55 protein-coding genes (1 of these 55 cut by a window edge) are annotated in these 56155 nt (G+C 60.9%); 23 read left to right on the forward strand and 32 right to left on the reverse strand.

Features of this window, described 5'->3' with window-relative positions; translation table 11 throughout:
• Window positions 1-68: 68 nt before the first annotated feature.
• Window positions 69-716, reverse strand: coding sequence for a hypothetical protein (locus H097_RS22805; protein ID WP_032862631.1), 648 nt, complete (start codon window positions 714-716; stop codon window positions 69-71).
• Between the two features lie 367 nt (window positions 717-1083).
• Between H097_RS22805 and coxB the strand changes: the two genes are divergently transcribed.
• From coxB to H097_RS22825, 4 genes are all read left to right on the forward strand, one after another.
• On the forward strand, window positions 1084-2211 hold the full coding sequence (gene coxB, locus H097_RS22810; protein WP_032862632.1) for a cytochrome c oxidase subunit II: 1128 nt from the start codon (window positions 1084-1086) through the stop codon (window positions 2209-2211).
• 58 nt (window positions 2212-2269) lie between these two features.
• Window positions 2270-3859: a cytochrome c oxidase subunit I gene (gene ctaD / locus H097_RS22815; RefSeq protein WP_029290313.1), complete on the forward strand. Its 1590-nt coding sequence runs from the start codon at window positions 2270-2272 to the stop codon at window positions 3857-3859.
• A 141-nt stretch (window positions 3860-4000) separates the two neighbouring features.
• Window positions 4001-4552 carry a cytochrome c oxidase assembly protein gene (locus H097_RS22820; protein WP_032862633.1) on the forward strand — a complete coding sequence of 184 codons (552 nt, stop codon included), beginning with the start codon at window positions 4001-4003 and terminating at the stop codon, window positions 4550-4552.
• 34 nt (window positions 4553-4586) lie between these two features.
• Window positions 4587-5474: a cytochrome c oxidase subunit 3 gene (locus H097_RS22825; protein WP_032862634.1), complete on the forward strand. Its 888-nt coding sequence runs from the start codon at window positions 4587-4589 to the stop codon at window positions 5472-5474.
• A 5-nt stretch (window positions 5475-5479) separates the two neighbouring features.
• On the opposite strand, the gene H097_RS22830 is transcribed toward H097_RS22825, so the two are convergent.
• Window positions 5480-5683 (reverse strand): twin transmembrane helix small protein, encoded by a 204-nt coding sequence (locus tag H097_RS22830; RefSeq protein WP_032862635.1) that lies wholly within the window; start codon window positions 5681-5683, stop codon window positions 5480-5482.
• An 84-nt stretch (window positions 5684-5767) separates the two neighbouring features.
• Here H097_RS22830 and H097_RS22835 point away from each other — a divergent pair, with 84 nt between their 5' ends.
• Genes H097_RS22835 through H097_RS22855 form a run of 5 tightly spaced genes read left to right on the forward strand, consistent with a single transcriptional unit; the run spans window position 5768 to window position 9676 of the window.
• The gene (locus tag H097_RS22835) at window positions 5768-6508 is read left to right on the forward strand and encodes an SURF1 family protein (protein WP_032862636.1); all 741 of its coding nucleotides are present in this window, start codon (window positions 5768-5770) and stop codon (window positions 6506-6508) included.
• The gene (locus H097_RS22840) at window positions 6474-7067 is read left to right on the forward strand and encodes a hypothetical protein (RefSeq protein ID WP_032862683.1); all 594 of its coding nucleotides are present in this window, start codon (window positions 6474-6476) and stop codon (window positions 7065-7067) included. The genes H097_RS22835 and H097_RS22840 overlap by 35 nt, the downstream gene beginning before the upstream one ends.
• 10 nt (window positions 7068-7077) lie before the next feature.
• Window positions 7078-8157, forward strand: coding sequence for a COX15/CtaA family protein (locus H097_RS22845; protein ID WP_032862637.1), 1080 nt, complete (start codon window positions 7078-7080; stop codon window positions 8155-8157).
• The gene (gene cyoE, locus H097_RS22850; RefSeq protein ID WP_032862638.1) at window positions 8145-9044 is read left to right on the forward strand and encodes a heme o synthase; all 900 of its coding nucleotides are present in this window, start codon (window positions 8145-8147) and stop codon (window positions 9042-9044) included. The genes H097_RS22845 and cyoE overlap by 13 nt, the downstream gene beginning before the upstream one ends.
• Window positions 9041-9676 (forward strand): SCO family protein, encoded by a 636-nt coding sequence (locus H097_RS22855; protein ID WP_032862639.1) that lies wholly within the window; start codon window positions 9041-9043, stop codon window positions 9674-9676. The genes cyoE and H097_RS22855 overlap by 4 nt, the downstream gene beginning before the upstream one ends.
• A gap of 157 nt (window positions 9677-9833) precedes the next feature.
• Here the strand turns inward: H097_RS22855 and H097_RS22860 are convergent, their stop codons facing one another.
• The 3 genes from H097_RS22860 to H097_RS22870 are packed head-to-tail and all read right to left on the reverse strand — an operon-like array spanning window position 9834 to window position 12339.
• Window positions 9834-10607, reverse strand: coding sequence for a MetQ/NlpA family ABC transporter substrate-binding protein (locus tag H097_RS22860; protein ID WP_032862640.1), 774 nt, complete (start codon window positions 10605-10607; stop codon window positions 9834-9836).
• Window positions 10608-10657: 50 nt separating this feature from the next.
• Window positions 10658-11332, reverse strand: a complete 675-nt coding sequence (locus H097_RS22865) for a methionine ABC transporter permease (protein WP_029290333.1) — start codon at window positions 11330-11332, stop codon at window positions 10658-10660.
• Window positions 11332-12339, reverse strand: coding sequence for a methionine ABC transporter ATP-binding protein (locus tag H097_RS22870; RefSeq protein ID WP_032862641.1), 1008 nt, complete (start codon window positions 12337-12339; stop codon window positions 11332-11334). Before H097_RS22870 ends, H097_RS22865 begins: the two co-directional genes overlap by 1 nt.
• A 193-nt stretch (window positions 12340-12532) precedes the next feature.
• Here H097_RS22870 and katE point away from each other — a divergent pair, with 193 nt between their 5' ends.
• Window positions 12533-14746, forward strand: a complete 2214-nt coding sequence (katE, locus tag H097_RS22875) for a catalase HPII (protein ID WP_223232748.1) — start codon at window positions 12533-12535, stop codon at window positions 14744-14746.
• A gap of 114 nt (window positions 14747-14860) precedes the next feature.
• Here katE and H097_RS22880 read toward each other — a convergent pair whose 3' ends face one another.
• Genes H097_RS22880 through zur form a run of 4 tightly spaced genes read right to left on the reverse strand, consistent with a single transcriptional unit; the run spans window position 14861 to window position 17678 of the window.
• A complete protein-coding gene (locus tag H097_RS22880) occupies window positions 14861-15580 on the reverse strand; it encodes a PA5502 family lipoprotein (RefSeq protein ID WP_032862643.1) in 720 nt (239 codons plus the stop codon).
• A gap of 37 nt (window positions 15581-15617) precedes the next feature.
• On the reverse strand, window positions 15618-16406 hold the full coding sequence (gene znuB / locus H097_RS22885; RefSeq protein WP_029290341.1) for a zinc ABC transporter permease subunit ZnuB: 789 nt from the start codon (window positions 16404-16406) through the stop codon (window positions 15618-15620).
• Window positions 16399-17184: a zinc ABC transporter ATP-binding protein ZnuC gene (gene znuC, locus H097_RS22890; RefSeq protein ID WP_032862644.1), complete on the reverse strand. Its 786-nt coding sequence runs from the start codon at window positions 17182-17184 to the stop codon at window positions 16399-16401. Before znuC ends, znuB begins: the two co-directional genes overlap by 8 nt.
• Window positions 17184-17678: a zinc uptake transcriptional repressor Zur gene (gene zur / locus H097_RS22895; protein WP_174553319.1), complete on the reverse strand. Its 495-nt coding sequence runs from the start codon at window positions 17676-17678 to the stop codon at window positions 17184-17186. Before zur ends, znuC begins: the two co-directional genes overlap by 1 nt.
• Before the next feature lie 46 nt (window positions 17679-17724).
• On the opposite strand from zur, the gene H097_RS22900 reads away from it, so the two are divergent.
• On the forward strand, window positions 17725-18654 hold the full coding sequence (locus tag H097_RS22900; RefSeq protein ID WP_065942454.1) for a zinc ABC transporter substrate-binding protein ZnuA: 930 nt from the start codon (window positions 17725-17727) through the stop codon (window positions 18652-18654).
• Window positions 18655-18761: 107 nt separating this feature from the next.
• On the opposite strand, the gene H097_RS22905 is transcribed toward H097_RS22900, so the two are convergent.
• Both H097_RS22905 and H097_RS22910 read right to left on the reverse strand, forming a co-directional pair.
• Window positions 18762-19715, reverse strand: coding sequence for a homoserine kinase (locus H097_RS22905; protein WP_032862648.1), 954 nt, complete (start codon window positions 19713-19715; stop codon window positions 18762-18764).
• Between the two features lie 56 nt (window positions 19716-19771).
• The gene (locus tag H097_RS22910) at window positions 19772-20062 is read right to left on the reverse strand and encodes a DUF2782 domain-containing protein (RefSeq protein ID WP_017528747.1); all 291 of its coding nucleotides are present in this window, start codon (window positions 20060-20062) and stop codon (window positions 19772-19774) included.
• Window positions 20063-20136: 74 nt separating this feature from the next.
• Between H097_RS22910 and polA the strand changes: the two genes are divergently transcribed.
• The gene (polA, locus tag H097_RS22915) at window positions 20137-22938 is read left to right on the forward strand and encodes a DNA polymerase I (RefSeq protein ID WP_032862649.1); all 2802 of its coding nucleotides are present in this window, start codon (window positions 20137-20139) and stop codon (window positions 22936-22938) included.
• Window positions 22939-23210: 272 nt separating this feature from the next.
• On the opposite strand, the gene yihA is transcribed toward polA, so the two are convergent.
• Window positions 23211-23852, reverse strand: coding sequence for a ribosome biogenesis GTP-binding protein YihA/YsxC (gene yihA, locus H097_RS22920; protein ID WP_032862650.1), 642 nt, complete (start codon window positions 23850-23852; stop codon window positions 23211-23213).
• Between the two features lie 192 nt (window positions 23853-24044).
• Between yihA and H097_RS22925 the strand changes: the two genes are divergently transcribed.
• The 6 genes from H097_RS22925 to H097_RS22950 all read left to right on the forward strand — a co-directional run bounded on the left by H097_RS22925 (window position 24045) and on the right by H097_RS22950 (window position 29634).
• On the forward strand, window positions 24045-24335 hold the full coding sequence (locus H097_RS22925) for a c-type cytochrome (RefSeq protein WP_032862651.1): 291 nt from the start codon (window positions 24045-24047) through the stop codon (window positions 24333-24335).
• A 46-nt stretch (window positions 24336-24381) separates the two neighbouring features.
• The gene (locus tag H097_RS22930) at window positions 24382-24996 is read left to right on the forward strand and encodes a c-type cytochrome (RefSeq protein ID WP_032862652.1); all 615 of its coding nucleotides are present in this window, start codon (window positions 24382-24384) and stop codon (window positions 24994-24996) included.
• Window positions 24997-25183: 187 nt separating this feature from the next.
• Window positions 25184-25819, forward strand: a complete 636-nt coding sequence (gene dsbA, locus H097_RS22935; protein WP_032862653.1) for a thiol:disulfide interchange protein DsbA — start codon at window positions 25184-25186, stop codon at window positions 25817-25819.
• 10 nt (window positions 25820-25829) lie between these two features.
• Window positions 25830-26708: an endonuclease/exonuclease/phosphatase family protein gene (locus H097_RS22940; RefSeq protein WP_032862654.1), complete on the forward strand. Its 879-nt coding sequence runs from the start codon at window positions 25830-25832 to the stop codon at window positions 26706-26708.
• Window positions 26705-28768 carry a diguanylate cyclase gene (locus tag H097_RS22945; protein ID WP_032862655.1) on the forward strand — a complete coding sequence of 688 codons (2064 nt, stop codon included), beginning with the start codon at window positions 26705-26707 and terminating at the stop codon, window positions 28766-28768. The genes H097_RS22940 and H097_RS22945 overlap by 4 nt, the downstream gene beginning before the upstream one ends.
• Window positions 28769-28857: 89 nt before the next feature.
• Window positions 28858-29634 (forward strand): N-acetylmuramoyl-L-alanine amidase, encoded by a 777-nt coding sequence (locus H097_RS22950; protein ID WP_032862656.1) that lies wholly within the window; start codon window positions 28858-28860, stop codon window positions 29632-29634.
• Between the two features lie 64 nt (window positions 29635-29698).
• Here H097_RS22950 and H097_RS22955 read toward each other — a convergent pair whose 3' ends face one another.
• Together H097_RS22955 and algB are read right to left on the reverse strand one after the other, a co-directional pair.
• On the reverse strand, window positions 29699-31486 hold the full coding sequence (locus tag H097_RS22955) for a KinB sensor domain-containing domain (RefSeq protein WP_032862657.1): 1788 nt from the start codon (window positions 31484-31486) through the stop codon (window positions 29699-29701).
• A 10-nt stretch (window positions 31487-31496) separates the two neighbouring features.
• On the reverse strand, window positions 31497-32843 hold the full coding sequence (algB, locus tag H097_RS22960; protein WP_032862658.1) for a sigma-54-dependent response regulator transcription factor AlgB: 1347 nt from the start codon (window positions 32841-32843) through the stop codon (window positions 31497-31499).
• Window positions 32844-33242: 399 nt separating this feature from the next.
• On the opposite strand from algB, the gene H097_RS22965 reads away from it, so the two are divergent.
• The 5 genes from H097_RS22965 (at window position 33243) to H097_RS22980 (ending at window position 37603) form a co-directional block, all read left to right on the forward strand.
• Complete coding sequence (locus tag H097_RS22965; protein ID WP_032862659.1) at window positions 33243-33527, forward strand: hypothetical protein; 285 nt, start codon at window positions 33243-33245, stop codon at window positions 33525-33527.
• A gap of 78 nt (window positions 33528-33605) precedes the next feature.
• Complete coding sequence (locus H097_RS27990) at window positions 33606-33770, forward strand: DUF1328 domain-containing protein (protein ID WP_003170804.1); 165 nt, start codon at window positions 33606-33608, stop codon at window positions 33768-33770.
• A 2-nt stretch (window positions 33771-33772) separates the two neighbouring features.
• On the forward strand, window positions 33773-34240 hold the full coding sequence (locus H097_RS22970) for an inhibitor of vertebrate lysozyme family protein (RefSeq protein ID WP_032862660.1): 468 nt from the start codon (window positions 33773-33775) through the stop codon (window positions 34238-34240).
• A gap of 706 nt (window positions 34241-34946) precedes the next feature.
• Entirely contained in the window at window positions 34947-36278 is a 1332-nt protein-coding gene (gltP, locus tag H097_RS22975) for a glutamate/aspartate:proton symporter GltP (RefSeq protein ID WP_032862661.1), read from the forward strand.
• Between the two features lie 95 nt (window positions 36279-36373).
• On the forward strand, window positions 36374-37603 hold the full coding sequence (locus tag H097_RS22980; protein ID WP_032862662.1) for a spore maturation protein: 1230 nt from the start codon (window positions 36374-36376) through the stop codon (window positions 37601-37603).
• Between the two features lie 92 nt (window positions 37604-37695).
• On the opposite strand, the gene H097_RS22985 is transcribed toward H097_RS22980, so the two are convergent.
• The 18 genes from H097_RS22985 to H097_RS23070 form a co-directional block, all read right to left on the reverse strand.
• Window positions 37696-38307 (reverse strand): ABC-type transport auxiliary lipoprotein family protein, encoded by a 612-nt coding sequence (locus H097_RS22985; RefSeq protein WP_032862664.1) that lies wholly within the window; start codon window positions 38305-38307, stop codon window positions 37696-37698.
• Window positions 38304-39242, reverse strand: coding sequence for an MlaD family protein (locus H097_RS22990; protein ID WP_032862666.1), 939 nt, complete (start codon window positions 39240-39242; stop codon window positions 38304-38306). Before H097_RS22990 ends, H097_RS22985 begins: the two co-directional genes overlap by 4 nt.
• A 1-nt stretch (window position 39243) precedes the next feature.
• Window positions 39244-40047: an ATP-binding cassette domain-containing protein gene (locus tag H097_RS22995; RefSeq protein WP_032862667.1), complete on the reverse strand. Its 804-nt coding sequence runs from the start codon at window positions 40045-40047 to the stop codon at window positions 39244-39246.
• The gene (locus H097_RS23000; RefSeq protein WP_032862668.1) at window positions 40044-41192 is read right to left on the reverse strand and encodes an ABC transporter permease; all 1149 of its coding nucleotides are present in this window, start codon (window positions 41190-41192) and stop codon (window positions 40044-40046) included. The genes H097_RS22995 and H097_RS23000 overlap by 4 nt, the downstream gene beginning before the upstream one ends.
• Window positions 41193-41247: 55 nt before the next feature.
• Window positions 41248-42279: a DUF5924 family protein gene (locus tag H097_RS23005; protein WP_032862669.1), complete on the reverse strand. Its 1032-nt coding sequence runs from the start codon at window positions 42277-42279 to the stop codon at window positions 41248-41250.
• Between the two features lie 72 nt (window positions 42280-42351).
• Window positions 42352-43734, reverse strand: a complete 1383-nt coding sequence (locus tag H097_RS23010; RefSeq protein WP_032862670.1) for an insulinase family protein — start codon at window positions 43732-43734, stop codon at window positions 42352-42354.
• Between the two features lie 290 nt (window positions 43735-44024).
• A complete protein-coding gene (locus tag H097_RS23015) occupies window positions 44025-45683 on the reverse strand; it encodes a Na/Pi cotransporter family protein (protein WP_032862671.1) in 1659 nt (552 codons plus the stop codon).
• A gap of 290 nt (window positions 45684-45973) precedes the next feature.
• Complete coding sequence (locus H097_RS23020) at window positions 45974-46741, reverse strand: TerC family protein (RefSeq protein ID WP_032862672.1); 768 nt, start codon at window positions 46739-46741, stop codon at window positions 45974-45976.
• A 65-nt stretch (window positions 46742-46806) separates the two neighbouring features.
• Complete coding sequence (locus H097_RS23025; protein ID WP_032862673.1) at window positions 46807-48114, reverse strand: CitMHS family transporter; 1308 nt, start codon at window positions 48112-48114, stop codon at window positions 46807-46809.
• A gap of 377 nt (window positions 48115-48491) precedes the next feature.
• Window positions 48492-50453, reverse strand: a complete 1962-nt coding sequence (locus H097_RS23030) for a DUF4105 domain-containing protein (protein WP_032862674.1) — start codon at window positions 50451-50453, stop codon at window positions 48492-48494.
• Complete coding sequence (locus tag H097_RS23035) at window positions 50450-50770, reverse strand: DUF2388 domain-containing protein (protein ID WP_032862675.1); 321 nt, start codon at window positions 50768-50770, stop codon at window positions 50450-50452. The genes H097_RS23030 and H097_RS23035 overlap by 4 nt, the downstream gene beginning before the upstream one ends.
• Window positions 50771-50796: 26 nt before the next feature.
• A complete protein-coding gene (locus tag H097_RS23040) occupies window positions 50797-51105 on the reverse strand; it encodes a DUF2388 domain-containing protein (protein WP_032862676.1) in 309 nt (102 codons plus the stop codon).
• Window positions 51106-51285: 180 nt separating this feature from the next.
• On the reverse strand, window positions 51286-51606 hold the full coding sequence (locus H097_RS23045) for a DUF2388 domain-containing protein (RefSeq protein ID WP_032862677.1): 321 nt from the start codon (window positions 51604-51606) through the stop codon (window positions 51286-51288).
• Window positions 51607-51936: 330 nt separating this feature from the next.
• Window positions 51937-52152 (reverse strand): DUF1127 domain-containing protein, encoded by a 216-nt coding sequence (locus H097_RS23050; protein WP_007911656.1) that lies wholly within the window; start codon window positions 52150-52152, stop codon window positions 51937-51939.
• Window positions 52153-52470: 318 nt separating this feature from the next.
• Entirely contained in the window at window positions 52471-53964 is a 1494-nt protein-coding gene (locus H097_RS23055) for an acetyl-CoA hydrolase/transferase family protein (protein ID WP_032862678.1), read from the reverse strand.
• A gap of 180 nt (window positions 53965-54144) precedes the next feature.
• Complete coding sequence (locus tag H097_RS23060) at window positions 54145-55581, reverse strand: NAD(P)(+) transhydrogenase (Re/Si-specific) subunit beta (RefSeq protein WP_032862679.1); 1437 nt, start codon at window positions 55579-55581, stop codon at window positions 54145-54147.
• Window positions 55581-55901, reverse strand: a complete 321-nt coding sequence (locus H097_RS23065; protein WP_003233786.1) for an NAD(P) transhydrogenase subunit alpha — start codon at window positions 55899-55901, stop codon at window positions 55581-55583. Before H097_RS23065 ends, H097_RS23060 begins: the two co-directional genes overlap by 1 nt.
• Before the next feature lie 15 nt (window positions 55902-55916).
• On the reverse strand, window positions 55917-56155 hold the 3' end of the coding sequence (locus H097_RS23070) for a Re/Si-specific NAD(P)(+) transhydrogenase subunit alpha (RefSeq protein ID WP_032862680.1). 883 nt of this gene lie beyond the right edge of the window; only the last 239 of its 1122 coding nucleotides appear in the window; its start codon lies beyond the right edge, outside the window — the gene reads right to left on this strand; its stop codon occupies window positions 55917-55919.

The following is a 56155-nucleotide window of genomic DNA, read 5'->3' on the forward strand; positions in this document are numbered from 1 at the left end:
GAGGCTGCTAGCTGAAACTGTCCAACTTTTCGGGGGCAGTCCATTTGTTCTATGTCAGGCAGGAAAACTCAGGCCGGCTGATCCAGCTCCAACTCCACACCCAACTGGCGCGACAGGCACGGCCAGCGCTTCCACGCGGCTTCCGTTGCCGGGCTTTTGAGTTGCTCGCGATAGGCTTCGACGGACTCCAGGGCGAAGCTCTCTTCATTGAGCATTTCATCCACCGCCAGGTGCACGGCCTCGTCCAGCTGATTGGCGAAATCTTCACCGATCAGTTGGTGGGCAATCACGTTGGCCACGGTGGTGTCCGCAGGAATCAACGGCTGGCCGAAATGCTTGATATACAGATCGTTTACTTCTTCTACCAGCCGGTGGGCCAGGTAGGCTTCGTCCAGCAGGCCGTTCAGGCCTTCATGAGCCGCCAGGATGGCGGGCGGCTGGAGAAAGAAATGCTCGGCGATTTTCAGCACCGGCTTGATCTGGCTTTCAATCCCGGCTTCCCGGGCCACGTCGTTGGCGGCATCCAGCAGGTCCGGGACCTGATCGATGTAGGCGGTGACGAAACGCGTCATCACGGCATTACGATCACCCTCGGCCAGGGAAATGGCCGAGTGCAGGTGGGGTAACTGAGCGTCCAGTTGTTTAGCCAATTGGCCGGTGGACGCTTCATGTTGATGGGCACGGGAAATCTGCTCGCGCAATGCGGCGGTGTTCATGAAAGCTCCAGGAATACGGGCGTAGGAAAGGGGACTGCATAAGGTAGCTCGTTTATACGAGCCCCTAAGACGCATTTGTCATAATTATTTCATGGTTATGCGCCGCTGTTATATCGAAATGCCATCGTTCGTCGGATAGGCCCTGAATATGCTGGCCGGCTAGCGCCGTTCGTCTCTTTTTACTGATTTGCCCCCACACATTGCGGGGTCGCAGTCGCTGTCTATACTCGGGTTTGTACGTAATTAGCTGATGACGCCCGACTGCATTAGGCAGGCAAGGCTTGGCGGATGTAAGCAGTTTGGAAGCCGCCCCCTTGGCCGCAGGTGCAAACCGGCGGGATAACAAGAACGATAAGGGGAACCCGCAATGACGCGACATCCACATGTTTGGATGGGCTTACTCTTGTGGTCAGTATTCAGCCAGGCGCAGGCCGCCTGGACGGTGAATATGGCACCAGGGGCCACTGAAGTCAGTCACGCCGTGTTCGACCTGCACATGACCATTTTCTGGATCTGTGTGGTGATCGGCATCATCGTGTTTGGCGCCATGTTCTGGTCGATGATTGTGCATCGACGCTCTACGGGCCAGGTGGCGGCCAAGTTCCACGAAAGTACCACGGTCGAGATTCTCTGGACCGTCGTGCCCCTGCTGATCCTCGTCGCCATGGCCATTCCGGCGACCAAGACCCTGATCAACATCTACGACAGCAGTGAGTCGGATATCGATATCCAAGTCACCGGCTACCAGTGGAAGTGGCACTACAAATACCTGGGCCAGGACGTCGAGTTCTTCAGCAACCTGGCCACCCCCGCCGAGCAGATCCAGAACAAGGCCACCAAGGGCGAACACTACCTGCTGGAAGTCGACCAGCCGCTGGTGCTGCCGGTGGGCGCCAAGGTGCGCTTTTTGGTGACCGCGGCCGACGTGATCCATTCCTGGTGGGTGCCAGCGTTTGCGGTCAAGCGCGATGCCATCCCCGGCTTCGTCAACGAGGCCTGGACCCGGGTCGAGAAGCCCGGCATCTACCGTGGCCAGTGCGCAGAGCTGTGCGGCAAGGACCACGGGTTCATGCCCATCGTGGTCGAGGTCAAGTCCAAGGCCGACTACGAAGCCTGGCTCGGCGAGCGCAAGGTCGAGGCTGCCAAGCTCAAGGAGCTGACCTCCAAGGAGTGGACACTTGAAGAGCTGGTGGCGCGTGGCGACAAGGTCTACCACACCACCTGCGTGGCCTGTCACCAGGCCGAAGGCCAGGGCCTGCCGCCGATGTTCCCGGCGCTCAAGGGCTCGAAAATCGCCACCGGACCTGCGGTAGATCATCTGAGCATCGTCTACCACGGCAAGCCCGGTACCGCGATGGCGGCGTTCGGCAAGCAGCTGTCGGAAGTCGATATTGCGGCGGTCGTGACCTACGAGCGCAACGCCTGGGGCAACAACAAAGGCGACATGGTCACGCCTAAAGACGTGCTGGCCATCAAACAGGCGGAAAGCAAATGAACCTCTTCATTGCGTATGCCCTGAACCGCCCCGCCCATCCGCTTGCAGGAGAACGGCCATGAGCACTGTGATCGACGACCACGGTCATGCCGCTGACCACGCCCACGGCCCCGCCAAGGGCTTGATGCGCTGGGTGCTGACCACCAACCACAAAGATATCGGGACCATGTACCTGTGGTTCAGCTTCGCCATGTTCCTGCTCGGCGGTTCGTTCGCCATGGTGATCCGGGCCGAGTTGTTCCAGCCAGGTTTGCAGATCGTCGAGCCGGCATTCTTCAACCAGATGACCACCATGCACGGCTTGATCATGGTGTTTGGCGCGGTGATGCCGGCGTTTGTCGGCCTGGCCAACTGGATGATCCCGCTGATGATCGGCGCGCCGGACATGGCCTTGCCACGTATGAACAACTTCAGTTTCTGGCTGCTGCCGGCGGCGTTCCTGCTGCTGGTCTCGACCCTGTTTTCCCCGGGCGGCGGGCCGAATTTCGGCTGGACCTTCTACGCCCCGCTCTCCACCACCTATGCCCCGGAAAGCGTGACGTTCTTTATCTTCGCCATCCACCTGATGGGGATCAGCTCGATCATGGGCGCGATCAACGTGGTCGCCACCATCCTCAACCTGCGTGCGCCCGGCATGACCTTGATGAAGATGCCGCTGTTTGTCTGGACCTGGCTGATCACCGCGTTCTTGCTGATCGCGGTGATGCCGGTACTGGCCGGTTGCGTGACCATGATGCTGATGGATATCCACTTCGGCACCAGCTTCTTCAGCGCCGCCGGTGGTGGTGACCCGGTATTGTTCCAGCATGTGTTCTGGTTCTTCGGCCACCCCGAGGTGTACATCATGATCCTGCCGGCCTTCGGTGCTGTCAGTTCGATCATCCCGACCTTCTCGCGCAAGCCGCTGTTTGGCTACACCTCGATGGTCTACGCCACGGCAAGCATCGCGTTCCTGTCGTTTATCGTGTGGGCGCACCATATGTTCGTGGTGGGCATTCCGCTGGTGGGCGAGTTGTTCTTCATGTACGCCACGTTGCTGATCGCCGTGCCCACCGGGGTCAAGGTGTTCAACTGGGTCAGCACCATGTGGCAAGGCTCGCTGACCTTCGAGACGCCGATGCTGTTTGCCGTGGCCTTCGTGATCCTGTTCACCATCGGCGGCTTTTCCGGGCTGATGCTGGCCATCGCCCCGGCGGATTTCCAGTATCACGACACCTACTTTGTGGTGGCGCACTTCCATTACGTACTGGTACCTGGGGCGATCTTCGGGATCTTCGCCTCGGCCTACTACTGGCTGCCGAAATGGACCGGCCACATGTACGACGAAACCCTGGGCAAGCTGCATTTCTGGCTGTCGTTCGTGGGGATGAACATGGCGTTCTTCCCGATGCATTTCGTCGGGCTGGCCGGCATGCCGCGCCGGGTGCCGGACTACAACCTGCAGTTCGCCGACTTCAATATGGTGTCGTCGATTGGCGCCTTCATGTTTGGCGCCACGCAGATTTTCTTCCTGTTTATCGTGATCAAGTGCATCCGTGGCGGCAAGCCGGCGCCGGCCAAGCCGTGGGATGGTGCCGAAGGGCTGGAGTGGAGCATTCCTTCGCCGGCGCCGTACCACACCTTCACCACGCCGCCGGAGGTCAAATGAACAGCGGCCGCCCACCTGTAGGAGCGAGCTTGCTCGCGAAGGGCGTGAACGATAACGCGGGTTGCCTGGATAAACGCGGCGCGCTCTGGTTTTTCGCGAGCAAGCTCGCTCCTACAGAACCGTCACGCGGGGGTGGGCGCCATGGCTGATTCCGTGCCCCTCAACCGCCTGGTCACGCGCCTGCTGATTCTGGTGCTGGCGATGTTCGCCTTTGGCTTTGCCCTGGTGCCGATCTACGACGTGATGTGCAAGGCGTTCGGTATCAATGGCAAGACCGCCGGGCAGTACGAAGGCTCGCAAGTGGTCGATCCGTCGCGCCAGGTGCGGGTGCAGTTCCTGTCGACCAATGCCATCGATATGGTCTGGGAATTCCACTCCAAGGCCGACGAAATCGTGGTCAACCCTGGCGCGGTCAACGAGATGGTGTTCGTGGCCTTCAACCCCAGCAACAAGCCGATGACGGCCCAGGCGATCCCGAGTATTTCCCCGGCCGAAGCGGCGATGTACTTCCACAAGACCGAGTGTTTTTGCTTCACCCAGCAAGTGCTGCAGCCGGGGGAGCGCATCGAGATGCCGGTGCGCTTCATTGTCGATCGCGACATGCCCAAGGATGTGAAGCATTTGACCCTGGCGTACACGCTGTTCGATATCACTGCGCGCCAACCGCCCGTGGCTGTCCATACCGGCGGCTAGGCGTGCCTGCGGGCTCGATTAGGAGAACGGATACATGTCGACTCATGATACGTACTACGTACCAGCGCAAAGCAAGTGGCCAATAATTGCCACGTTTGGGCTGCTGATCACCGTGTATGGCCTGGGATTGTGGTTCAACGACCTCAAGGCTGCGCGCCCGGAATCCCACGGGCCGCTGATCTTTTTCGTCGGCAGCCTGCTGCTGGCCTACATGATGTTTGGCTGGTTTGGCGCAGTGATCAAGGAAAGCCGCGCCGGCCTCTACAGCGCGCAGATGGACCGCTCGTTCCGCTGGGGCATGACCTGGTTCATCTTTTCCGAGGTGATGTTTTTTATCGCGTTCTTCGGCGCGCTGTTCTATGTGCGGCATCTGTCGGCGCCGTGGTTGGCCGGTGAAGGCTCCAAGGGCATTGCGCACATGCTGTGGCCGAATTTCGAGTTCGCCTGGCCGTTGCTCAACAACCCGGACCCCAAGCTGTTCCCGGCGCCTGAAGGCACCATCAGCCCGTGGGGCTTGCCGCTGGTCAACACCATCTTGCTGGTGAGCTCCAGCGTGACCATCACCATCGCCCACCACGCCTTGCGCAAGGGCCATCGCGGCGCGCTGAAAATCTGGTTGGCGCTCACCGTGTTGCTGGGGGTGGCGTTCCTCGGGTTCCAGGCCGAGGAATATATCCACGCCTATAAAGAGCTCGGCCTGACCCTTGGCTCCGGGGTGTATGGCGCGACCTTCTTCATGTTGACCGGGTTCCACGGTGCCCACGTAACCATCGGCACGATTATTTTGTTCGTGATGCTGATGCGCATCCTCAAGGGGCATTTCAATGCCGAGCACCAGTTCGGCTTTGAGGCGGCCAGTTGGTATTGGCACTTTGTGGATGTGGTGTGGATCGGTTTGTTTTTCTTTGTCTACGTGCTGTAGCGGGTTTACCAGGGCGCGTGGGACACCAGCTGGCCGCTGAAGAACCCCAAGGTGATCAGCACCAGGGTAATCACGGCCAGCACCACGCGCACGGTCAAGGCAGTGACAAGACGATTGGAGTGGCCTTCGTCCTTGACCAGAAAGAACAAGCCACTGAACAGGCTCACAACGGTAGCGATCAGCATCAGGGCAATAGCGGCTTTGAGCATGGTCAGGCTCCAGGGCTCTTTTTTTGAGGGGCGGGCAATGAGATTCAGTATAGCCAGCGCTGCATCGATCTTCGCGGCAACGCCATGAAACGCTTTCGCCCCGGGATTGCGCCGACGCTGGTGGTGCTCGTGCTGCTGCCGTTGATGGTGTTTCTCGGTTTCTGGCAACTGTCCCGTGGCCAGGAAAAACAGGCGCTGCTCCAGAGTTACGCCGAGCGCCGGGCGGCACCGCCTATCAGTGTTGAACAGTTGGATGCGGTGGCTGATCCGGCCTTTCGCCGGGTGCAGTTGCGCGGGCAGCTCGACGCCAGGCACAGCGTATTACTGGATAACCGCATGCGTGACGGCAAGGCCGGCGTCGAGTTGCTGCAACCCTTTCATGACCAGGCCAGCGGCCAGTGGCTGTTGCTCAATCGAGGCTGGCTGGCGTGGCCGGATCGACGCACGCCGCCGGCCTTCACCACGCCCGACCAGCCTTTGAACATCAACGCCTGGGTGTATGTCGCGCCAGGCGAGACGTTCCAGTTGCATGCCGACCCGGCAGCCGCGCAATGGCCGCGCTTGTTGACGGCGCTGCATCCACAGGCGCTTTGGGCTGAGTTGGACCGTAGCGGGTTTGCCTTTGAACTGCGGGCCGAAGCCGGCCCCGCGACCTATGAAACCCAGTGGCCGGTAGTGGCCATGGGGCCGGAAAAACACGTGGGGTATGCCGTGCAGTGGTTCGCCATGGCGCTGGCGCTGCTGGGTCTTTACCTCTACCTCGGATGGCACAACGCAAGGGAGAAGCACCATGGGAGCGGCCATGAATCCACTCAACATGTCTGATACGCCAGCAGCGCCCAACCGGCGCAAGGGGCGCTGGCAATTGATCCTGATCCTGATGATGGTGATCGGCCCGATGGTGCTGGCGACCCTGATGTACAAGTGGCAGTTCTGGGTGCCGGACAATCGCAGTGATCACGGCGAGATGATCGGCAATGGCCAGACCCGTGCCGATATCGGTGTGCAGGCTGACGAGGACCGCTGGCAGCTGTTGGTGACGGCGCCTGCGGCCTGCACTGCCGATTGCCAGCAATTGGTCTACCTCGCGCGCCAACTGCAGATCGGCCTGGGCCGTGATGCGTCCCGCGCCAGTCATGCCTTGGCCAGCGCGCAGCCCGTCAGCACCGAATACGAGGCCAAGCTGAAAGCCGAATACCCGCAATTACAGCGTTTCCCCCTGGACCTGCCGACCTTCAAGCAAAACGCTGCCGCGCCCGGCGATGCCCAGCTGTGGATCGTCGACCCCCACGGCAACCTGGTGCTGCGCTATGACGCACGGGTCAAGGGCAAGGACTTGCTCAACGACCTGCGCCACCTGCTGAAACTGTCGAATATCGGATAAGGGCATCGTCATGGCCAAACCTGGATTTCGCCTCGCGTTGTTTGCCACGTTGCTGGCGCTGATTGTCGTGCTGCTTGGCGCCTACACCCGCCTGACCCATGCCGGCCTCGGTTGTCCGGATTGGCCGGGCTGCTACGGCTTTATCAGCGTGCCTAAAAGCGAGGCCCAGTTGGCCCATGCCGAGTTGCATTTCCCGGACACGCCGGTGGAGGCCGACAAAGGCTGGAACGAGATGATCCACCGCTATGCGGCGGGCACCCTGGGGCTGCTGATCGCGTTGCTGGCCACCCGCGCCTGGACCCATCGCCGGCATCCGGGGCAGCCCTTGAAGCTGCCGCTGTTCCTGCTGGCGGTGGTCTTCGCCCAGGCGGCCTTTGGCATGTGGACGGTGACACTCAAGCTCTGGCCGCAGGTGGTCACCGGGCATTTGCTGGGTGGGTTTGCGACGTTGAGCCTGCTGTTCTTGCTGACCCTGCGTTTGTCCGGGGTGTTGCCGGCGCTGATCGTACCCAGGCGCTTGCAGTACTGGGCCACGGCTGGCCTGGTATTGGTGATCGGGCAGGTGGCCCTGGGTGGTTGGGTCAGCTCCAACTATGCGGCGGTGGCCTGTATCGACTTGCCGACCTGTCATGGGGAGTGGTGGCCGGCGGCGGACTTTGCCAATGGCTTTCACCTGACCCAGCATATCGGCCCCAACTATCTGGGCGGGCAACTGGACAGCGACGCACGCACGGCGATTCACCTGACCCATCGCATGGGCGCGCTGGCGGTCACCGTGGTGCTGCTGGGGCTGGCCTGGCAGCTCAAGGCGGTGGGCATGACGCGCCTTGCCGGGTTGCTGCTGGTGGCGCTCGCGGTACAGATCGGCCTGGGCCTGAGCAATGTGTACTTTCATTTGCCGCTGCCGGTGGCAGTCGCCCATAACGCCGGCGGTGCTGCATTGCTGCTGACCCTGGTTTTGGTCAATTACCACGCCCGTACCAGCCTGGTCCGGGTCCGCCATCAAGTGCCGTTCGGTTGGCGCTTCAGCCCGCGTAAACACGTTTCGGGCCTGACCACCCTTAAAGGAGAGATGCCATGGCGACCTTGATTGGCGAGCGTCACAGCCAGGCGATCTGGCGTGACTATTTGGAGCTGACCAAGCCCAAGGTGGTGGTGTTGATGCTCATCACCTCGCTGGTGGGCATGTTTCTCGCCACCCGCGCCGGTGTGCCGTGGACGGTGCTGATTTTTGGCAACCTGGGGATTGCCCTGTGTGCCGGTGGCGCGGCAGCGGTCAACCATGTGGTGGATCGACGGATTGACGCGGTCATGGCGCGCACCCATAAGCGGCCCCTGGCCGAGGGGCGGGTTTCGCCGGCCGCCGCGCTGACCTTTGCCCTGGCGCTGGCCGTGGCCGGGCTGGCGTTGCTGCTGGCGTTTACCAACCCATTGGCGGCCTGGCTGACGCTGGCTTCGTTGCTGGGCTACGCGGTGATCTATACCGGCTTTCTCAAGCGCGCGACACCGCAGAACATCGTGATCGGCGGCCTGGCTGGCGCCGCGCCGCCTTTGCTCGGGTGGGTGGCGGTCACCGGCCATGTCAGCGCCGAGCCACTGTTGCTGGTACTGATCATCTTCGCCTGGACCCCGCCGCACTTCTGGGCCCTGGCCATTCATCGCAAGGAGGAATACGCCAAGGCCGATATCCCGATGCTGCCGGTGACCCACGGTGAGCACTACACCAAAGTGCATATCCTGCTCTACACCTGCGCGTTGCTGGCAGTGAGCCTGATGCCCTATGTGATCCATATGAGCGGGCTGTTGTACCTCGGTTGCGCACTGGTTCTGGGCGCGCGCTTTCTGCAATGGGCCTGGGTGCTGTACCGTGGCAGTCGGCCGCACGCGGCGATCAATACCTTCAAGTACTCTATCTGGTACCTGTTCCTGCTATTTATCGCCCTGCTCGTAGACCACTACTTATTGTTGAACCTATGACTCGAACTCAAAAAACTGTCTTTATCCTGGTGGCCCTGGTGGCGTTGATCATGGGCCTGACCGTCAACAAAGTACTGTCCGGCAAGGGCCAGGGCGACCCGACGGCGCTGATCGACGCAGGCATTATCCTGTTGCCGCAAAGCCGCCAACTGCCGCCCGTGACCATGACCAACCAGGACGGCCAGCCAGTGCTGGTCAATGAGTTGAAGGGAAAGTGGAGTGTGCTGTTCTTCGGTTATACCTTCTGCCCGGACATCTGCCCGACCACCCTCGCCCAACTGCGCCAGATCAAGAGCGAGCTGCCCAAGGACGTGGTGGATAAGCTGCAGGTGATCCTGGTCAGCGTTGATCCGCATCGCGATACCCCGACGCAGCTCAAGCAATACCTGGGCTACTTCGATCCGCAATTTGCAGGCCTGACCGGCGCGAATGTGGAGGATGTGCAGAAGGTGTCGAATGCGGTGAGCATTCCGTTCATTCCAGCCGATACCAGCAAGCCGAACTATACGGTCGACCATAGCGGCAACCTGGCGCTGATCGGCCCGGATGGCACCCAGCGTGGGTTTATCCGCGCGCCGTTGAACAACCAGAAGCTGGTGGCGCAGTTGCCGGGGTTGTTGCAGCGCAACTAGTTCTGGAGCAAATCCAGCCGACAACACAGATCAACTGTGGGAGCTGGCTTGCCTGCGATAGCGTCAGGTCAGCCAGCCTTTTGGTCGCTGATCCACCGCTATCGCAGGCAAGCCAGCTCCCACATTCGATCTCCAGTGTTTTGGAGATAGTGCTCGATCAGAACGCCGGCAGAATCGCGCCTTTGTACTTCTCGTTGATGAATTTCTTCACTTCTGGGGTGTGCAGGGCTTTGACCAGCTTTTGCACCGCGTCCGAATCCTTGTTGTCCTCACGGGTCACCAGGATGTTGACGTAAGGCGAGTCGCTACCTTCGATCGCCAGGGCATCCTTGGAGGGATCCAGCTTGGCTTCCAGGGCGTAGTTGGTGTTGATCAGCGCCAGGTCGACCTGGGTCAGCACGCGCGGCAGGGTGGCGGCTTCCAGTTCGCGGAATTTCAGGCCTTTTTCGTTGCCGGTGATGTCCTTGATGGTCGACAGGATATCGGTCGGGTTCTTCAAGGTGATCAGGCCCTTGCTGGCCAGCAGCAACAGCGCGCGGCCGCCGTTGGTGGCGTCGTTGGGGATGACCACGTTGGCGCCGTTTGGCAGCTCGGCCAGGGTCTTGTACTTGCTGGAGTACGCGCCCAGGGGTTCCAGGTGCACGCCGGCCACACTCACAAGGTGAGTGCCCTTGGCCTTGTTGAACTCATCCAGGTACGGCTGGTGCTGGAAGAAGTTGGCGTCCAGGCGCTTCTCGGCCACTTGTACGTTCGGCTGCACGTAGTCGGTGAACACTTTGACCTTCAGGTCCACGCCTTGCGCGGCCAGGGCCGGCTTCACGAATTCAAGGATCTCGGCATGCGGCACCGGTGTGGCGGCGACCGTCAGGGTCTCGGCGGCATGGGCGGAAAACGCGGCAACCGCGGCGAAAGCAACCAGTAGTTTTTTCATCCAACAAGCTCCTTGTTCGGGCATCTGCCGGCGGGGGCCGGCAATGGCCGTTATTTTCGTGAGTAGTGTGTCACCAGCTTATCGCCGATGGTTTGCAGAATCTGTACCAGCACAATCAACATCACCACGGTGACGACCATCACGTCATCCTGGAAACGCTGGTACCCATAACGGATCGCCAGGTCGCCCAGGCCACCGGCACCCACCACACCCGCCATGGCGGTGTAGCCCACCAGGGCAATGGCGGTCACGGTGATTGCTGCAATGATGCCGGGCTTTGCCTCGGGCAGCAGCGCCTTGGTGATGATCTGCCGGGTGGTCGCGCCCATGGCCTGGGTCGCCTCGATGATGCCGCGATCGACCTCGCGCAGGGCGGTTTCCACCAGCCGGGCGAAGAACGTCGAAGCGCCTACCACCAGCGGTGGAATGGCGCCGGCGACACCCAGCGAAGTACCCGTGAGGAACACCGTCGTCGGGATCATCACAATCAGCAGGATGATAAACGGCAGGGAGCGGATGGCGTTGACCACAAAGGCCAGGGCGGCATAGGTGGTTTTCTGCTCCAGCAACTGCCGTGGGCTGAACAGAAACAGCAGGATACCCAGCGGCAGGCCCACCAGTACGGTGAAAAACAGCGAGGTGCTGAGCATCAGCATGGTGTCGCTGGTGGCCACCCAGATATCAGCCCAGTCGACGTTGTCGAAATAATGCAGTAACACGTCCATTAACGCAGGACCTCCATGTGCACATCGGCTGCGGTAAAGCGTGCGAATGCCGCTTCCATGTCACCGCCGGTGATGGCCAGGGTCAGTTGCCCGTAAGGGGTATCTTTTATGTGGTCGATGCGACCGGCAAGGATGCTGTAGTCCACGCCCGTTTCGCGGGCTACGGTACCCAGCAGTGGCGCGTAGGTCGCTTCGCCCTGGAACGTCAGGCGTACGATGCGCCCAGGTACATGGGCGAAGACATCACGCTGCTCGCCTTCATCGACTTGCTCGGCTTCCTGCACGAACCGTTTGGTGGTCGCGTGCGTGGGGTGCAGGAACACCTGGGCAACCGGGCCTTGCTCGACGATCACACCGGCATCCATCACCGCGACCTGGTCGCAGACACGGCGGATCACGTCCATTTCATGGGTGATCAACACGATCGTCAGGTTCAGCTCGCGGTTGATCTCGGCCAGCAGTTGCAGGACCGAGGCGGTGGTCTGCGGGTCAAGGGCGCTGGTGGCCTCGTCGCACAGCAGGATCTTGGGCTTGGTGGCCAGGGCGCGGGCGATGCCGACGCGCTGCTTCTGGCCGCCGGACAACTGCGCCGGGTACTTCTTGGCGTGGTCGGCCAGGCCGACACGGTCCAGTAGTTCGGCCACGCGTGCATCGATCTCGCGGCGCGACAACTCGCCCGCCAGGGTCAGCGGCAGCGCGACGTTGTCGGCGACGGTCTTGGAGGCCAGCAGGTTGAAGTGCTGGAAGATCATCCCGACCTGTTGCCGGAAACGGCGCAGGCCGTTGGCATCCAGGGCGGTGACTTCTTCGCCGTCGACCTTGATCTGGCCGCCCGAAGGTTCTTCCAGACGGTTTATCAGGCGCAGCAGAGTACTTTTTCCCGCACCAGAGTGGCCAATCAGGCCGAACACCTGGCCGTTCTCGACGCGCAGGCTGGTGGGGTGCAGTGCGGGGATATCCTTGCCGGCGACCCGGTAGGTTTTATGGACGTTATGAAACTCGATCACGTAGCGAACCTTGTGGGGCGCATTGAAAAGGGATCAGCGGTTAGCCGGGCGCGCATTTTAGCCTGTCCATCTAGTGTTTCTTAGCATTTATTTCGTATTCAACCAGTGATTTGGCAATAACGCGATCAAAGGTCATAAAAAAGGAACGGTCAAAAACCGTGTCAGTCACTACTTAGGCAACTCGATTTCCCAGGTGCCGTGCCTGGGGTTTTGCTCAAACGAGCCAGGGACCGCTCTGGCCTACGCAAACGAGGAGTTTTGTCTGATGAGTACCAAGAAACCCGCAAGGGCGGCCAAGAGCGAGCTTGCCGGCACCGATACCCTGGACCGTGGCAACACCAATGCCAAGCTGCAAAGCCTGGAAAAATTCCGTTCCGACGCCACTGGCCAGGCGCTGCGCACCAATCAGGGGGTGAAAATCTCCGATAACCAGAACAGCCTGAAGGCCGGCGCTCGCGGGCCTTCGCTGCTGGAAGATTTCATCATGCGTGAAAAGATCACGCACTTTGACCACGAGCGTATTCCGGAGCGCATCGTGCACGCCCGCGGTGTGGGGGCTCATGGTTACTTTCAATCCTACGAGAACCATTCGGCGCTGACCAAGGCCGGTTTCCTACGCGACCCTGGGCATAAAACGCCGGTATTCGTACGCTTTTCCACGGTGCAAGGGCCGCGCGGTTCGGGCGATACCGTGCGCGATGTGCGCGGCTTTGCGGTGAAGTTCTACACAGAGGAAGGCAACTTCGATCTGGTCGGCAACAACATGCCGGTGTTCTTTATCCAGGACGCCATCAAGTTCCCGGACTTTGTCCATGCGGTAAAACCCGAGCCCCATAACGAAATGCCCACGGGCGGTTCGGCTCACGATACGTTCTGGGACTTTGTGTCGCTGGTACCGGAATCGGCGCATATGGTGATCTGGGCCATGTCCGACCGGGCGATCCCGAAAAGCCTGCGCAGTATGCAGGGGTTTGGCGTGCACACCTTTCGCCTGATCAATGCCGAAGGCCAGTCCAACTTCGTCAAGTTTCATTGGCGTCCTACGGTGGGCACCTGCTCGTTGGTGTGGGATGAGGCGCAAAAACTCGCAGGCAAGGACACTGACTTCCACCGACGTGACTTGTGGGAGTCCATCGAGGGCGGTGACTATCCCGAGTGGGAGCTGGGGGTGCAGGTCATTCCTGAAGAAAACGAGCATAAGTTCGATTTCGATATTCTTGACCCGACCAAGCTGATCCCCGAAGAGCTGGTGCCGATCATGCCGCTGGGCAAGATGGTGCTCAATCGCAACCCGGACAACTATTTTGCCGAGACCGAGCAGGTGGCTTTCTGCCCTGGTCATATCGTGCCGGGTATCGACTTCTCCAATGACCCGCTGTTGCAAGGTCGGCTGTTTTCCTACACCGATACGCAGATCAGTCGTCTAGGTGGCCCGAACTTTCATGAGTTGCCGATCAATAGGCCAGTAGCGCCGTTTCATAACGGCCAGCGTGATGCGATGCACCGCTCCACCATCGACAAGGGGCGTGCGTCCTACGAGCCGAACTCGATCGATGGCGGCTGGCCGAAAGAAACCCCGCCGGCAGCGCAAGACGGCGGTTTCGAGTCCTACCCGGAGCGCATCGACGCGCACAAGATTCGCCAGCGCAGTGAGTCTTTCGGCGATCACTTTTCCCAGGCGCGCCTGTTCTTCAACAGCATGAGCCAGCACGAGCAGGAGCACATCATCGCGGCCTACAGCTTTGAACTGGGCAAGGTCGAGCGTGAGTTTATCCGGGCGCGCCAGGTGAATGAGATCCTGGCCAATATCGATCTGGGACTGGCCAAGCGCGTGGCGCAGAACCTGGGCCTGCCAGCGCCGAAAAAAGGCACCGTGCCGGTGCGCAAGACTGCGCCAGAGCGCTCGCCGGCCTTGAGCCAGGCCAACCTGCTGTCGGGGGATATCAAGACGCGCAAGGTGGCGATCCTGGCGGCCAACGGTGTTGATGGTGTCGCGATTGCTGCACTGAAAAAGGCGCTGGCCGCGCAAGGTGCCCATGCCAAATTGCTGGGGCCGACCTCGGCGCCGGTGACCACCGCAGACGGTAAGAGCCTGGCGGTGGATGCTTCGATGGAAGGCTTGCCGTCGGTCGCGTTCGACGCAGTGTTTGTGCCGGGTGGGGCGAAGTCGATCCAGACGTTGAGCGGTGATGGCGTGGCGTTGCATTACCTGCTGGAGGCGTACAAGCATTTGAAGGCGATTGCGTTGGCCGGTGAAGCGAAGCAGTTGCTGGGCGTGTTGAAGCTGGAAGCGGATGCGGGGTTGATTGTTGGCGGGGATGCCAAGGCGTTGAAGGCGTTTTTTGTGGCAATTGCCCAGCATCGGGTTTGGGGGCGCGAGCCTCGGGCCAAGGCGGTTCCGGCCTGATCTTGTAGGAGCCAGCCTGCTCGCGAAGACCGCCAACGATAGCGCAGAGCTGTCAGTTAGCCTGCGGTGGCTATTGGTTTTTCGCGAGCAAGCTCGCTCCTACAGGGGTTGGCGTCAGTCCGCCTTGCGCGGAATCAGCACAACCTGGGCCGGAATATGCTTGAGGATCTGCCGGTGGATCTTCAGGTCGTAGCCTGAGTCGAGGCGTTTCACCCGCTTGGTCAGCAGCGTGTTCAGCCACGGGTAATCCTCGGTGCGCGGCACCTGGATGCTCACATCACACTGGTAATTCACCACATCGGTGGCGATGGCATCCAGTTGATGGCGCAACTCCTGAATATCCGTGAGGTTCAGCGCAACCGTGGTGCTCTCGGCAGTGGGGTCGATCACCTTGGCCGGTGGCTTGGCTTCGGCGGCCTTGAGGGCGGCTTCGGCTTTATCCAGCTCGGCCTTGCGTGCGTGGGCGATGGCGCTGTTGACCCCACCCGTCAGCGCTGGCGCCTTGGGCATCAAGGCGCGGGCGCGGCTCAGGGCGGTGGCGGCGGCGTTGACATCACCTTTTTGCAGGACGATCTGGCTGCGCTGCAAATAGGCTTCGGCCAACTGACGTTGATAAGGCTCCAGGGCCGGGTCGTCGGGCGACTGGGCCTGCAACGCAGCCAGTTGGTCCTCGGCGGTGGCCAGCTCGCTGCTGGCCAGGTTTTGTTCCAGTTGTGCAATGGCCGCAGCGCGCGCATCCGGAACCTCAGGGGCGACGGGCGGGGTGCTTTGGCAGGCGCCCAGCAGCAGGGAAAATGCGGCAAGGAGCAGATAACGGGAGGTGAACGGCTTCATTCCTGCGACTCTCTAATTGCGCAAAAAGCGAGCAAGTCTACACCCCTCGACGGGGCAGGACAAAACTCAGCAGAAACAGTGCGGCGGCCGTGACCACAATCGACGGCCCGGCCGGGGTGTCCTTGAACCAGGACAGCGCCAGGCCGCCACACACGGCAAGCATCCCCAGCAGACTGGCGCCGACCGCCATCTGTTCCGGCGAGCGTGCATGACGCTGGGCGGCGGCGGCGGGGATGATCAATAGCGACGTGATCAACAATACGCCGACAATCTTCATTGCGACAGCAATCACCACGGCAATCAGCAACATCAGGGTCATGCGCAGTGCTGGCACAGGCAAGCCTTCGACGGTGGCCAGTTGTTCGTGGACGGTAATTGCCAGCAGCGGGCGCCACAGGGCCACCAACAGGATCAATACAGCAGCGCTGCCGCCGAGAATCCAGGCCAGGTCCGTGGGGCTGATCGCCAGCAGGTCGCCGAACAGATAGGCCATCAGGTCGATACGCACTTCGTGCATAAAGCTCAGGACTACCAGGCCCAGGGACAGCGTGCTGGGCGCGAGGATCCCCAGCAGGGTGTCCGACGCCAGGGGCTGGCGCTGTTGCAGGGTCACCAGCAGCACGGCGAGCAGCAGGCAGCCGACGGTCACTGCGATGGTCGGGCTGACGTCCAGCAAAAAGCCCAGGGCCACGCCGAGCAGGGCCGCGTGGGACAAGGTATCGCCAAAGTAGGCCATGCGCCGCCAGACCACGAACGAGCCCAGCGGGCCCGCCACCAGCGCCAAGGCCAAGCCTGCGAGCAGGGCGTAGAGCAGAAAATCAGCCATGCTTGCAGCTATCTCCGTGGACGTGGGTATGAGGGGTAGTCGGATCGGCAACCACGGCGCCATGCAGGTCATGGGCATGGTCGTGATGGTGGTGATAAATCGCCAGGCTCTGGGCGTTCTTGCCGAACAGTTCGACGAAGGCCGGGTCGCCGCTGACCTGTTCCGGGTGGCCGGAGCAGCAGACGTGGCGATTGAGGCATACCACCTGGTCAGTGGTGCTCATCACCAGGTGCAGATCGTGGGACACCATCAGCACGCCGCAGCCATGGCGGTCGCGCAGGCGGGTGATCAGGCTGTACAGCTCGGCCTGGCCGGCGACGTCGACGCCCTGCACGGGTTCGTCGAGTACCAGCAGCTCAGGTTCGCGCAACAGGGCGCGCGCCAGCAGGACGCGCTGCATTTCACCGCCGGAGATGCTTTGCACCGGGCTGTCGATCACCTGTTCGGCGCCGACTTCCTTGAGCGCGGCCAGGGCCCGGGCGCGATCCACGCCAGGCACCAGGCGCAGGAAGCGCAGCACCGACAACGGTAAAGTCGGGTCGACGTGCAATTTTTGTGGCATGTAGCCGATGCGCAGCCTGGGCTTGCGCCAGACACTGCCGCTGTCGGGCTTGAGCAGGCCCAATACCGCACGCACTAGCGTGGTCTTGCCGGCGCCGTTGGGGCCGATCAGGGTCACGATCTGCCCTGGCTCGACGCTCAGGTGAATGTTGTCCAGCACGTTCTGGCCGGCGAACGAGACCCCGACCTGTTCCAGGCGGATTAGCGCAGTGCTCATCAAGCCCCCTGGCAGCCCGAGCAGATACCCACCACTTCGACGGTCTGCCCTTCGACCCGAAAGCCCACATCGCTGGCGCTCTTGATAATCGCGTCGCTGATGCTTTTTTGTTCAAGTTCGATGGCGGCGTGGCATTCGCGGCAGATCAGGAACTGGCCCTGGTGCGCATGCTCCGGGTGATTGCAGCCGACAAAGGCGTTCAACGAGGCGATGCGGTGCACCAGGCCGTTTTCCAGCAGGAAGTCCAGCGCACGGTACACCGTCGGCGGCGCGGCGCGGCGGCCGTCCTGCTCGCTGAGCACGCCGAGAATGTCGTAGGCGCCCAGCGGTTTGTGGCTCTGCCACACCAGTTCCAGCACCCGCCGGCGCAGGGCCGTCAGGCGCAGGCCTTGGCGTGCGCACAGGGCGTCGGCCTCTGACAGTGCGGTGTGTACGCAGTGAGAGTGGTCGTGGGGACGGCTGGCAAGCGGTGTTTTAGGCATGAGCGGCGACAGATTTTTGTGAGAGACGTTATTATGTTACCCGTTCCTGCCGCCTTGAGTGCTCATCGTGTCCCGACTTTTTCCCGTTTTTGTCGTATTTGTCACCAGTTTGTTCGTCATCGGTGCTGCTCAGGCTGAGGTTCGGGTGCTGACCAGCATCAAGCCATTGCAGTTGATTGCCGCCGCAGTGCAGGACGGCGTGGCGGTTCCAGAGGTTTTGCTGCCGCCGGGAGCGTCGCCGCATAACTATGCGCTGCGCCCTTCCGACGTACGGCGTGTGCAATCGGTGGAACTGCTGTATTGGATCGGCCCCGACATGGAAGGCTTTCTGCCACGCGTGCTCAAGGGCCGCCGCTTGCCGACCGTTGCGGTGCAGGAGCTGGCGGGTCTGAAATTGCGGCATTTCGCCGAAGATAACCACTCCCACGCCGAAGAAGCCGACGAGCATGATCACGATCATCGCCCGGGCAGCCTGGATGCTCACTTGTGGTTGTCGCCGGTCAATGCGCGGGTGATTGCGGCGAAAATGGCGGCGGACTTGAGCGCGGCCGATCCGGCCAACGCAGCGCGCTACCAGAGCAACCTGCAAGCCTTCGACGGTCGCCTGGATGCCTTGGATGTGCGTCTCAAGGCGCGCCTGGCGGGGATCGCCGGCAAGCCTTACTTCGTGTTCCACGAAGCCTTCGATTACTTTGAAGACACCTATGGCCTCAAGCACACCGGTGTATTCAGCGTGGCTGCCGAAGTGCAACCCGGCGCCCAGCATGTGGCGGCGATGCGCACGCGCCTGCAAGAAGTAGGCAAGACCTGTGTGTTCAGCGAGCCGCCATTGCGCCCACGCCTGGCCGAGACCCTGGTGGCGGGCCTGCCGGTGAAGCTGGCGGAGTTGGATGCGTTGGGCGGCTACACCCCGGCCACCGCTCAAGGCTATGAACAGTTGCTGGAGAAGCTGGGCAATGATTTGGCAGGGTGCCTGGAATCACTGTAGGCACACCGCAAAACCCATGTGGGAGCGGGCTTGCTCGCGAATGCGGTGTGTCAGCCAAGTAGCGGGTGACTGACACAATGCCATCGCGAGCAAGCCCGCTCCCACATTTAGAGGGCGAGTGGCAGCTGGATCGCAACCTGCTGGCGCTGCTCCAACCGCTGCTGGAGCTCCCGTGGATCGTGAATCAACACGTCCTGCCCGGCAAACGACTCTGCCGCAATCAGGCGTGACAGCCAGAACCGTACACACGCGACCCGCAACATCGTCGGCCACAGCTCGGCTTCCCTGGCGCTGAACGGTCGCAGTGCTGCATACGCCCCCAGCAGCGCGCGGGCGCGGTGGCCATCAATCATGCCGTCAGCGTCCGAGCACCAGTCATTCAGGGCAATCGCCACGTCGTACAGCATCGGCCCGGAACAGGCGTTGTAGAAGTCGATCAACCCGGTCAGGTGAGTACCTTCGAACATCGCGTTGTCACGAAACAGGTCGGCGTGGATGTTGGCGCGGGGCAGCGTGAGGATGTGTGCCTTGTGCTGCTGGATTTCATCCAGGGCCGCTTGCAACAGGTTCTGTTGCGCTGCGTCGAGGTGCGAGATCAGTTGCGCGCCTTCGTCGAGCATCCAGTCCAGCCCGCGATCGGTCTTGCGTTCCAGCACCTTGTCGCCCTGGGTGGCCAGGTGCAGGTGAGCGAGCAGTTCACCCACCTGCACGCAATGCTGGGCGTTGGCGTCCTGGATGTGCTTGCCCGCCAGGCGCGGTTGCAGCAGCGCCGGCTTGCCCGCCAATTCACGCAGGGCCACGCCGTCGGTGGTGCGCAGGGCGTAAGGCACGGGCAGGTCGGCGTCGTGGAGCACGTCCAGCAATTGGATGAAGAACGGCATTTCGTCCACGGGGCCGCGTTCAACCAGGGTCAGGACAAATTCGCCCTTTTCCAGACTGATAAAAAAATTGGTGTTTTCGCTACCCGCGGCAATCCCCTGGAAATCGAGCAGGCGGCCGAGCCCATAAGGGGCGAGAAAGGTTTCCAGCTCGGGCCGAGCCAGGGGGGTGAACACAGACATGGTTAAAACTGCCAGTACGGGCGCCGCGGGCCGCGGCGCCGATTAAAATTAAGAAATCATTTCCATTCGAAGATCTTCCATGACGGGATCAGCATATCCGGCTGGTCCGAGCGGATGAAGTTCGCATCGGTTCCGTCTGCGCGCACCAGGAAATACGGGGGCGCGCCTTTCGGGGTTACCTTGATTGCATACAGGAAGCCATTTTGGCGGTATTCCTGGATGGTCTTGTCGCCTTCCGTGCGAATGGTGACTTCCGGATCCCCCGAGGGAGCGTCGTCTGCCGCCATGGCAGCCATCGGAGCGAGTGCAATCAAGCCGGTCAACAGCAGGCGATTGAATGTACGCATGATAACCTTGTCCCTTTGTTGTCATTGGTCCGGCTATTCTAGCGCCTGACCCGCCGAAAAGGTTGATCCTGCTCATGAGCCAAGCCCCCCTCGTCCTGGTGGACGGTTCTTCATATCTGTACCGCGCCTTCCACGCGCTGCCGCCGCTGACCACGTCCAAAGGCCTGCCCACCGGTGCGGTCAAGGGCGTGTTGAACATGCTCAAAAGCCTGCGCAAGCAGTACCCGGGCAGCCCGTTCGCAGTGGTGTTCGACGCCAAGGGCGGGACATTTCGCGATGACATGTACGCCGAATACAAGGCCAATCGCCCGAGCATGCCCGATGACATGCGCGTGCAGATCGAGCCGCTGCACCAGAGCGTGATTGCCCTGGGCTTCCCGCTGCTGTGCGTCGAAGGCGTTGAAGCGGATGACGTGATCGGCACCCTGGCCCGCAGCAGCGCAGCCGCTGACCGCCCGGTGGTGATATCTACCGGCGACAAGGACATGGCGCAACTGGTCGACGGGCACATTACCTTGGTCAACACCATGACCGGTAGTGCGATGGACATCGACGGCGTTAAGGAGAAATTCGGCGTCGCTCCCGAGCAGATCATCGATTATCTGGCGCTGATGGGCGATTCCTCCGACAACATCCCGGGGGTTCCGGGGATTGGTCCTAAGACCGCATCGGGCCTGTTGGTCGGTGTGAACGGCGGCCTGAAAGAACTTTACGAGCAGCTCGATATTGTCCCGACCTTGCCGATCCGTGGGGCCAAGACCCTGCCGGCCAAGCTCGAAGAGCATAAAGAGATGGCGTTCCTGTCCTACCAGTTGGCGACCATCAAGGTCGACGTGCCACTGGATGTCGGCCTGGAAGACTTGCACCTGATCGAGCCGGATCGCGAGAAGCTGCTGGAGCTGTACACCCTGCTGGAATTCAAGAGCTGGATCGATGAGATTCAGCGCGATGCCAAGCGGGTCGAACTCAAAGCCGCTGCCGACGCCGCGCCGGTGCAGTCCTCGGCTGAGCCTGAGGCCGCAGAGACGCAGGCCCCGGTCGAAGCGCAGTACGAAACCATCCTCGACCAGGCCCGCTTTGACGTCTGGCTGAAAAAGCTCAATGACGCGAAGCTGTTTGCCTTCGATACCGAAACCACTGGCGTCGATGCCCAGCAGGCGCAACTGGTAGGGGTTTCGTTCGCCGTGCAGGCCAATGAAGCGGCCTACATCCCGCTGACCCACTCCTACATCGGCGTACCCGAGCAACTGGACCGCGATACGGTACTGCTGGCCTTGAAGCCGCTGCTGGAAGACCCGCAAAAGCTCAAGGTGGGCCAGCACGCCAAGTTCGACATGAATATCCTGGCCAATTGCGCCATCGGCGGCGACCCGGCGCATGGCATCACCGTACGTGGCATCGCCTTCGACACCATGCTCGAATCCTACGTGCTGAACTCCACCGCGACCCGCCACGACATGGACAGCCTGGCCAAGAAGTACCTGGAGCATGACACCGTCAGCTTCCAGGACATTGCCGGCAAAGGCGCCAAGCAGCTGACCTTTGACCAAATTCCCCTGGAGCAGGCAGGCCCCTACGCTGCCGAAGATGCCGATGTGACCCTGCGCCTGCACTTGGCATTGCACGCACAACTTGCGGCGCTGCCGAGCCTGGCCAGTGTACTGACGGATATCGAGATGCCGTTGGTGCCGGTGCTGGCGCGGATCGAGCGCCAGGGTGCCCTGGTGGATGCCGCGCTGCTGGGCGTGCAAAGCATCGAGCTGGGCAACAAGATGGTGGAACTGGAGCGCCAGGCATACGAGATCGCCGGCGAGGAGTTCAACCTCGGTTCACCCAAGCAGTTGGGGGCGATCCTCTACGAAAAGCTCGGGCTGCCGGTGTTGAAGAAAACCGGTAAGGGGCAGGCCTCGACCGCCGAGGAAGTATTGGCCAAGTTGGCTGAAGATGACTTCCCGCTGCCTAAGGTACTGATGCAGTACCGCAGCATGAGCAAGCTCAAAAGCACCTACACCGACCGCTTGCCTGAGCAGATCAACCCACGTACCGGGCGCATCCACACCTCTTACCACCAGGCCGTGGCGGCCACCGGGCGTTTGTCGTCCAGTGATCCGAACTTGCAGAACATCCCGGTGCGCACCGCCGAAGGCCGGCGGATCCGCCAGGCATTCGTCGCGCCCAAGGGCTACAAGCTACTGGCGGCGGACTATTCGCAGATCGAACTGCGGATCATGGCGCACTTGTCCAAGGACGAGGGCTTGCTGAACGCGTTCCGCGACAACCTGGATGTGCACACGGCTACGGCGGCCGAAGTGTTCAAGGTCGAGTTGGGTGAGGTCACGTCCGACCAGCGCCGCAGCGCCAAGGCGATCAACTTCGGCCTGATCTACGGCATGGGCGCGCAGAAACTGGGCAAGGATATCGGCGTCGATACCAAGACGGCCAAGGCCTATATCGATGTGTACTTCGCCCGCTACCCGGGGGTGCGTGAGTACATGGAGCGCACCCGCGCCCAGGCTTCCGACCAGGGCTATGTAGAAACCCTGTTCGGGCGCCGCCTGTACCTGCCGGACATCCACTCCAACAAGCCGCAGGAGCGCGCAGGCGCAGAACGTACCGCGATCAACGCGCCGATGCAGGGCACTGCCGCCGATATCATCAAGAAGGCGATGGTCAAGGTCGACAACTGGCTGACGGAGTCGGGGCTGGATGCCAAGGTCATCCTGCAGGTGCACGATGAATTGGTGGTCGAGGTCCGTGAAGACCTGGTGGCTGAGGTCAGCGAGAAGATTCGTGAGCACATGAGCAGTGCTGCGAAGCTGGATGTGCCGCTGTTGGTTGAGGTCGGGGTGGGTGATAACTGGGACGAAGCGCACTGATCATCTGGCATTGCTGCGGCATGAGGTCGCAGCAATGCCTATAGATCGGAAACGGCTGAAGGTTATTTCCAATAGTTTTTCCGTGGCGCCGGAACTTAACCCATGAAACGTCACTCAGAGTTACTGAATGGGTGGTGAAGCCCTTCAATGCTCCTATGTTGTGTTAAGTGTTGGCAGATATCTGGACCCCGCCCTAGCGGTCCGGAGTACTTAGATCCCGAACTTCCCCTCCCCATACGAAGTTCGGGATTTTTTTTGCCCGCAACAAAGTGTCACTCAGCGATTTCTGCACCTTTGTCCGCCAGCTCCATCCAGCCTGCCAGCACGGTATAGGCGTCTTCCAGGCCCATGCGCTTGGGCGCCGAGAACAGCTGGATCGTGATCGCGTCACCCCAACCTTTGCGGATTTCGGCCTGCACTTTGAGCAACGTGTTCTTGGCGGCGCCGTAGGTCAGCTTGTCGGCCTTGGTCAGCAAAATGTGCATCGGCATGCCGCTGGCGACGGCCCAATCGAGCATCAGCAGGTCGAAATCGGTCATTGGATGACGGATGTCCATCATCAGGATCAACCCTTTCAAACTCTCGCGACCACCCAGGTAGGCTTCCAGGTGACGCTGCCAGTGCAGCTTCAATGGGATAGGTACTTTTGCGTAACCGTAGCCCGGCAGGTCGACCAGACGCCGATCATCGTCTAGCTTGAAGAAGTTGAGGAGCTGTGTGCGGCCCGGGGTTTTCGAGGTGCGAGCCAGGCTGGCATGGGTCAGGGTGTTGAGCGCGCTGGATTTGCCGGCGTTGGAGCGCCCGGCGAAGGCCACTTCAAAGCCTTCGTCGTCGGGGCATTGGTCGACTTTGGCGGCGCTGAGCATGAAGGTGGACTGTTGGCACAGACCGAGGATGGGGTTCTTGAGTTGCATGGGATTTCCGATGTGGGCGGTGCCGGGAATGGGTGCGGCAAGTAGTGTCGTTCCCGTTTCAGTAGCGCCAGTATATAATGCCGCAGATTTTGTGTGTGCTTTGTCCCAGCGAAGGATGAAGTTCACGGGAGCGATAGACCTTTATTGCGCATTAGAACGCAAAACGCTTCCAAACCCTGAAAAGGTCGACGTATGACCAGGTGGCTGCTAGCTGTCGGTGTCCTGATACCACTTTACAGTGCTCAGGCTACACAGGATCCGGAAGCTGTGTACAACCGCGTTTGTGCGGCTTGCCATGCCGGACAGTTGCCAACGGCCCCCAAGCGGGGTGACCAGGCAGCCTGGGCGCCGAGACTGGCGCAAGGCATGGAGACGCTGGTGCAGCACGTGACCGAGGGTTTCAAGGCGATGCCGCCGCGTGGTTTGTGCATGGAATGCCGTGCCGAGGATTACCAGGCCATCATTCTTTTGATGAGCGAGTAGACCCGGTCCATAACTCTATAACCTTTAGCCGTAATTGGATTAGCTGATGAACAAATTGATCGTGAGTCTGCTGTTGACCTTGGGCATCACTGGTGTTGCCCATGCTGCAGGTGACGCTACTGCTGGCCAGACAAAGGCCGCCGTATGTGGTGCCTGCCATGGACCGGATGGCAACAGCCCGGCGCCCAACTTTCCAAAACTGGCGGGCCAGGGTGAACGTTACCTGACCAAGCAGATGCACGACATCAAGGACGGCAAGCGCACGGTTCTGGAAATGACCGGCTTGCTGACCAATCTCAGTGATCAGGACCTGGCGGATATCGCGGCGTATTACGCCAGCCAGGCCGGCAGTGTCGGTGCGGCGGATCCAAAAATCGTTGCCCGTGGTGAAGCACTGTTCCGTGGCGGCAACCTCGAAAAAGGCCTGCCAGCCTGTACCGGTTGCCATTCCCCGGATGGTTCGGGTAACGCGGCTGCCGGTTTCCCGCACCTGGGTGGCCAGCACGCCCAGTACATCGCCAAGCAACTGACTGATTTCCGCAAGGAAGAGGCCGGTCGTGCCAACGATGGCGATGCCATGACCATGCGTACCATCGCCCGTAAGCTGAGCGACGAAGACATTGCGGCGGTGTCCAGCTACATCCAGGGCCTGCATAAGTAAGGCGCGGATGACCTGACGTTGCCCGCGCAACGTTAACGCTCGATTAATCCGTCGATGCAAGCATAAAAAGGGTGGCTCAGGCCGCCCTTTTTTGTGGCCGCTACCGTTACACTAACGAACTCATGCCCGTGTAGACCTGTCATAAAAAAGGTCGCGCGAGGCGACTTTATTTGTCCAGGAGTAAAGCATGCGTAATCTGATCCTCAGCGCCGCTCTCGTCACTGCCAGCCTGTTCGGCATGACCGCACAAGCCGCCGACGTGCCGCTTGAAGCGGGTAAGACCTATGTTGAATTGGCCAATCCTGTGCCGGTTTCCGTGCCAGGCAAGATCGAAGTCGTAGAGCTGTTCTGGTATGGCTGCCCGCATTGCTATTCCTTTGAGCCAACCATCAATCCTTGGGCCGAGAAGCTGCCGTCGGATGTGAACTTCAAGCGTATCCCTGCCATGTTCGGCGGTCCTTGGGATGCCCACGGCCAGATGTTCCTGACCCTGGAAGCCATGGGCGTGGAGCATAAGGTCCACAACGCAGTGTTCGAAGCGATCCAGAAACAAGGCAAGCGCCTGACCAAGCCTGACGAAATGGCCGATTTCCTCGCCACCCAAGGCGTGGACAAGGACAAGTTCCTCGCCACTTTCAACTCCTTTGCCATCCAGGGCCAAATCAAGCAGGCCAAGGAACTCGCGCAAAAATATGGCGTGCAAGGCGTTCCAACCCTGATCGTCAACGGCAAATACCGCTTTGACCTGGGCTCCACCGGCGGTCCAGAAGCGACCCTGAACGTTGCCGACCAGTTGATCGCCAAAGAGCGCGCAGCCAAGTAAGGGGCTCGCCATGCGTCGCTGGGGTACCGAACGCGTCGTTGGCCGGCATGATCCGCAGGTCAACGAACATCACCTCGCGTCCACCGGCCTGCCGGCGGACAGCCGGCTGCGCTTGCTGAGCTTCAATATCCAGGTTGGCATCAGTACCGAGAAATACCGTCATTACCTGACCCGTGGCTGGCAGCATTTGCTGCCCCACAATGGTCGGGCCGGCAATCTGCAAAAGATTGGCGACCTGCTGGGTGACTTCGATCTGGTGGCCCTGCAGGAAGCCGATGGTGGCAGCCTGCGTTCGGGCTACGTCAATCAGGTCGAGCATCTGGCTCAACTGGGTGCTTTTCCCTACTGGTACCAGCAACTCAATCGCAACCTCGGGCGACTGGGCCAGCACAGCAATGGGGTGCTCAGCCGCCTCAAGCCCTGGGTGATCGAAGACCATCCCCTGCCGGGCCCGAAAGGGCGCGGGGCGATCCTTGTGCGTTTCGGCGAGGGCCCCGAGGCGCTGGTAGTGGTCATGATGCACCTGGCGCTGGGCGCACGTACCCGGACCCTGCAACTGGCCTACATCCGTGAGCTGATTGGCGGATACAAGCACCAGGTGCTGATGGGGGACATGAACACCCATGCCAGCGACCTGCTGCAAAATTCTCCGTTGCGCGATTTGGGGCTGCTGGCGCCGCAGGTCGAAGCCACTTTCCCCAGTTGGCGCCCGCAACGCTGTCTAGATCACATTTTGTTAAGCCCGACCCTGACGCTGGAACGCGTGCAGGTGCTGGCGCAACCCATTTCCGATCACCTGCCGGTCGCGGTAGAGATTCGTCTGCCGGGTTCGCTCACGGCTGATGCATTACCCGCGCTGAGCCCCGGCCTTCGCGGACCCCTTGCATGAGCGACGACGCCCAGCGCTGGAAAGAAAAATACCTGTTAAGCATCGAGCAACAAGAAAAGCTCGAACGCCGTTGGGCTGCGCGCCTCGACTTGCTGCGCCGTGGGCTGGTGCGCAGCACGCTGGCGGCCGAGGGCACGGACCGGGCCGTCGACCAGTGCATGAAAGAGATGCGCGATGTGGTGCGCACCGATGACATGGACGCTGCGCTCGCTGCGTTGTTGCCGCGCCTGGAAAAGGCCGTGCTGGACTCCGAGCAGCGCCGTGAGACACGGGTTGATCAAATCAGTACCGCGCTGATCGCGCTGGTCGCGCAATTGCAGGCGCTGCCGTTGCCCCGGGAAGTCAGCCGCCCGCTGAAGAACTTTGCCAAGCAGTTGGACAGCCGCGTCGGCCAGGCACGGGAGATTCCCCTGCTGCTCAGTGAGTTGAGCAGCCTTCAAGGGCAGGCCCTGAGCAATCTTGAGTCCGATGATGAGCCTGCTCGCCCGGGTCTGTTGCAGCGTCTGTTTGGCGGCAAGGAGCCGGATGCAGAAGTCGCGACGGTTGAACCCCGCGTTTCTCCGCCCTCGCGGCCAACCCCGGCGGTTGCCGCAAGTCCGGTTGCCCAGGTGGTTGAGGATGCTCCCGAGCTGGCCCAGGCCCTGCGAGCCTTTGCGCCACCAGCCCAGGCCTCGCAGCCGGCAGTGCTTGAGGCGGCACCTGCGTCTATTGCCATTGCGCCCCGGGTCGTCGATGTCGATGAGCGTGTGGTACCGCTGCCTCAGGTTTACGCTCCCCGCTTATCGCCGGTCGAAATGCCTGCTGTCGCGGCCCAGGCCCCGGAACCGTCTCGGCCTGTGGAGGTGAGTGTTACGCCGCCACCTGAAGGTGCGGCCGCTGCGGCGGTAGTTGCCCCCCAGGCTCCGCCGCAACCGACTGCGATCGGCAGTCTGTCGTTGCCGCCGGTGCTGGATGACGAGCCGGCTGAAGTCGATCCCGAGGCGCTGTACGCCTTGCCCGACTCGCCTGAGCCGTCCTACAGCTCCGTAGCCAAACATATCGAAGACACTCTGCTCGGCCTGCTGGGCGACCTCGACCTACCCGAGCATCACCGGCCCCAGGCGCAAGCCATGCGCGAACGCCTGGCCCACGGGCTGAACTGGTACGAGTTGCTGCCGATCCTCGATGACCTGGCGGTATTGATGCTGGCCATCACCGACAGTGGCCAGCATGAGTTTGAAGCCTACTTAAAGCGCCTAAACGAGCGGCTGGAAGCCTTCCAGAGCAATTTGCAGGCGGCCAGCGACGGGCACGCCGACAGCCGCAGCGCCGCGCGCGAGATGGATACGCAAATCCGTGAGCAGATGGATGGCTTGCAAAGCAGTGTCCAGGAAGCGGCCGATCTTGATGACCTCAAGCAAGTGCTGGAAAGCCATCTTGAGGGGCTGCTGGGCGCCATGGACGAGCATCAAAAGCAGCGTGACCAGCGCGAACATGAAGTGGCCGAGCGGTTGCAGGGGTTGGCCGAACGGGTGGCGAGCATGGAGCAGGAGGCCCAGGGCTATCGCGATCACCTTGAGGTCCAGCGCCAGAAAGCGCTGATCGACCCGCTCACCGGCCTGCCCAATCGTGCGGCCTGGAGTGAACGCCTGGAATACGAGGTCAATGCGTGGCATCAACAGGGCAACAACCTGTCACTGGCGATGCTGGACCTGGATCACTTCAAGCGCATCAACGACGGCTACGGCCATCTGGCGGGCGACAAGGTGCTGAAGATCATCGCCAATGTGTTGAGCAAGCGCTTGCGAGCGACAGATTTCATCGCGCGGTTTGGCGGTGAGGAGTTTGTCCTGCTGATGCCGGATTCGGCGTTGGGCGATGCGCTGGAGCTCGGCGAGCGCCTGCGGGCGGCCATTGAGGCGTGTCCGTTTCACTTCAAGGGCGAACGGGTGACCATCACCATGTCCATTGGCATGGCGCAGTTTCAGCCCGGCGAGCGCAGCGACCTGGCCCTCAAGCGCGCGGACGAAGCCTTGTACCGGGCCAAGGCGGCGGGGCGCAATCAGGTGCAGGCGGCCTGAAAAGTTGTTCCATTTTGTAAGCCGGCCGCTGATCGGCAAACGATACGTTACACTGTTGCATTATCGTCTTTAGCGTACCGTCTGTTGCCATGAAATTTCTCGTTGCTGCTCTTCTGTTCCTCACACTCGCTGGCTGTGCAAGTGGCCCGCGGCTGAATACCAGCCACCCGTCGGTGAACTTCGATAATCGTATCCAGTTCGTCGTCCTGCACTACACCGCTACCAGCCTTGAAGGTTCGCTGGCGCTATTGACCAAAGGCCAGGTCAGCAGCCACTACCTGATTGGCGATGATGCACGCGCGACCATCTATAAGCTGGTGGATGAAGACAAGCGCTCCTGGCATGCCGGAGAAAGTGAGTGGATGGGGCGTACCTGGCTCAACTCCAGCTCCATCGGCATCGAGATCGTCAACCCGGGCTACCGTGATACACCCACCGGGCGTGTCTGGTATCCGTACTCCGAAGCGCAAGTCCAGTCCCTGGTGACCTTGCTCAAGGACATCAGCCAGCGCAACCGGATCAACCCGAAGTTCATTATCGGTCATAGCGATATCGCCCCCGGTCGCAAACTTGATCCGGGCCCGCTGTTCCCGTGGAAGCGCCTGGCGGATGAAGGCCTGGGGATCTGGCCCGAGGCTCAGGCGGTCGCGCGGTATCAGGCGCAGTACGCTGCACAGCTACCGAGCATCACCTGGTTCCAGGAAGAGTTGGCACGCTTGGGTTACTCAACGCCGCAGACCGGCGAGCTGGATGTGGCAACGCGGCGTGTGCTGGCGGCCTTCCAGATGCGCTTCCGGCCGGCGTTGTTTGATGGCACGCCGGATGCGCAAAGCGCAGCGATCCTGAGGGTATTGAACCACCGCTAAGGTATTTAAGAGCGGCGAGCAATGCATGTGGGAGCTGCCCTTGAGTGGCGTGCCTGACTGATAGTTACAGCGGCAACGCCATATAGAACTGCGTGCCCTGCCCTGGCCGGGAATAGACCCCCATGCGGCCGCCGTGCAGCTGCACGATCTCCTTGCACAGCGCCAGCCCCAGGCCGGCGCCACCTTTCTTGCGGCCTACCTGGACAAAAGGTTCGAAAATCCTGCCCTGCTGGCCGTAGGCGATGCCTTCGCCGTTGTCCTCGACACTGATGATCAGCCGTTCGCCATGGCGACGCGCTTGCAGGCGAATCTGCCCGCCGTCACTGGTGTGGCGCAGAGCATTGCCGAGTAGATTGTCGAGCACCCGCTCCAATTGCGCCTGGTCGGCATGCAGCCTGGGCAGTTGCGCCTGCGCTTCTACCACCAGCTCGATGTTTTGCGCATTCGCCAGCTCGGCAAAGCGCGTGCGGGCCTGTTCAAGCAGCTCGTTGATGTCGCAAGGCGCCAGAGTGAGTTTTTGTAGGCCGTTCTGGTAGCGGGAAAAGTTCAGCAAGTCATTGATCAGTTGCATCAAGCGCTGCATTTCTTCGTTGACCGTATTCAACAGGTCGGCTTCGCGGGACTCAGGGGGGAATTTCGCCCGTTCCTGGAACAGGCCGAATGCCATATGCATGCCCGTGACTGGCGTACGCAGTTCGTGGGAGGCACGCAACACGAATTCACTGCGCACTCGCTCGAAGGCCCGTTGCTCGGTCACGTCATGCAACACCATCACCGCGCCGAGGATGTGCCCCTCGTGGTGGCTGACGGGCGTCATGCTGTAGGTCAGCAAGCGTGATTCGCCCTCGACCTCCACTTCAAGGTCGTCGGGTGCGCGTTCCAGGTTGCCGCCGCGCAGCACCAGATGCAGTTGCTCATCCAGTTCCGGGCGTTGCAGCGCTTCGCCCAGGCCCTCGCCCAGGCGGCTTTCGTCCCAGCCTAATTGGCGCTGGGCGACCGGGTTGAGGTGTTCCAGGCGGCCTTGGCGGTCGATCATCAGCAGGCCGTCGTCGATACTGTCGAGCACTGCCTGCAAGCGCTGCTGGCCGGCGAGCAATTCGTCGACATTCGTGGCCTGATGCTGGCGCAACGCTTCAGCCATGATGCCAAAACGTTTGGTCAACTGGTTCATTTCGGCTGCCGAAGAAATCGGCAAGGTGACATCAAAATTGCCCTGGCCGATTTTATCGGCCGCCTTGGCCAGGGCTTCGATCGGCCCGCCAAAGCGCCGGGCGATGCCGTGGGCGGTGATGAAACCGATGATCAGCACCGCCAGGCCCACCAACCCCAGCAGCCCGGCAATCCACAGCGCGCGTTCGCGCGACAGGCGTTCGGTCTCGTTGATGTTTTCCAGCGCGTTTTTGTGTTCGCTGATCAGCCCGTTGCGCAATACATTGAAACTGGTGGTCAGTTTTTGGTTATTGCGCAGGGAAGGCGGCGTATTTTCATTTTCCTCGAACGCGTCCAAAAACGTCAGGTAGTCGGCCTTGGCCTGAGTGAAGCCTGCGACCCTGGCGACACTCATTTCATGGGCGATGCCTTCGTCCAACAACTTGAAATACTGTTGGCGCGACGTATTCAGGGCGGCCGGGTCCGGCCGGTCGTTGAGCATCAAGATCAACTGGTCGCCCAGGGTCTGGCGTAGCTTGAGCCCCAGATCCAGGGTAATGAAGTTGCTGCGGATCAGGGATTCCTGAGCCTTGGCCATTTGCATGACACTCACCAGCCCCAGCAGCAGCCCAAGCAGGGCCACGGTGATCAGCGCAGAAATGCTCAGGAATAGCCGCGTGCGCAGTTTCATCGCCAGCTTCATAAGGTGCAGCTCACAGGTTGTATTGCTTGCGTTTGCGATACAGCGTCGAGGCATCGATGCCCAGGGTCTTGGCCGCCTGGTCCAGGGTATCGCTGGTGGCCAGCACGGCGCCGATATGGGCTTTTTCCAGTTCGTCCAGGCTCAACGCCGCGCCGATACGCGGTGAGTTGTTGGTCGGTTGCTCGGCCATCCCCAAATGGCTGATTTCGACCTTCTCCTGGGCACAGATGATGCTGGCGCGTTCCACGACGTTGCGCAGTTCACGGATATTGCCCGGCCAGCGGTAGTTGAGCAGTGCTTCACGGGCCTCATCGCTGAAGCCGCGGGCTGGCCGCGCGTACTCTTTGACGAAGCGCGCCAGGAAACGGTCAGCGAGGGCGAGGATATCCTCGCTGCGTTCGCGCAGGGGCGGCAGGTGCAAGGTGATGACGTTCAAGCGATACAGCAAGTCTTCGCGAAAACGGCCGTCGCGCACCATGTCTTCCAGGTTCAGGTTGGTCGCCGCCAGGATGCGTACATCGGCGCGGCGGGTGACTGGGTCGCCGACCCGTTCATATTCCTTGTCCTGGATAAAGCGCAACAACTTGGGTTGCAATGTCAGGGGGAAATCGCCGATCTCGTCTAGAAACAGGGTGCCGCCGTCCGCCTGGTTGACCCGGCCGAGGGTGCTTTCGCTGGCGCCGGTAAAGGCGCCGCGACTATGGCCGAACAGCTCGCTTTCCATCAGCTCTGCGGTCAAGGACGGGCAGTTGATGGTGACGCAGGATTTCTTCGCCCTTTTACTCCAGCCATGAATCGCCCGGGCCAGTTCACCTTTACCGGTGCCGGACTCGCCCAGAATCAGGATATTGGCATCGGTGCCGGCCACTTGGCGGGCGGTCTCCAGCACCACCATCATCGAGGGGCTATGGGAGTCGAGGCCATCCTTGGGCTGGCGTACTTCACCTTCCAGCGCTTCCAGGCGTGCTGACAACTGGCGCACTTCCAGCTGCTTGGCGGTGGCCAGGCGCAATTGGTCCGGGCTGCAGGGCTTGACCAGGTAATCGGCCGCGCCAGCCTGGATCGCATCCACTGCCGTATCGACGGCCGAGTGCGCGGTGACAATCACCACGCGCATCCAGGGGGCCTGGATACGCATTTGTGCCAGCACATCCAGGCCGTTGTCTTCGCCCAGGCGCAGGTCCAAAAAGCACAGGTCGAACACCTGGCGTTGCAACAGGGCATCGGCCTGGGCCGCGCTGTTGGCAGTGGCTACGGTATAGCCTTCATCTTCCAGGCAGTAGCGGAAGGTGCGAAGGATTGCGGACTCGTCGTCCACTAAAAGAATGCGGCCTTGAAGCTCCTTGGCTGATTCCATCTGTCCCGCGCTCCTTAACATACGAATGAGTGATCTTGTTTAGTCCCAGAATAATCGGGCAAGTTGCATGGTTTATTCTGATTGATTCAAAGCCTTATCGCGCAGCTATCTGAGACCCTTCCTACTTATAGCCACGGGCAGCGCGTTTTTGACCCTTCTTGATGCTTCGGCAGTCCTGCCGGCCCTTTTGATCCCTTGATCCGACCACTGACCATCGTGCATTTCGCACGGTGAGGATAGGCGCATCGTGCAGGATGCTGTTAGGAAGAAACCAGGCGATCTTGTAACCTACTGATTTTATTGGTTTTTAATCGTCATAAAAACTGGCATGCACTCTGCAATACCTCTCCTACAAGCGTGATCAACGAACAAGACAACATGATGCGGGAGAGATTCAGGATGACTCGCCAAAGCCTCAAGCCATTGCGTGTATCGCCACTGCGCCTTCAACAGGGGCTGTTTGCCAGCCTCGCCTTGATGGTGACCTTGATCGGTGCTCAGCAGCTGCAGCATTGGCAGCAGAGCCCGCAGTCCGCCCCGCAGTTCGAGCGCACACCCATCACACAGACTCATTTTCGTTCGGTTGGCAGCAGCCCCGCCGACGTGACAGCCCCGCGCATGATGGCGGTTGAACAGGACATCGCCCTGTACGACGAGCCTGTCCAGGAACGCTGGGTGTTCTAGGCATGAACCTGCCGCCCATTGGGTGCGGCAGGGTGGCGACACAGCAGTCCTCTTATTAGATGTAAAAGGAGAATCACCATGTTGAGTTGGGCAATCACATTTCTGATCATTGCCATTGTCGCTGCAGTCCTGGGCTTCGGTGGTATCGCGGGCACCGCCACGGGTATCGCCAAGATTCTCTTTGTCGTCTTCCTGGTGATGTTCATCGCTTCCTTCTTCTTTGGCCGTCGTGGTCGAGGCTGAACATGGTCAACTTGTCTCTCAAAACCCTGGCTGCCGCCCTGCTGTTGGGCGGTAGTGGCTTGGTCATGGCCGCCAATGACGGTCAGGCGCGGGCCAATGAACTGCTCAATGCCGATCCGCAGTACCGCGAAACCTGGCAGGGTGTGGTCAAGAAGGAAGAGCGCCTGCCTGAGTGGGTGATCAACCTGTCGGGCACGTCTGAGCAAATGAATGCCGTGACGGAAGACGGTGACGGGTATTTGGTAGGGCCGCTGTGTGAAACGGCCGATACCTGCCTGAATAAACGTTTGATCGTTGCGTTCAGCATGGATAAGGAAGATGCCTACGCGATGTTGGTCGAAGTCCCTGCCGGGCTGCCGGCGGACAAGTCGCCAACACGGCATGCGGACTATCGTTTCATCGGCAAGCCCGATGAAGGCATGCAGAAGTTGCTGATGGAGCAACTCAAGAAAGATCCGAATTGGTACTAGGCCCTTCTGTGGGCCTGCCCAACAGGGGAACAGGCCAAGTGTCTGTTTCTGTTTGCACCGCCGCCTGACGGCGATGCATGACCAGGGGGCCGGGTTGCTCTGATCAAGGGATCGGCGCGACCTACGGGTACAGGGAGTACCTGCGCAAGGGCCGGGTCAGGAGAAAAGCTGCGACGCAAGTCCGCAGGCCGTTATGGCCTGAGGGACTTGCGACGGGCTTGTGAGTCATCACACGGCACTTATGCCGCATATAGCTGTAAATTTCCTTTCTGCTTCATCACAACCATTTCGCGGTGTTACAGCACGACCATCTATCGAGAAAGTTTGCCCTCGGCCAGACGTGTTTTTCGATGGTATGCGTAGGAATTTTCAAGAGTTTTTCCCGCCTGGCAAAAAAATCGAAAATCCCTGAGCGAGCCTGAAATGGCAGGTTCACGGCATGTATGCCTGACAAAATGTCGCATTCGAACTGACCAAACAGACAGTTTTATTTAAAAAAACCCATGCCGATTCGGCATAGGGTAGGCGTTTACGGCATTAGACTATGCCCCCCCGCATCGGAATAGTTGCGCCTTTTTTCGCTTGCCAGTAAGCCATATCGGCCATCTGCGGTGACCTTCTACGGGGGCTGATGCTCACACTTTTTCGCTTCCGGGCGTTCCAGCTGGCGCATCTGCCTGAGTCCACTTGAAACAAGGGTAATGACATGAAGAAGGCAAAACTAAGCCTCGCCTGGCAGATCCTCATCGGTCTGGTGCTAGGGATTGCAATCGGTGCTGTACTCAACCACTTCAGTGCCGAAAAAGCCTGGTGGATCAGCAACGTGTTGCAACCGGCGGGCGATATCTTTATCCGCCTGATCAAGATGATCGTGATCCCGATCGTGATTTCGTCGCTGATTGTCGGAATCGCCGGTGTAGGGGATGCGAAAAAGCTCGGTCGGATCGGCGTAAAGACCATCGTTTACTTCGAAGTGGTCACTACCATTGCGATTGTGGTCGGTCTGCTGCTGGCCAACCTGTTCCACCCGGGGGCCGGCATCGACATGAGCACCCTGGGTACCGTGGATATCTCCAAGTACCAGGCGACTGCCGCCGAGGTGCAGCATGAGCATGCGTTCATCGAGACCATTCTCAACCTGATCCCGTCGAACATCTTTGCCGCCGTAGCCCGTGGCGAGATGCTGCCGATCATCTTCTTCTCCGTGCTGTTCGGCCTGGGCTTGTCGAGCCTCAAGCCAGACTTGCGCGAACCCCTGGTGACCATGTTCCAGGGCGTGTCCGAGAGCATGTTCAAAGTCACCCACATGATCATGAAGTACGCCCCTATCGGTGTATTCGCCCTGATCGCCGTGACCGTGGCCAACTTCGGCTTCGCCTCCTTGCTGCCTTTGGCCAAGTTGGTGATCCTGGTTTACGTTGCCATCCTGTTCTTCGCCTTTGTGATTCTCGGCCTGATCGCCCGCCTGTTTGGCTTCTCGGTGATCAAGCTGATGCGCATCTTCAAGGATGAACTGGTACTGGCCTACTCCACCGCCAGCTCCGAAACCGTGCTGCCGCGCGTGATCGAGAAGATGGAAGCCTACGGTGCGCCGAAAGCCATCTGCAGCTTCGTGGTGCCGACCGGTTACTCGTTCAACCTCGACGGCTCGACCCTGTACCAGAGCATCGCGGCGATCTTTATCGCCCAGCTGTATGGCATCGACCTGTCGGTCGGCCAGCAACTGATGCTGGTACTGACCCTGATGGTCACCTCCAAAGGTATCGCCGGCGTGCCGGGCGTGTCCTTCGTGGTGCTGCTGGCGACCCTGGGCAGCGTGGGCATCCCGCTGGAAGGCCTGGCGTTCATCGCCGGTGTCGACCGCATCATGGACATGGCGCGTACTGCGCTGAACGTGATCGGCAACGCCCTGGCCGTGTTGGTCATCGCGCGTTGGGAAGGCATGTACGACGATGCCAAGGGCGAGCGCTACTGGAACTCCCTGCCGCACTGGCGGACCAAGACTGTGCAGCCAGTGGGCGAGACCAGCCAGGGCTGATCGCTGCATGAAGTGAACAAACCCCGGTAAATCCGGGGTTTGTCGTTTCTGCCAGCCCCGCTATCATTCGCCACATATTTAAAGGGGTGTGACTGATGCTCAATGGCCTGTGGCTTGGTTTCTTTGTCGTGGCAATGGTATCGGCGCTGGCGCAATGGCTGGTGGGGGGTAACGCCGGGATCTTTGCGGCGATGGTGGAGAGTATCTTTGCCATGGCCAAGCTGTCGGTGGAAGTGATGGTGTTGCTGTTCGGCACCTTGACCCTGTGGCTGGGCTTCCTGCGCATTGCCGAGAAGGCCGGGATTGTCGAATGGCTGGCCAAGGCCCTTGGCCCGCTGTTCCTGCGGCTGATGCCGGAAGTCCCGGCCGGTCACCCGGCCATCGGCTTGATCACCCTCAACTTTGCCGCCAACGGCCTGGGCCTGGACAACGCGGCCACGCCCATCGGCCTCAAGGCCATGAAGGCGCTGCAAGAGCTCAACCCCATCCCCAACACCGCGACCAACGCGCAGATCCTGTTCCTGGTGCTCAACGCGTCCTCTCTGACCCTGTTGCCGGTGACGATCTTCATGTATCGCGCCCAGCAAGGCGCGCCGGACCCGACGCTGGTGTTCCTGCCAATCCTGCTGGCCACCAGCGCCTCGACCCTGGTGGGCCTGCTGTCGGTGGCGCTGATGCAGCGCCTGCGCCTGTGGGACCCGGTGGTGCTGGCGTACCTGATTCCCGGGGCGTTGGTGCTGGGCGGCTTCATGGCCTTGCTCGCGACCCTGTCGGCCACGGCCCTGGCGGGACTGTCCTCGATCCTGGGCAACCTCACGTTGTTTGGCCTGATCATGCTGTTCCTGCTGATTGGCGCGTTGCGCAAGGTCAAGGTCTACGAGGCGTTTGTCGAAGGCGCCAAAGAGGGTTTTGACGTCGCCAAGAACCTGCTGCCGTATCTGGTGGCGATGTTGTGTGCGGTCGGCGTGCTGCGTGCGTCCGGCGCACTGGAGTTTGGCCTGGAAGGGATTCGCCATCTGGTGGCCTGGACCGGCATGGACACGCGTTTTGTCGACGCCTTGCCCACGGCGATGGTCAAGCCATTCTCCGGCAGCGCGGCGCGGGCGATGCTGATCGAGACCATGCAGACCCAGGGTGTGGACAGCTTCGCGGCCCTGGTGGCGGCGACGATCCAGGGCAGCACCGAGACCACGTTCTATGTGCTGGCGGTGTACTTTGGCTCGGTGGGCATCCAGCGCGCGCGGCATGCGGTGGGGTGTGCGTTGTTGGCGGAGTTTGCGGGTGTGGTGGCGGCGATTGCGGTCTGCTACTGGTTCTTTGGCTAAGCTTTAGACCGCTATCGCAGGTAAGCCAGCTGCCACATTTGACTGTGTTCACAAATCAAAATGTGGGAGCTGGCTTGCCTGCGATGAGGCCCTCAGCGTTTAGGTGCTGTGTTGCCCTGCGCCACCACCCAATCCACTACCTGCTTGTTCAACTGGTCCCCGGCCACACCAAACCCGGCCACCACCGCCGGCACCTGGGTATCACTGACCGGCTGGCGCACTTCAAAGCGCTTGGCCGCCACGATCCGCTGGTCGCTGCCGCGTACCAGTCGCGCATCCAACCGAATCACCACCTCCACCGCGCTGCCCCGGTATTCGCTCTGGAAGGCCTGTAACTGTCCCCCCAGCTCGAAGTCCGCCTGCAGGTTGCTGTCATCGGTGCTCAGCAGTGCCACCCGGCCATCGCGCTGGAAACCATCCAGCAGGCGATTGCGCAACAGCACCGGCGCCGGATCGCTCCAGCGCGACAGGGCATAGCTGCTGATCAAGTCGCCCTGGGGCACCACGGCAATGCGCGGGCTGTCGAGGAACTCACTGGCTTGCGGCTTGGTCAGTCGCAACGACCAGGCCACCGGGCTGCCCGGCGTAGTCGCCTGGGCCGCAGGCAGTCGGTAGACGTTGGACGGGTCGGCCTTGGGCAGGATCGAGCAAGCGCTGACCAGGACCAGGGCTATTGGGGCGATTATTTGGTAAGCACGCTTCATGGCGTGAACTCCTTGTTCTTGTCGCTGCCCAGCAGATACCCGCTGGGGTTGGCCTCCAGGCGGCGGGAGATGGCACGCAACGATCCGAGGGTATCGCGCAGTTCACGCACGGCCGGAGCCAGTCCATTGAGACCCTGCATGCCACTGTTCAGGGAGTCCTTGTTGTCGTTCAACAAGCTGTTGATGGTCGCAGTGCTCTGTTCCAGGGAGCGCATGGCCCCTTCGGCGCTGCCGAACATCTGCTTGCCCTGGTCGTTGAGCAGGCCGTTGGCGTTGCGCATCAGCGCGGTGGTCTGTTCCAGGGTGGCGCCAGCCTGTTTGCTGACTTGAGTCAGTTGCTGCATCACCACCTTGATATCGCCACGTTGCTCGGCGATGGCCCCGGTGGTCTGTTCCAGGTGTGCCAGGGTGTTGCTCAGGCGCTCGACGTTGTCCGGCGAGAACAGGCGGTTGGCGTTGTGCAGCAGCAGGTTGATGCTGGTCATCAGGTCATTGCTGTTATTGAGCAGCCGGGCAATGGGCGATGGCGAGGCGGTGATCTGCGGCAGGTTGCCATTCTTGCCCTTGAGTTCGGGGCTTTGCGGGGTGCCGCCGCTGAGTTGGATGATCGAGGTGCCGGTGATGCCGGTCAGCGCCAGCTTGGCCTGGGTGTCTTCCTTGATTGGCGTCTGGCCGGCCAGGCGGATGCGGGCTAGCACGCGGCGCGGGTCTTTCGGGTCCAGGCGTAGGCTGGTGACGTCTCCCACCTTGATCCCGCTGTATTGCACCGCGCTGCCCTGGGACAGGCCGCTGACCGCTTCATTGAAGATCACTTCGTAATCCTGGAACGCGCTGTCGACGCTGGACTTGGCCAGCCACAGGCCGAACAGCATGGCGCCGACCACGACTATCACGCTGAACAGACCGATCATCACATGATGGGCTCGGGTTTCCATGTCATACCTCGTTGAGCTGTTGAGCGGCATCCAGTGCCGCACGGCCCCTAGGGCCATGAAAGTATTCGTGAATCCAGGCGTCGTTCGTTTGCGAGACGACATCAATGGCATCTGCCACCAGCACCTTTTTCTGTGCCAGCACCGCTACGCGGTCGGTGATGGTGTAGAGCGTGTCGAGGTCGTGGGTGATCAGCAGCACGCTCAGGCCCAAGGCATCGCGCAGGGTCAGGATCAACTGGTCGAATGCCGCCGCGCCGATGGGGTCGAGGCCAGCGGTCGGTTCATCGAGAAACAGAATGTCCGGGTCCAGGGCCAGCGCCCGCGCCAGGGCCGCCCGCTTGATCATCCCGCCTGACAGCGAAGACGGGTACTTGTCGGCAGCCGACAAGGGCAACCCGGCCAGGGCCAGTTTCACCGCTGCCAGGTGCTCGGCATCGGCGCGGCTCAGGCCGGCGTGCTCAATCAGCGGCAGGGCGACGTTTTCCGTGACTGTCAGCGAGGAAAACAGCGCGCCCTTCTGGAACAGCACGCCGAAACGCCGTTCCACCAGGGAGCGTTCATGCTCCGACAGGCTCGGCAGGTTCTGCCCAAATACCCGCACCTGGCCTTCACTGGGCTGGCGCAAGCCGATGATGCTGCGCAGCAGCACCGACTTGCCACTGCCCGAGCCGCCGACCACGGCGAGGATCTCGCCCTTGTACAAGTCCAGGTCGAGGTTTTCATGCACGCTCTGCGGGCCAAAGCGGTTGCACAGGCCACGGACCTCAATCACCGCCTCGGCGGGCGCTCGCGGTAAACGGCTCACCAGCCCATCTCCATGAAGAACAGTGCGGCCACCGCGTCGAGCACGATCACCACGAAAATTGATTGCACCACCGCAGAGGTGGTGTGGGCGCCGACCGATTCGGCGCTGCCGCTGACCTTGAAGCCTTCCAGGCAGCCAATGGCGGCGATCAGGAACGCGAAGAATGGTGCCTTGACCAGGCCCACCAGCAAATGCTGGACGCCAATGTCCGATTGCAGCAGCGACAGGAACATCGCCGGCGAGATATCCAGGGCCACGGCGCACACCACGCCACCGCCGATAATCCCCGAGATCATGGCAAGGAAGGTCAGCATCGGCAGCGCCACCAGCAGCGCGAGGACACGCGGCAGGACCAGCAACTCCATGGGGTCGAGGCCCATGGTGCGGATCGCGTCGATTTCTTCGTTGGCCTTCATCGAGCCGATTTGCGCGGTGAAGGCGCTGGCAGTGCGGCCGGCCATCAGGATCGCCGTGAGCAGGACACCGAACTCACGCAGGAAGGAAAACGCCACCAGGTCCACGGTAAAAATACTCGCGCCGAAACTTTCCAGTACCGTGGCGCCGAGGAATGCCACGACGGCGCCCACCAGGAAGGTCAGCAAGGCAACGATGGGCGCGGCGTCGAGCCCGGTCTGTTCGATGTGCGCGACCATGGGCGTCAAGCGCCAGCGCTTGGGCCGGAACACGCCGCGGGCAAAGGTTGCGAGGATCAGGCCGATAAAGCCGAGCAGCGTCATCGCGTCCTTCCAGACGGTGTCGACGGCACAGCCGATACGCGACAGCAGTTGGATGCCGACGCTCACTTGCGGTTCTTTGACCGGCACGCAGAAGTCGTTCAGGGAGCAATAGACGGTCTTGAGCAGCGCACGGTCGGCGGCAGACAGGTTGCAGTCGGGGTGCTCGGCAGAGTGTTCGAGGCGCTCGGGCCCCAGTAACTCGACCAGCAACGATGCCCCGGCGGTGTCCAGCGCGCCCAGGCCGTTGAGGTCGACGTGGGTGCTGGCGTCGTACTGGCCGCCGAGGCTCGCCGACAGCTGTTTCAGGGCGCTGTAGTGGGCCAGCGTCCAGTCCCCGCTGACCCGCAGTTGGGGCGGTTGGGTGGACGCGTCCAGGTGGGCATTGCCTGCCGTTGTGCTACTGGTCATAAGCTCCGAGCTTGTTTGGCTATTCCACAATTGCTATGTAATAGCACGATCCGTCCTACTTTGGGGTGTCCGTTTGTGCGCTGTCGGTGACTTTAAAGCGCAACACGCCGATTACCTGGCCATCTTCGGTCAGCACCCGCACTTGCCAGCGGCCTACGGCATTCGCCGGGAAGTTCTGCTTGTGCGTCCAGGCCCGATAGCCTTCCTTGCGTCCGCCATGGATATCCAGGGCGATGCGGTCGACCTCTTTGCCGTTGAACTGCCACACATGATAGATGCGCTCGTCCAGCCCACGCGGCGCGTTGATCGCGGTGTAGGCATACAGGCCACTGCTGCGCAGTTGGCTGGCGCTGACCTCCTTGAGGTCGTCGCCTGGAGTGCGGTCCTGCAATTGGGTGCTGATCGCCACTTCGGTCATCCACAAGGTTGCCGGCGGCACCCAACTGCGCAGGAACCAGCCCGCGCAGCCAATCACCGCTGTGACGCCCAGCAGCATCAGCCAACCCTTGAGGCTGCGCAGTGGCAGGCTGACCGCCAGGCTTGGGATCGACAAGAGCATCGCCACGCCCAGCGCCAGCTTGTAACTCTGGGCGGTGGTCAGGTGCAGGATAATCGGCAGTGCGGTGAGCAAGGCGGCAAACAGGGTCAGGGTGTGCAGTGCCAGGAACAGCCAGCGTTTGGGCGCCAGCCATTTGTAGTACAACGGGTCGGTAATCGACACCAGTGCGGCGGCGCCCAGCAAGCCGGTGAAGATCGACTGGCTGCTGTTCCAGGTGGTGGTGACAAAAAAGAACGGCAGGACAAAGAACAGGCTTTCCTGGTGGATCATCTGCGTGGCGTAACGCAGCAGCGGTTCGGGGATTTCGCGCTTGAACACCTTGCTGAACAACTGGGTGAAGCTGTTTTCCAGCATCAGCCACAGCCAGCTCACCAGCATGATGACCGCGATCCAACTGGCCATGCCTTGCTGGCGGTCCACCAGAATAAAACTGGCCACGCCGGAGATAAAACCGCCGAGTGCAATCACCCCTGGATAGCGCTTCATCAGTTCGAGGAGGCGCTGTATGAAATGGGTCAGATATGGCATTCGGCGGTTCACAGTCTTTGTAGGAGAAAATCCCAGACAGAATAACGTCTTAGCTCTCTGAGTGGCGTGTGATTACGCAATTGCTTTGCGATAACGGCGCACGCCAACTGCCACAAGCGCGATCAACCCCAACAGGCCCGCCGCGATCCAGCTCAAGGCGTCATAACTGAGCAGCGATTTTTCGATGCGCCAGTAGCCGGGCTGGTTGAGCAACTGGCGCATGGCCTGGTTGGTTTGCTCCAGGCTGACGGTCTTGATGCGTTTGGCCGGATCGCTGAAGTGGCCGCCGCTGAAGTCACCCGCTGCGCCCCAGTAATAGTCGGCCAGGGCGCTGTTGCCTTGTACTGCCCAGGCCTGGCGGTCGATGGCGGCCTGTTTCAGGCGAGCGAAGGTGGCGGGGTCGAGCCCCTCTTCAAGCAATCGCGCCTTGAGCGAGGCCAGCACCTGCTCGGCTTGCGCCAGGTTGTCGCGCTCAAGGTCGGCGTTCAGGCTCATGAAACCGACGCCGCCCAGCACTTCGCGTTCGCTCCACGGGCCGTAGGACAAACCATGCTGGAGCCGTAGTTGGCGATACAGCGCCCAATCCAGATAGTCCTTGAGCAGGTCGTAGGTGGCATCGTGCTGCTCGTCCAGTACCGGTTCGGGGAACAGCAGGTGCAGCTTGGCGCCATTGCCGACCCAGCCGCGGATCAGGTCGCGGTGGGTCGCCGCCGTGCCCTGGACTTGCGGTAATGGGCGATGCTCGCTGGGGTCTACCGGGTCGAGTTGGCCGTAGGTGCGCTCCAGATAGGCGGGCAGCAGTTTGTCGAGGTCGCCGACGATGATCAGCGTCATGTTGTTGGGGGCGTACCAGTCCTGGCGCACTTTTTCCAGTTGGGCGCGGGTCAGTGGGTTGACCTCGGCTCGCTCGGCGCACTTGAGGCCCAGTTCCACCGCCAGTTGATGACTGGCGTTATGGCCCAGGTCCTGGCGATCCAGCAGGCGTTGCAGGTGCGAGTAGTGGCCACCATCCTCGCGCTCCACCACCTGTTTGGCGGCGTTGATGGCGGCATCGCTCAGTTGGGTGCGGGTCAGGATGGCCAGCAACAGGTCCAGCACCTTGCGCTGGTTGCGCGCCGGGGCCTCGATGACGAAGGTGGTATCGGCATTGCTGGTGTAGGCGTTCCACTCGCCGCCCAGGGCCTGCATCTGTTCTTCCAGCTCGCCTTCGCCGCCGCCGTCGATCCCGCTGAACAGCAGGTGCTCCAACAGGTGTGGCAGCTCCTTGTCCTCGCAACTGAAGTCGTCCAGGCCAACGCCGACGACCAGGCGGATCGCCACGTGCCCGCGCTCGGTGCCCGGCTTGAGCAGCAACTGCAGGCCGTTGGGCAACAGGTAGCCTTCGACTTGCAAGCGATCAAAGGCAAAGGCGTGGGCCGAGCCTATGAGCAGGCAGGCGAATAGCAGGCGACGCATAACGGGGTTCCTGGCGGGTAATAACGGTTGAAGCTGGCTTTTTGTGGGAGCGGGCTTGCCCTAATGCCCGTCAGTTAAGCGGATTCTGCTTTCTGTAGGAGCGAGCTTGCTCGCGAAAAACTTACAGGCGCCGCATTCATTCAGTAAGCACGCGTTATCGTTGACGTTTTTCGCGAGCAAGCTCGCTCCTACAGAAGGCGATGACCACTTAACTGACTGGCATTAGGGCAAGCCCGCTCCCACATTGGTCAGGCGATGTTTTTAACTGACTCCCGGGGTGTGCGGATCGTTCAAGGCGAATGGGTAATGTCGGCAATATTGTCCACCGCCAACGCACCGGTCTCGGAGGTTTCCAACACTACATAAGCACTGCTGCAAAACAACGAGTTCAGTCGTTTCATATCGGCAATCAGTTCCAGATGCAGGGAGCTGGTCTCGATGCTTTGCACGATCTTGCGTTGCAGGCGGCTGACGTGGGCGTGGGCCAGGCGCCGTTCCTGGGCGCGGAAGCGGCGCTTCTCGCGCAACAATTGCCGGGCACTTTCCGGGTCGGCACTGAGGAACACCGACAGACCCAGGCGCAGGTTGGCGATCAACTGACTGTGCAGGCCGGCCAGCTCTTCGAGCCCGACTTCGGAAAACGAGCGGCGCTGCGAGGTTTTCTGTTGCTGGACCTTGCGCAGCATGCGCTCGATCAAGTCGCCGGCCAGCTTGAGGTTGATCGACAGTTCGATGATCTCGGCCCAGCGCCGGCTGTCGTGCTCGCTGAGGTCTTCCCGGGGCATTTGCGCCAGGTAGAGCTTGATCGCACTGTAAAGCGCTTCGACATCATCGCTGAGGCTGCGCATTTCCTGGGTGATGGCCGTTTGTTTGCCGCGCAACACTTCGAGCATCGCGGTCAGCATGTTGTCGATCAAGTCCCCCAGGCGCAGGGTTTCCCGCGCGGCGTTGGCCAGGGCCAGGCTCGGGGTGGTCAGCGCCGTCGGGTCGAGATGGCGGGGTTTGGCCAGGCCGTTGGCCTCCGGACGTTCCGGCAGCAGCCAGGCACACAGGCGGGCCATGGGGCCGATGGTGGGCAGCAGGATCAGGCAGCGGGTGACGTTGTAGAGCAGGTGAAAGGTAATCACCATGCCCTGGGCGCTGTAGTCCAGGGTGTCCATCCACTGCACCAGCGGGTCCAGGACGGGAATGATCAGCAGCAGGCCAATCAGCTTGTACAGCAGGCTGCCGAGGGCCACTTGGCGACCAGCGGCGTTTTGCATGCTGGTGCTGAGGAATGCCAGTACGCCGCTGCCGATATTGGCACCGATCACCAGGCCGATGGCTACATGCAGGCCAATCACGCCGGCGCCGGCCAGGGTCGCCGTCAGCAGTACGGCGGCCAGGCTGGAGTAGGAAATCATCGCAAACAGAGCGCCTACCAAGGCATCGAGCAGGATGTCGCCGGTCAGCGAGGCGAACAGGACTTTGACGCCCTGGGCTTGGGTAATCGGCCCTGCCGCTTCGACGATCAGTTGCAGCGCGAGAATGATCAGGCCCAGGCCGATACCGACCCGGCCCATCTGCCCGGCGCGTGTTTGTTTGCGTGAAAGGAAGAAGATCACCCCGAGAAAAATCAGCAGCGGCGACAGCCAGGAAAGATCCAGGGTCAGCACCCGTGCCATCAGGGCGGTACCGACGTCGGCGCCGAGCATGGTCGCCAGGGCGGGCGTCAGGCCCATCAGGCCCTGGCCGACAAACGACGTCACCAGCATCGCCGTGGCGTTGCTGCTTTGCACCATGGCGGTGACGAGGATCCCGGCAATGAACGCCAGCCAGCGCCTGGCCATGTTCTGCCCGATGACCTGGCGCAGGTTGGAACCGTAGACCCGCAGGATGCCGGTACGGACGATGTGCGTGCCCCAGATCAGCAGGGTCACGGCGGAAAGAAGATTGAGCAGGGTCAGCATGCTCGGCCCCCTGTGTTGAGTCGTGCTCCAGCGGAGCAAAAGTGCCGTGTGCCGTTTTGAGTTGTGTACTTAAGCTGTAGTTGGCGAACGGGCTGAGCGCCAGCATCGCATAGCTAAACTTGGCTTTGAAATAAAACTGTCATGAAATCAGCTTTTTGCAGGCGCCTGAAACGACTGTAGGAGCGAGCTTGCTCGCGAAGAACTCAAGGGCAGCGCGTGAAATCAGGCAGCACGCGTTACCGTTGACGTTTTTCGCGAGCAAGCTCGCTCCTACAGGTGTAGCCCGCGGGTTACTGGCCCGGGATGTCCTTGCGCAGTTTCACTGGATCCTGCTGCTTTTTCTTTTTCGCGATAGCGCTACGCATCTTGATGTTGACCGCTTCTACCGCCAGCGAGAACGCCATGGCGAAGTACACATAGCCTTTTGGCACATGCACGTCGAAGGATTCGGCGATCAGCACGGTACCCACGATCAGCAGGAACGACAGCGCGAGCATTTTCAACGATGGGTGCTTGTCGATGAACTCGCTGATGGTGCCTGCGGCCAGCATCATCACCAGGACCGCAACGATAATCGCAGCAACCATGACCGGTACGTGGGAAACCATACCCACGGCGGTAATCACCGAGTCCAGGGAGAACACGATGTCGATGATCGCGATCTGGATGATGGTGTAGATGAACTTGCCACCCTTGCCTTTCGGCTCGTCATGGGTTTCGTCTTCACCTTCCAGGGCGTGGTACATCTCCTGGGAGCTTTTCCACAGCAGGAACAGGCCGCCGAAGAACAGGATCATGTCGCGACCGGAAATACCCTGGCCGAACACCACGAACAGGTCGGCGGTCAGTTGCATGACCCAGGTGATCGACAGCAGCAACAGGATCCGGGTGATCATGGCCAGGGCCAGGCCGAAGATCCGGGTGCGCGCTTGCATATGCTTGGGCATACGGCTGACCAGGATCGAAATCATGATGATGTTATCGATGCCCAGGACGATCTCAAGAGCCGTCAGGGTGAAGAAGGCAATCCAGATCTCCGGATTGGTCAGCCATTCCATATGTGTTCCTTTGCGCGAGTGTTAGACCGCGCCGGCAAGAGGGCCGGCGCAGTGAGTTGTTACGATTATAGAGTGCTGAACAGCGGAAATGTGCCCAACAGCAATGCGGCGACCATTATGCACAGGCACACCAGCACTGCCCACTTCAGGGTGAAGCGCTGGTGATCGCCGAATTCGATACCGGCCAGGGCCACCAGCAGGTAAGTCGAAGGCACCAGCGGGCTGAGCAAGTGGACCGGCTGGCCAACAATCGAGGCGCGGCCCATTTCTGCGGCGGTGATGCCGTAGTGGCTGGCGGCTTCGGCCAGTACTGGCAATACGCCGTAGTAGAAGGCATCGTTGGACATGAAGAAGGTGAACGGCATGCTCACCAGCGCGGTGATCACCGCCAGGTAGGGGCCCATGGCTTCAGGGATGACCGCCAGCAGGCTCTTGGACATGGCATCGACCATGCCGGTGCCCGACAGAATACCGGTGAAAATACCTGCAGCGAAGATCAGGCCAACCACCGCCAGTACGCTACCGGCGTGGGCGGCAACGCGGTCTTTCTGCTGTTGCAGGCACGGGTAGTTGACGATCATCGCGATACTGAAGGCCACCATGAACAGCACGGGCAGCGGCAGCAGGCCGGCGATCAGGGTGCACATCAGGGCCAGGGTCAGGGCGCCGTTGAACCAGATCAGTTTCGGGCGACGAGCATCCGGGAATTGCGAGACGCTGATTTCGCTGTGGTCGATCTCATCGCCTTGCAGATGCATGACGCCAAGCCGAGCACGCTCGCGCAGGCCGTACATATAGGCAATCACCAGAATGGCCACCACGCCGGCTGCCATGGCCGGGATCATCGGTACGAAGATGTCTGATGGGTCGACGTGCAGCGCACTGGCGGCGCGCGCGGTCGGGCCGCCCCAGGGGGTCATGTTCATCACGCCACCGGCGAGGATGATCAGGCCGGCCATGATCCGTGGGCTCATGCCAATGCGGCTGTACAAGGGCAGCATGGCGGCCACGCAGATCATGTAGGTGGTGGCGCCGTCACCGTCCAGGGACACCACCAAGGCCAGCACGGCGGTGCCGACCGAGACTTTCAGCGGGTCGCCCTTGACCAGTTTGAGGATCTTGCGCACCGCCGGGTCAAACAGGCCGGAGTCGATCATCAAGGCAAAGTAGAGGATGGCGAACATCAGCATCACGCCGGTGGGCGCCAGCTTGGTGATGCCTTCGAGCATCATCGGGCCGATCTTCGGCGCGAAGCCACCGAACAGCGCGAACAGGATAGGCACGATGATCAGGGCGATCAGCGCCGACAGGCGCTTGGTCATGATCAGGAACATGAACGTGATGACCATGGCAAAGCCAAGGAAAGTCAGCATAGGAATACTCCAGGCGTAGCGCGGCTAGGGAATGGCGAACCGGGTTGGGGTCAGCGCAGAACGAAAAGCGCGAGGCGTACGGGGGGAGTCGGGAAAAACAGGCGGGTACGAGCGGACATCAGAATCACCATTGTTGTTGTTAATTGGGCCCCTGGGCATAAGAACGCTCAGGTTGGCCAACCGGTCTATTGCCGGTAGTGAGGGCGATCCTAATCGCGAAAGCTTTCAGCCAGCTTTCGTTGGGAAAACAGGTCATCAGGTGGATGAGGTTCACTGTAGGAGCGAGGTTGCTCGCGAAGGTCGTGAACGATAAGGCGCGTTTGCGGGGTAAACGCGGTGTTCTCGGGTTTTTCGCGAGCAAGCTCGCTCCTACAGTTTCAGGGCAGTTGCAGCCCGCCGGCGGCCTTGTGCAGCGCGCGCAGATGTTCGCCGACCTGCTTGAGATTGGCCTCGCACGCTGCAATTTCCGCCGCCCGTGCCGGTTCCAGCAGCGCCCTCACCTCTTTATCCAGGTCGCCGGTCAACGATTGCAGCTGTTTCTGGCGCAAGGCGCTTTCCGATTCCAGGCGTTGCCACTCCTTGGGTTGCGGCAAGCCATAACCGCTGCTGCCGAGCAACTCCGCCGGGCGGCTGAGGAAGCCACTGTTGGCGAGAATCTGCTGCAAGGTGGCATCGGCCTTGGCCATGCCGCCGTTCTTCAGCTCGCGGGCACCGAGGTAGCGTTGCTTGACCTCGTCTTGGGCAAGCATTAGTTGTTTGCGAAAGCTGGCCTGTTCCAGCAGCAGCAATGCAGCGCTGGTGCGCAAGTCGGCCTTGTCGAACCACGTCCTGCGTTGCTCGGCGCTCAAAGCCAGCCAGTCTTCGACTTGGGTCTGCGGGATCGGCAGATGCTTTTTCAGCACCTCGAACATCGCCTGGTAGCGCTCGCGGAAGGAGTCGAAGTGATAGCCCAGGCGCAAGGCCTCGCGGCGGTCGTCCAGCACGCTGGTGTCGGCCAGCCCACGGGCCTTGAGGACTTCCAGCAAACCGTTGGGGGTGATGTTGTCCAGGGCTGTCAGCCGTGGGTTGGCACTGCCGCTGCGCAGCAGTTTCAGGCCTTCTACTGCACAGTTGTTGGAGAGGAAGTAGTAATTGCCGTCGTAGCTCCAGTGCATTTCGGCGGCATGTTCGACCGTGTTGTTGATCTCCTGGCGTGTGAGGATCAGCGGTACGGAGGCCAGGCCGCGCAGTTCGGTCTTGGTGTATTCGTCGATCACCTGGGCCAGGGGCAGTACAAACAGGCGTGAAGGGTACTTGCCCACCAGGCCGTCCCAACTCGACAGCTGTACGTCACCGACGAATGCGCGGTAGGACAACACCAGGTGCTGGTCCAGGTCCAGGCGGCAATCCGGGCCACGGGGACGGCCCGGGGCACAGATCACCAGGCGCAGCATGCTGTGGCCCCAGCGGCTCACCAGGTTCTGGTTGGCTTCGGCCAGCAGGTAGTCGATGGCGTATACGCGTTCGGGATCGACCTGGCCCAAGGGCGTCTTGGCAAAATCGTTACCGGCGTTGAGGAAGGCGAAGGTGTTGGCGCAGGCGTCCTTGGCTGGCGGTGCCCAGCCGAAGTGTTCCTGGTAATAGCGATACAGTGCGGGCCGGCGGCAGGCGTAGCTCGGGTCGAGGAGGAAGTACTCCATGTTGACCGCGACGAATTCCTTGGGGTTGGTGATTTCGTACAGGTCCGGGCTGCGGGCCACTTGCCGGTTGTGTTGCTCGCGCTCGCCACGGCGGCCGACGTATTGCGGCCAGCCGGCGAGGTCGAGCAGGCGCGGGTCGTCGCTGAGGGTGAAGCGCCGGTCATTCTGGCCACGGCATTGATCGGGCAGGCCAATCAGGCCGGTGATGTTGTTCTGGCGGCTGCAGCGCTGGATCAACGAGCGCTGGTCCCTGGGCCACAGGCGCGCGCGATCATAGATATGGGTCAGTTCATGCAGCACGGTGGCGAGCAATTCCCGGCGCACGGTGCCGTGGGGGCGCTGGGTCTGCTGGGCGGTGGCGGTGCCGTCAGTGAGGCTGGCCAGCAGCTTGCGATTGAGGTCCAGTTCGGACACCAGCGACGCCTGGCCATAGGCATTGGCGGGCATGTCATCGGTCCAGCCGACGTCGATGCGCCGATCCAGTTGCTCGATGAAGCGCGGCGGCAGTGCCTGCATGGCTTCATCCAGCAATGCCTGGCTGGCCTGCTGTTGGGCGGGGCTCAAACCGTCGGTCTTGAGCCGTAGCTGCAGGCTGGCCTGGGCGGCGCTGCTAGCCAGCAGTACCGTCGCAGCCAAGAGCCAGGCGGTGAAGCGCCTCACAATGCGAGGATGGCTTCGGCGAGGACCTGGTCGCTGGCGTCGCGGGCTTCTGGCACGCGGGTGCGCAGGGTATCGAAGGCGGCTTCCAGTTGCGCGCCACGGATATCGCCATTGCTGGCGACAAAGCTGGCGGCGTCATCGTGGGCTTCGCGCACGACTTTGGAGTCACGGATGGAGGTAGTGGTATCCGAAGTGAAATCAATGGTGCGGCCGAAGGCACGAACAATGATGTTACTGGTGGCCACCAGGGTTTGTGCCTGGGCGATATCTGCCAGCAAGAACAGGCCGAGAGCAGCTGCGATCAACGGGCGACGCATGGAATGACTCCAAAAGGTAAAGATGGTTATTGGACGAGAATTGCCTGGGCCAGTTCAAGGTCACTGGACTTAAGTTTTGGCTGGGCGCGACGCAGGTAATCCAGTGCGCTCTCCAACCGGGCGCCCCGCCATTGGCCATCTGTGGCAATGAACGCGGCAGCGTCATCCTGGGCTGCCAGTATCAGTTTCTGGTCGAACGGTGCCGACGTCACTTTACTGGTGGCATAGGCGCTGGCTACGAGGCCTTGGGTGGACAGATCAAAGGCCTGGGCCGAGTTGGCCCCGCACATGGCCAGCACAGTGGGAACAATCAACAAACGGTATGAAAAAACCATGGGACTCGACAACTGAAAACGAGCGCCAAGGCTAGCGCAATGCCCGGGCGAGAGCCAGCGAGCAGTACTGTAGGAGCGAGCTTGCTCGCGAAGATCGCGAACGATAACGCGGGGTTTACTGCTGAAACGCTGCGCGCTCAGGTTCTTCGCGAGCAAGCTCGCTCCTACAGTGAGTCAAGGTCAGATGGCCAGGATCGCCTGGGCCAGTTGCGCGTCGGTGGCGGTGTTGAGTTGTGGGGCTTGCTGGCGGATCTGCGCCAGGGCGCTTTCCAGCTTCACGCCACGGATGGCGCCTTCGCTGGCGACAAAGCTGGCGGCGTCATCACGGGCGGCGCGCACGACCTTGTTGTCGCGCAGGGACGATGTGGCATCGGAGGTGGCGTCGGAAGTGGCTTTCAGCGCGCCGACAATCGAGTCGGTGGTCACGATCAAGCTGGTAGCGCTGGCGTTGGCAGCGACGGCAAGCAAAGCGGCAGCGCTCAACAAACGAAGACGGGACATAGGGTGACTCCTGTGTATGAAACGAAGAAGGTGACGCACGACTGATGACGCGATAGTAGCTGGCGCCCATCTGTTCGGGTAGTGCGTGATAGGAAGTCGTTGCCCGGCAGGGCAATTTAACCGGTACAAATTGGGAGTATCTCGATTGTACCTATTAACTGTTATGTTTTTTAAACTGTACTGGTTTGCGTGACAAGGAAGGCTACCAAGCCGATTTTTCAGTCGCCCAGAAACAACAAAACCCGCCTCCGGTTACCCGGGGCGGGCTCTGCTACAACAATTCGGGGTGCTGGCGGTGGACCCTACAGGTCGGGGCCAGCGGGCGCTAAATCAGCGCCAGAACGGCTTGCTCAGCTCTTCGTAGCGTTGAGCTTCGCTGATCCCGGCATCGGCCAGCAAACGCGAGTCCAGACGAGCCAGTTGATGGCGGCTGGAGATGCGGCGCTGCCACAACATCAGGTTGGCGATAACGCGCAGAGGCAGGGAAGCCTGGGTGTTTACAGCTTTATCTTCGAAGAACAGTTCGGAACTGAGTGTACGTTCCATGATGACATCCTTCCGCTTGTGGCGGGATTAGGTAGTGGTTTAACTGATGCCAATGATCCTCCTCCGGCGCAAGACTCTCTAGATACAGTTCACCTGTATTGTGAGGGGCCAGTTAACTGTTTATAGCGGCTGTACTGTACGGAAATGGGGCAACTGTACCTGTCGGCACTTTATTGGTGCGTTTTAGGTGTTTTTGAGAAGGTATGTAGGGTTTTACGGTAGGAAATGACCGGTACAGCAGTACAGTTTTTTTCAAAAGTGCGGTAATCAGATCCGGGCGAATGAAACTGTATTTGCATCAGCCCGGATCTGTATCAATCAGCCTTTGAGCATATGCCCGGTTTCTTCCAGATTGATGTGCCAGCTCAGGGCATCCCGCAGGATATGTGGCGTGTGTCCACCGATGGCGCAGGCGGCGGTGAAGTAGTTGTTCAGCGCCTCGCGGTAGTCAGGGTGCACACAATTGTCGATGATCACCCGTGCGCGCTCCCGTGGCGCCAGACCGCGCAGGTCGGCGAGGCCGATCTCGGTCACCAGGATGTCGACGTCATGCTCGGTATGGTCGACATGGCTGACCATCGGCACCACGCTGGAAATCGCCCCGCCCTTGGCAATGGACTTGGTGACGAAGATCGCCAGGTGCGCGTTACGGGCGAAGTCCCCCGAACCGCCAATGCCGTTCATCATCCGCGTGCCGCAGACGTGAGTGGAGTTGACGTTGCCGTAGATGTCGAACTCCAGCGCGGTGTTAATGCCGATGATGCCCAGGCGGCGCACCACTTCCGGGTGGTTGGAGATTTCCTGCGGGCGCAGCACCAACTTGTCCTTGTAGTGCTCCAGGTTACCGAACACGTCGGCATTGCGCCGCTGCGACAAGGTGATCGAGCTGCCGGAGGCAAAGCTCAGCTTGCCGGCATCGATCAGGTCGAAGGTCGAATCCTGCAGCACTTCGGAGTACATGGTCAGGTCTTCGAACGGCGACTCGATCAGGCCGCACATCACCGCGTTGGCAATGTTGCCGATCCCGGCTTGTAGCGGGCCGAGCTTGTTGGTCATGCGGCCGGCGTCGACTTCCTGCTTGAGGAAGTTGATCAGGTGATTGGCGATCCACTGGGTGTCGCTGTCAGGCGGCGTCACCGTGGAGGCGGAATCAGCCTGGTTTGTGATGACGATGGCGACGATCTTCTCTGGCGGGATCGGGATCGCGCTGCTGCCGATGCGATCATCCACCTTGACCAGCGGGATCGGTGTGCGAGTCGGGCGGTAGGTCGGGATATAGATGTCGTGCAGGCCTTCCAGGTTCGGGTTGTGCGCCAGGTTGATCTCGATGATCACCTGTTTGGCAAAAATCGCGAAGCTGGCCGAGTTACCCACGGACGTGGTCGGCACGATATGGCCTTGTTCGGTGATGGCCACCGCTTCGATCACGGCAATGTCCGGCAGCTTGAGCTGGTTGTTGCGCAGCTGTTCGACGGTTTCCGACAGGTGTTGGTCGATAAACATCACTTCGCCGGCGTTGATGGCCTTGCGCAGGGTGCTATCGACCTGGAATGGCATGCGGCGCGACAACACGCCGGCTTCGGTCAGTTGCTTGTCCAGGTCGTTGCCCAGGCTGGCGCCGGTCATCAAGGTGATTTTCAGGGGCGAGGTCTTGGCACGTTCGGCCAGGGCGTGGGGCACAGCCTTGGCTTCACCGGCGCGGGTAAAGCCGCTCATGCCGACGGTCATGCCGTCCTCGATCAGGGCGGCAGCATCAGCGGCGCTCATGACCTTGTTCAACAGCGAAGGCAAGCGGATACGATCACGGTACATGGATTGTTATCTCGGGCAACGGAGGCAAGGTGGGCAGTCTAGTGATTTCAAAGGCGTTCGTCCCGCTACCATGGTCGAATGCCAGGTCGCGATTTAGAGCCTTTGGTCGGGTTTTTCCCGTTAATAAAAAACCCCAGCCTACGGGAGGCCGGGGTTTCGGGTATTGCGCTGGAGCAGTGTTTATTCGACGGCCTTGACCATGTCTTCGATGACCTTCTTGGCATCGCCGAAGACCATCATGGTCTTGTCCAGGTAGAACAACTCGTTATCCAGGCCGGCGTAACCGCTGGCCATCGAGCGCTTGTTGACGATGATCGTCTTGGCCTTGAAGGCTTCGAGAATCGGCATGCCAGCGATCGGCGATTTCGGATCGTTCTTGGCGGCCGGGTTGACCACGTCGTTGGCGCCGAGCACCAGCACCACGTCGGCCTGGCCGAACTCGGAGTTGATGTCTTCCATCTCGAACACCTGGTCGTAAGGCACTTCGGCCTCGGCCAGCAGTACGTTCATGTGGCCAGGCATACGACCGGCGACCGGGTGGATCGCATACTTCACGGTGACACCGCGATGGGTCAGCTTCTCGGTCAGCTCTTTAAGTGCATGCTGCGCCCGTGCTACCGCCAGGCCATATCCCGGCACGATGATCACGGTGTCGGCGTTGGTCAGCAGGAAGGTGGCGTCGTCGGCTGAACCGGACTTCACCGGGCGCGCTTCTTTCGAGCCCGCTGGCCCTGCCGCATCCGGCGCGTTGCCGAAACCGCCGAGCAGTACGTTGAAGAAGGAGCGGTTCATCGCCTTGCACATGATGTACGAGAGGATCGCGCCGCTCGAACCGACCAGGGAGCCGGCGATGATCAGCATCGAGTTGTTCAGCGAGAAGCCGATACCTGCCGCAGCCCAGCCGGAGTAGCTGTTGAGCATCGACACGACTACCGGCATGTCGGCGCCGCCAATCGGGATGATGATCAGCACACCCAGCACAAAGGCCAGGGCCAGCATCACGGCGAAGGCGCTGAGGTTGCCGGTGAACATGAACACCAGGCCCAGGCCCAGCGTGGCCAGGCCCAGCACCAGGTTCAGCTTGTGCTGGCCGCCGAACTGTACCGGTGCGCCCTGGAACAGGCGGAACTTGTACTTGCCCGACAGCTTGCCGAAGGCGATGACCGAACCGGAAAAGGTAATGGCACCGATGGCAGCACCGAGGAACAGTTCCAGACGGTTGCCCGCAGGAATCGCATCGCCCAGTTGCTTGACGATGCCCAGCGATTGCGGCTCGACCACTGCGGCAATGGCAATAAACACCGCGGCCAGGCCGATCATGCTGTGCATGAAGGCGACCAACTCCGGCATCTTGGTCATTTCTACGCGCTTGGCCATGATCGAGCCGGCGGTGCCGCCGATCAGCAGGCCGACAATCACGTAGCCGATGCCGGCAGTGGCAAGCTCTGCACCGAGCTTATAGATGAGGCCAACGGTGGTGAGCACCGCCAGCGCCATGCCGAGCATGCCGAACAGGTTGCCGCGGCGTGACGTGGTCGGGTGCGACAGGCCTTTGAGGGCCTGGATGAAACAGATCGACGCGATCAGGTAGAGCGTCGTTACCAGATTCATGCTCATTACTTTTGCACCTCTTCTTTAGCCTTGGGCGCTTTCTTCTTGAACATCTCAAGCATCCTACGGGTAACCAGGAAGCCGCCGAACACGTTTACCGCTGCCAGAGCCACGGCCAGGGTGCCCATGGTCTTGCCCAGCGGCGTGACGGTGAGCGCGGCCGCAAGCATGGCGCCAACGATCACGATCGCCGAGATTGCGTTGGTCACCGCCATCAGTGGCGTGTGCAGCGCGGGGGTGACGTTCCAGACCACGTGATAACCGACATAAATCGCCAGCACGAAGATGATCAGGTTGTAGATACCGGGGGAGATAAGCTCTTCCATCGTCTGAATCCCTGCTTAGGCGTTTTTGCGGATGACTTGCCCGTCGCGGCACATCAGGCACGCGGCGACAATGTCGTCTTCGAGGTTGATTTCAAACTGCCCTTCCTTGGTGAAGACCAGCTTCAGGAAGTCCAGCAGGTTGCGCGCATACAGGGCCGACGCATCGGCAGCGACGGCACCGGCAAGGTTGGTCGGGCCGCAAATGGTCACGCCGTTTTCCACCACCACCTGGTCGGCGACGGTCAGCGGGCAGT

Origin of the sequence: Pseudomonas sp. FH4, from assembly GCF_000510915.2 — a bacterium.
GTDB classification, from domain to species: domain Bacteria; phylum Pseudomonadota; class Gammaproteobacteria; order Pseudomonadales; family Pseudomonadaceae; genus Aquipseudomonas; species Aquipseudomonas brenneri.

What these genes read in the sequence shown, in the direction of transcription:
- H097_RS22805 (WP_032862631.1), bottom strand. Translation starts at nt 716, where the DNA reads ATGAACACCGCCGCATTGCGCGAGCAGATTTCCCGTGCCCATCAACAT.
- coxB (WP_032862632.1), top strand. Translation starts at nt 1,084, where the DNA reads ATGACGCGACATCCACATGTTTGGATGGGCTTACTCTTGTGGTCAGTA.
- ctaD (WP_029290313.1), top strand. Translation starts at nt 2,270, where the DNA reads ATGAGCACTGTGATCGACGACCACGGTCATGCCGCTGACCACGCCCAC.
- H097_RS22820 (WP_032862633.1), top strand. Translation starts at nt 4,001, where the DNA reads ATGGCTGATTCCGTGCCCCTCAACCGCCTGGTCACGCGCCTGCTGATT.
- H097_RS22825 (WP_032862634.1), top strand. Translation starts at nt 4,587, where the DNA reads ATGTCGACTCATGATACGTACTACGTACCAGCGCAAAGCAAGTGGCCA.
- H097_RS22830 (WP_032862635.1), bottom strand. Translation starts at nt 5,683, where the DNA reads ATGCTCAAAGCCGCTATTGCCCTGATGCTGATCGCTACCGTTGTGAGC.
- H097_RS22835 (WP_032862636.1), top strand. Translation starts at nt 5,768, where the DNA reads ATGAAACGCTTTCGCCCCGGGATTGCGCCGACGCTGGTGGTGCTCGTG.
- H097_RS22840 (WP_032862683.1), top strand. Translation starts at nt 6,474, where the DNA reads ATGGGAGCGGCCATGAATCCACTCAACATGTCTGATACGCCAGCAGCG.
- H097_RS22845 (WP_032862637.1), top strand. Translation starts at nt 7,078, where the DNA reads ATGGCCAAACCTGGATTTCGCCTCGCGTTGTTTGCCACGTTGCTGGCG.
- cyoE (WP_032862638.1), top strand. Translation starts at nt 8,145, where the DNA reads ATGGCGACCTTGATTGGCGAGCGTCACAGCCAGGCGATCTGGCGTGAC.
- H097_RS22855 (WP_032862639.1), top strand. Translation starts at nt 9,041, where the DNA reads ATGACTCGAACTCAAAAAACTGTCTTTATCCTGGTGGCCCTGGTGGCG.
- H097_RS22860 (WP_032862640.1), bottom strand. Translation starts at nt 10,607, where the DNA reads ATGAAAAAACTACTGGTTGCTTTCGCCGCGGTTGCCGCGTTTTCCGCC.
- H097_RS22865 (WP_029290333.1), bottom strand. Translation starts at nt 11,332, where the DNA reads ATGGACGTGTTACTGCATTATTTCGACAACGTCGACTGGGCTGATATC.
- H097_RS22880 (WP_032862643.1), bottom strand. Translation starts at nt 15,580, where the DNA reads ATGAAGCCGTTCACCTCCCGTTATCTGCTCCTTGCCGCATTTTCCCTG.
- znuB (WP_029290341.1), bottom strand. Translation starts at nt 16,406, where the DNA reads ATGGCTGATTTTCTGCTCTACGCCCTGCTCGCAGGCTTGGCCTTGGCG.
- znuC (WP_032862644.1), bottom strand. Translation starts at nt 17,184, where the DNA reads ATGAGCACTGCGCTAATCCGCCTGGAACAGGTCGGGGTCTCGTTCGCC.
- H097_RS22905 (WP_032862648.1), bottom strand. Translation starts at nt 19,715, where the DNA reads ATGTCTGTGTTCACCCCCCTGGCTCGGCCCGAGCTGGAAACCTTTCTC.
- H097_RS22910 (WP_017528747.1), bottom strand. Translation starts at nt 20,062, where the DNA reads ATGCGTACATTCAATCGCCTGCTGTTGACCGGCTTGATTGCACTCGCT.
- polA (WP_032862649.1), top strand. Translation starts at nt 20,137, where the DNA reads ATGAGCCAAGCCCCCCTCGTCCTGGTGGACGGTTCTTCATATCTGTAC.
- yihA (WP_032862650.1), bottom strand. Translation starts at nt 23,852, where the DNA reads ATGCAACTCAAGAACCCCATCCTCGGTCTGTGCCAACAGTCCACCTTC.
- H097_RS22925 (WP_032862651.1), top strand. Translation starts at nt 24,045, where the DNA reads ATGACCAGGTGGCTGCTAGCTGTCGGTGTCCTGATACCACTTTACAGT.
- H097_RS22930 (WP_032862652.1), top strand. Translation starts at nt 24,382, where the DNA reads ATGAACAAATTGATCGTGAGTCTGCTGTTGACCTTGGGCATCACTGGT.
- dsbA (WP_032862653.1), top strand. Translation starts at nt 25,184, where the DNA reads ATGCGTAATCTGATCCTCAGCGCCGCTCTCGTCACTGCCAGCCTGTTC.
- H097_RS22940 (WP_032862654.1), top strand. Translation starts at nt 25,830, where the DNA reads ATGCGTCGCTGGGGTACCGAACGCGTCGTTGGCCGGCATGATCCGCAG.
- H097_RS22945 (WP_032862655.1), top strand. Translation starts at nt 26,705, where the DNA reads ATGAGCGACGACGCCCAGCGCTGGAAAGAAAAATACCTGTTAAGCATC.
- H097_RS22950 (WP_032862656.1), top strand. Translation starts at nt 28,858, where the DNA reads ATGAAATTTCTCGTTGCTGCTCTTCTGTTCCTCACACTCGCTGGCTGT.
- H097_RS22955 (WP_032862657.1), bottom strand. Translation starts at nt 31,486, where the DNA reads ATGAAGCTGGCGATGAAACTGCGCACGCGGCTATTCCTGAGCATTTCT.
- algB (WP_032862658.1), bottom strand. Translation starts at nt 32,843, where the DNA reads ATGGAATCAGCCAAGGAGCTTCAAGGCCGCATTCTTTTAGTGGACGAC.
- H097_RS22965 (WP_032862659.1), top strand. Translation starts at nt 33,243, where the DNA reads ATGACTCGCCAAAGCCTCAAGCCATTGCGTGTATCGCCACTGCGCCTT.
- H097_RS27990 (WP_003170804.1), top strand. Translation starts at nt 33,606, where the DNA reads ATGTTGAGTTGGGCAATCACATTTCTGATCATTGCCATTGTCGCTGCA.
- H097_RS22970 (WP_032862660.1), top strand. Translation starts at nt 33,773, where the DNA reads ATGGTCAACTTGTCTCTCAAAACCCTGGCTGCCGCCCTGCTGTTGGGC.
- gltP (WP_032862661.1), top strand. Translation starts at nt 34,947, where the DNA reads ATGAAGAAGGCAAAACTAAGCCTCGCCTGGCAGATCCTCATCGGTCTG.
- H097_RS22980 (WP_032862662.1), top strand. Translation starts at nt 36,374, where the DNA reads ATGCTCAATGGCCTGTGGCTTGGTTTCTTTGTCGTGGCAATGGTATCG.
- H097_RS22985 (WP_032862664.1), bottom strand. Translation starts at nt 38,307, where the DNA reads ATGAAGCGTGCTTACCAAATAATCGCCCCAATAGCCCTGGTCCTGGTC.
- H097_RS22990 (WP_032862666.1), bottom strand. Translation starts at nt 39,242, where the DNA reads ATGGAAACCCGAGCCCATCATGTGATGATCGGTCTGTTCAGCGTGATA.
- H097_RS23000 (WP_032862668.1), bottom strand. Translation starts at nt 41,192, where the DNA reads ATGACCAGTAGCACAACGGCAGGCAATGCCCACCTGGACGCGTCCACC.
- H097_RS23005 (WP_032862669.1), bottom strand. Translation starts at nt 42,279, where the DNA reads ATGCCATATCTGACCCATTTCATACAGCGCCTCCTCGAACTGATGAAG.
- H097_RS23010 (WP_032862670.1), bottom strand. Translation starts at nt 43,734, where the DNA reads ATGCGTCGCCTGCTATTCGCCTGCCTGCTCATAGGCTCGGCCCACGCC.
- H097_RS23015 (WP_032862671.1), bottom strand. Translation starts at nt 45,683, where the DNA reads ATGCTGACCCTGCTCAATCTTCTTTCCGCCGTGACCCTGCTGATCTGG.
- H097_RS23020 (WP_032862672.1), bottom strand. Translation starts at nt 46,741, where the DNA reads ATGGAATGGCTGACCAATCCGGAGATCTGGATTGCCTTCTTCACCCTG.
- H097_RS23025 (WP_032862673.1), bottom strand. Translation starts at nt 48,114, where the DNA reads ATGCTGACTTTCCTTGGCTTTGCCATGGTCATCACGTTCATGTTCCTG.
- H097_RS23035 (WP_032862675.1), bottom strand. Translation starts at nt 50,770, where the DNA reads ATGCGTCGCCCGTTGATCGCAGCTGCTCTCGGCCTGTTCTTGCTGGCA.
- H097_RS23040 (WP_032862676.1), bottom strand. Translation starts at nt 51,105, where the DNA reads ATGGTTTTTTCATACCGTTTGTTGATTGTTCCCACTGTGCTGGCCATG.
- H097_RS23045 (WP_032862677.1), bottom strand. Translation starts at nt 51,606, where the DNA reads ATGTCCCGTCTTCGTTTGTTGAGCGCTGCCGCTTTGCTTGCCGTCGCT.
- H097_RS23050 (WP_007911656.1), bottom strand. Translation starts at nt 52,152, where the DNA reads ATGGAACGTACACTCAGTTCCGAACTGTTCTTCGAAGATAAAGCTGTA.
- H097_RS23055 (WP_032862678.1), bottom strand. Translation starts at nt 53,964, where the DNA reads ATGTACCGTGATCGTATCCGCTTGCCTTCGCTGTTGAACAAGGTCATG.
- H097_RS23060 (WP_032862679.1), bottom strand. Translation starts at nt 55,581, where the DNA reads ATGAGCATGAATCTGGTAACGACGCTCTACCTGATCGCGTCGATCTGT.
- H097_RS23065 (WP_003233786.1), bottom strand. Translation starts at nt 55,901, where the DNA reads ATGGAAGAGCTTATCTCCCCCGGTATCTACAACCTGATCATCTTCGTG.